52 protein-coding genes and 2 pseudogenes (1 of these 54 running past the window's edge) are annotated in these 57,671 nt (G+C 37.9%); 33 read left to right on the forward strand and 21 right to left on the reverse strand.

The window, feature by feature from the left end; translation table 11 throughout:
• Nucleotides 1-250: 250 nt before the first annotated feature.
• The 12 genes from radC to CFPU101_RS18595 all read left to right on the forward strand — a co-directional run bounded on the left by radC (nucleotide 251) and on the right by CFPU101_RS18595 (nucleotide 12,556).
• Nucleotides 251-982, forward strand: coding sequence for a DNA repair protein RadC (radC, locus tag CFPU101_RS18545; protein ID WP_206816819.1), 732 nt, complete (start codon nucleotides 251-253; stop codon nucleotides 980-982).
• A gap of 339 nt (nucleotides 983-1,321) precedes the next feature.
• Entirely contained in the window at nucleotides 1,322-2,050 is a 729-nt protein-coding gene (locus tag CFPU101_RS18550) for a hypothetical protein (RefSeq protein ID WP_206816820.1), read from the forward strand.
• Nucleotides 2,051-2,053: 3 nt separating this feature from the next.
• The gene (gene tsaB, locus CFPU101_RS18555; RefSeq protein WP_206816821.1) at nucleotides 2,054-2,656 is read left to right on the forward strand and encodes a tRNA (adenosine(37)-N6)-threonylcarbamoyltransferase complex dimerization subunit type 1 TsaB; all 603 of its coding nucleotides are present in this window, start codon (nucleotides 2,054-2,056) and stop codon (nucleotides 2,654-2,656) included.
• 301 nt (nucleotides 2,657-2,957) lie between these two features.
• The gene (gene crtH, locus CFPU101_RS18560; protein ID WP_206816822.1) at nucleotides 2,958-4,460 is read left to right on the forward strand and encodes a carotenoid isomerase; all 1,503 of its coding nucleotides are present in this window, start codon (nucleotides 2,958-2,960) and stop codon (nucleotides 4,458-4,460) included.
• A gap of 158 nt (nucleotides 4,461-4,618) precedes the next feature.
• Nucleotides 4,619-5,983: a sensor histidine kinase KdpD gene (locus tag CFPU101_RS18565; protein WP_206816823.1), complete on the forward strand. Its 1,365-nt coding sequence runs from the start codon at nucleotides 4,619-4,621 to the stop codon at nucleotides 5,981-5,983.
• Nucleotides 5,983-7,653 carry an AarF/ABC1/UbiB kinase family protein gene (locus CFPU101_RS18570; protein WP_206816824.1) on the forward strand — a complete coding sequence of 557 codons (1,671 nt, stop codon included), beginning with the start codon at nucleotides 5,983-5,985 and terminating at the stop codon, nucleotides 7,651-7,653. Before CFPU101_RS18565 ends, CFPU101_RS18570 begins: the two co-directional genes overlap by 1 nt.
• A 386-nt stretch (nucleotides 7,654-8,039) precedes the next feature.
• Nucleotides 8,040-8,171, forward strand: a complete 132-nt coding sequence (locus tag CFPU101_RS26035; RefSeq protein WP_277988776.1) for a hypothetical protein — start codon at nucleotides 8,040-8,042, stop codon at nucleotides 8,169-8,171.
• A gap of 393 nt (nucleotides 8,172-8,564) precedes the next feature.
• Nucleotides 8,565-10,091, forward strand: a complete 1,527-nt coding sequence (gene bchB, locus CFPU101_RS18575; protein WP_206816825.1) for a ferredoxin:protochlorophyllide reductase (ATP-dependent) subunit B — start codon at nucleotides 8,565-8,567, stop codon at nucleotides 10,089-10,091.
• Between the two features lie 51 nt (nucleotides 10,092-10,142).
• A complete protein-coding gene (locus CFPU101_RS18580) occupies nucleotides 10,143-10,487 on the forward strand; it encodes a hypothetical protein (RefSeq protein ID WP_206816826.1) in 345 nt (114 codons plus the stop codon).
• Complete coding sequence (locus tag CFPU101_RS18585) at nucleotides 10,484-10,678, forward strand: hypothetical protein (protein WP_206816827.1); 195 nt, start codon at nucleotides 10,484-10,486, stop codon at nucleotides 10,676-10,678. The genes CFPU101_RS18580 and CFPU101_RS18585 overlap by 4 nt, the downstream gene beginning before the upstream one ends.
• On the forward strand, nucleotides 10,678-11,862 hold the full coding sequence (locus CFPU101_RS18590; RefSeq protein ID WP_206816828.1) for a class I SAM-dependent methyltransferase: 1,185 nt from the start codon (nucleotides 10,678-10,680) through the stop codon (nucleotides 11,860-11,862). The genes CFPU101_RS18585 and CFPU101_RS18590 overlap by 1 nt, the downstream gene beginning before the upstream one ends.
• Before the next feature lie 73 nt (nucleotides 11,863-11,935).
• Entirely contained in the window at nucleotides 11,936-12,556 is a 621-nt protein-coding gene (locus CFPU101_RS18595) for a DedA family protein (protein ID WP_206816829.1), read from the forward strand.
• On the opposite strand, the gene CFPU101_RS18600 is transcribed toward CFPU101_RS18595, so the two are convergent.
• Nucleotides 12,553-14,295, reverse strand: a complete 1,743-nt coding sequence (locus CFPU101_RS18600) for a GAF domain-containing sensor histidine kinase (RefSeq protein WP_242578081.1) — start codon at nucleotides 14,293-14,295, stop codon at nucleotides 12,553-12,555. The genes CFPU101_RS18595 and CFPU101_RS18600 overlap by 4 nt on opposite strands.
• 197 nt (nucleotides 14,296-14,492) lie before the next feature.
• The gene (locus CFPU101_RS18605; protein ID WP_206816831.1) at nucleotides 14,493-15,266 is read right to left on the reverse strand and encodes an ABC transporter permease; all 774 of its coding nucleotides are present in this window, start codon (nucleotides 15,264-15,266) and stop codon (nucleotides 14,493-14,495) included.
• 166 nt (nucleotides 15,267-15,432) lie between these two features.
• On the opposite strand from CFPU101_RS18605, the gene CFPU101_RS18610 reads away from it, so the two are divergent.
• Nucleotides 15,433-17,022 (forward strand): DUF2079 domain-containing protein, encoded by a 1,590-nt coding sequence (locus CFPU101_RS18610; protein WP_206816832.1) that lies wholly within the window; start codon nucleotides 15,433-15,435, stop codon nucleotides 17,020-17,022.
• A gap of 368 nt (nucleotides 17,023-17,390) precedes the next feature.
• Here CFPU101_RS18610 and CFPU101_RS18615 read toward each other — a convergent pair whose 3' ends face one another.
• Nucleotides 17,391-18,413 carry a cysteine hydrolase family protein gene (locus tag CFPU101_RS18615; protein WP_242578082.1) on the reverse strand — a complete coding sequence of 341 codons (1,023 nt, stop codon included), beginning with the start codon at nucleotides 18,411-18,413 and terminating at the stop codon, nucleotides 17,391-17,393.
• Between the two features lie 186 nt (nucleotides 18,414-18,599).
• On the opposite strand from CFPU101_RS18615, the gene CFPU101_RS18620 reads away from it, so the two are divergent.
• Together CFPU101_RS18620 and CFPU101_RS18625 are read left to right on the forward strand one after the other, a co-directional pair.
• Nucleotides 18,600-19,973 carry a calcium-binding protein gene (locus CFPU101_RS18620; protein WP_206816833.1) on the forward strand — a complete coding sequence of 458 codons (1,374 nt, stop codon included), beginning with the start codon at nucleotides 18,600-18,602 and terminating at the stop codon, nucleotides 19,971-19,973.
• A gap of 445 nt (nucleotides 19,974-20,418) precedes the next feature.
• On the forward strand, nucleotides 20,419-21,786 hold the full coding sequence (locus CFPU101_RS18625) for a calcium-binding protein (RefSeq protein ID WP_206816834.1): 1,368 nt from the start codon (nucleotides 20,419-20,421) through the stop codon (nucleotides 21,784-21,786).
• A gap of 86 nt (nucleotides 21,787-21,872) precedes the next feature.
• Here the strand turns inward: CFPU101_RS18625 and CFPU101_RS18630 are convergent, their stop codons facing one another.
• Nucleotides 21,873-24,083, reverse strand: coding sequence for a transglycosylase SLT domain-containing protein (locus tag CFPU101_RS18630; protein ID WP_206816835.1), 2,211 nt, complete (start codon nucleotides 24,081-24,083; stop codon nucleotides 21,873-21,875).
• Nucleotides 24,084-24,193: 110 nt separating this feature from the next.
• On the opposite strand from CFPU101_RS18630, the gene trpC reads away from it, so the two are divergent.
• The 4 genes from trpC to CFPU101_RS18650 all read left to right on the forward strand — a co-directional run bounded on the left by trpC (nucleotide 24,194) and on the right by CFPU101_RS18650 (nucleotide 27,407).
• The gene (trpC, locus tag CFPU101_RS18635) at nucleotides 24,194-25,081 is read left to right on the forward strand and encodes an indole-3-glycerol phosphate synthase TrpC (protein ID WP_206816836.1); all 888 of its coding nucleotides are present in this window, start codon (nucleotides 24,194-24,196) and stop codon (nucleotides 25,079-25,081) included.
• 67 nt (nucleotides 25,082-25,148) lie between these two features.
• Complete coding sequence (locus tag CFPU101_RS18640; RefSeq protein ID WP_206816837.1) at nucleotides 25,149-25,439, forward strand: DUF5340 domain-containing protein; 291 nt, start codon at nucleotides 25,149-25,151, stop codon at nucleotides 25,437-25,439.
• A 93-nt stretch (nucleotides 25,440-25,532) separates the two neighbouring features.
• Nucleotides 25,533-26,678, forward strand: a complete 1,146-nt coding sequence (locus CFPU101_RS18645) for an alanine--glyoxylate aminotransferase family protein (protein WP_206816838.1) — start codon at nucleotides 25,533-25,535, stop codon at nucleotides 26,676-26,678.
• Between the two features lie 84 nt (nucleotides 26,679-26,762).
• Nucleotides 26,763-27,407 (forward strand): Uma2 family endonuclease, encoded by a 645-nt coding sequence (locus CFPU101_RS18650; RefSeq protein WP_206816839.1) that lies wholly within the window; start codon nucleotides 26,763-26,765, stop codon nucleotides 27,405-27,407.
• Between the two features lie 56 nt (nucleotides 27,408-27,463).
• On the opposite strand, the gene CFPU101_RS18655 is transcribed toward CFPU101_RS18650, so the two are convergent.
• From CFPU101_RS18655 to CFPU101_RS18670, 4 genes are all read right to left on the reverse strand, one after another.
• The gene (locus CFPU101_RS18655; protein ID WP_206816840.1) at nucleotides 27,464-27,718 is read right to left on the reverse strand and encodes a BolA family protein; all 255 of its coding nucleotides are present in this window, start codon (nucleotides 27,716-27,718) and stop codon (nucleotides 27,464-27,466) included.
• A 54-nt stretch (nucleotides 27,719-27,772) separates the two neighbouring features.
• A complete protein-coding gene (locus CFPU101_RS18660; RefSeq protein ID WP_242578085.1) occupies nucleotides 27,773-28,402 on the reverse strand; it encodes a lipopolysaccharide assembly protein LapB in 630 nt (209 codons plus the stop codon).
• A gap of 232 nt (nucleotides 28,403-28,634) precedes the next feature.
• Nucleotides 28,635-29,213 (reverse strand): hypothetical protein, encoded by a 579-nt coding sequence (locus CFPU101_RS18665; protein WP_206816841.1) that lies wholly within the window; start codon nucleotides 29,211-29,213, stop codon nucleotides 28,635-28,637.
• A gap of 123 nt (nucleotides 29,214-29,336) precedes the next feature.
• Nucleotides 29,337-30,230, reverse strand: coding sequence for an alpha/beta fold hydrolase (locus CFPU101_RS18670; RefSeq protein WP_206816842.1), 894 nt, complete (start codon nucleotides 30,228-30,230; stop codon nucleotides 29,337-29,339).
• Nucleotides 30,231-30,322: 92 nt separating this feature from the next.
• On the opposite strand from CFPU101_RS18670, the gene CFPU101_RS18675 reads away from it, so the two are divergent.
• The gene (locus CFPU101_RS18675) at nucleotides 30,323-31,456 is read left to right on the forward strand and encodes a hypothetical protein (protein ID WP_206816843.1); all 1,134 of its coding nucleotides are present in this window, start codon (nucleotides 30,323-30,325) and stop codon (nucleotides 31,454-31,456) included.
• Between the two features lie 79 nt (nucleotides 31,457-31,535).
• Here CFPU101_RS18675 and CFPU101_RS26335 read toward each other — a convergent pair whose 3' ends face one another.
• From CFPU101_RS26335 to CFPU101_RS18690, 3 genes and pseudogenes are all read right to left on the reverse strand, one after another.
• Complete coding sequence (locus CFPU101_RS26335) at nucleotides 31,536-31,952, reverse strand: DUF3471 domain-containing protein (protein WP_374191977.1); 417 nt, start codon at nucleotides 31,950-31,952, stop codon at nucleotides 31,536-31,538.
• A 102-nt stretch (nucleotides 31,953-32,054) separates the two neighbouring features.
• Nucleotides 32,055-33,151, reverse strand: a pseudogene (locus tag CFPU101_RS26340) (serine hydrolase domain-containing protein); the annotation flags it as partial.
• 2 nt (nucleotides 33,152-33,153) lie between these two features.
• Nucleotides 33,154-34,389 carry a serine hydrolase gene (locus tag CFPU101_RS18690; RefSeq protein WP_206816846.1) on the reverse strand — a complete coding sequence of 412 codons (1,236 nt, stop codon included), beginning with the start codon at nucleotides 34,387-34,389 and terminating at the stop codon, nucleotides 33,154-33,156.
• Nucleotides 34,390-34,809: 420 nt separating this feature from the next.
• On the opposite strand from CFPU101_RS18690, the gene CFPU101_RS18695 reads away from it, so the two are divergent.
• Nucleotides 34,810-35,025: a chlorophyll a/b-binding protein gene (locus CFPU101_RS18695; protein ID WP_206816847.1), complete on the forward strand. Its 216-nt coding sequence runs from the start codon at nucleotides 34,810-34,812 to the stop codon at nucleotides 35,023-35,025.
• 131 nt (nucleotides 35,026-35,156) lie between these two features.
• The gene (locus CFPU101_RS18700) at nucleotides 35,157-37,388 is read left to right on the forward strand and encodes a PhoD-like phosphatase (protein ID WP_206816848.1); all 2,232 of its coding nucleotides are present in this window, start codon (nucleotides 35,157-35,159) and stop codon (nucleotides 37,386-37,388) included.
• Here the strand turns inward: CFPU101_RS18700 and larC are convergent.
• Entirely contained in the window at nucleotides 37,367-38,569 is a 1,203-nt protein-coding gene (gene larC / locus CFPU101_RS18705; RefSeq protein WP_206816849.1) for a nickel pincer cofactor biosynthesis protein LarC, read from the reverse strand. The genes CFPU101_RS18700 and larC overlap by 22 nt on opposite strands.
• A gap of 6 nt (nucleotides 38,570-38,575) precedes the next feature.
• On the opposite strand from larC, the gene CFPU101_RS18710 reads away from it, so the two are divergent.
• The 3 genes and pseudogenes from CFPU101_RS18710 to CFPU101_RS18720 form a co-directional block, all read left to right on the forward strand.
• Entirely contained in the window at nucleotides 38,576-39,229 is a 654-nt protein-coding gene (locus CFPU101_RS18710; protein WP_206816850.1) for an L-threonylcarbamoyladenylate synthase, read from the forward strand.
• 1,216 nt (nucleotides 39,230-40,445) lie between these two features.
• Nucleotides 40,446-41,321, forward strand: coding sequence for an L-type lectin-domain containing protein (locus CFPU101_RS18715; RefSeq protein WP_206816851.1), 876 nt, complete (start codon nucleotides 40,446-40,448; stop codon nucleotides 41,319-41,321).
• A gap of 113 nt (nucleotides 41,322-41,434) precedes the next feature.
• Nucleotides 41,435-41,656, forward strand: a pseudogene (locus CFPU101_RS18720) (threonylcarbamoyl-AMP synthase); the annotation flags it as partial.
• Here CFPU101_RS18720 and CFPU101_RS18725 read toward each other — a convergent pair.
• From CFPU101_RS18725 to CFPU101_RS18735, 3 genes are all read right to left on the reverse strand, one after another.
• Nucleotides 41,653-43,005 carry a DUF2254 domain-containing protein gene (locus tag CFPU101_RS18725; RefSeq protein WP_206816852.1) on the reverse strand — a complete coding sequence of 451 codons (1,353 nt, stop codon included), beginning with the start codon at nucleotides 43,003-43,005 and terminating at the stop codon, nucleotides 41,653-41,655. The pseudogene CFPU101_RS18720 and the gene CFPU101_RS18725 overlap by 4 nt on opposite strands.
• 8 nt (nucleotides 43,006-43,013) lie before the next feature.
• The gene (locus CFPU101_RS18730) at nucleotides 43,014-44,012 is read right to left on the reverse strand and encodes a mechanosensitive ion channel family protein (protein WP_206816853.1); all 999 of its coding nucleotides are present in this window, start codon (nucleotides 44,010-44,012) and stop codon (nucleotides 43,014-43,016) included.
• A 118-nt stretch (nucleotides 44,013-44,130) separates the two neighbouring features.
• Complete coding sequence (locus tag CFPU101_RS18735) at nucleotides 44,131-45,150, reverse strand: hypothetical protein (RefSeq protein WP_242578089.1); 1,020 nt, start codon at nucleotides 45,148-45,150, stop codon at nucleotides 44,131-44,133.
• A 67-nt stretch (nucleotides 45,151-45,217) separates the two neighbouring features.
• On the opposite strand from CFPU101_RS18735, the gene CFPU101_RS18740 reads away from it, so the two are divergent.
• A complete protein-coding gene (locus CFPU101_RS18740; RefSeq protein ID WP_206816854.1) occupies nucleotides 45,218-45,778 on the forward strand; it encodes a hypothetical protein in 561 nt (186 codons plus the stop codon).
• A gap of 96 nt (nucleotides 45,779-45,874) precedes the next feature.
• Here CFPU101_RS18740 and groL read toward each other — a convergent pair whose 3' ends face one another.
• The gene (gene groL, locus CFPU101_RS18745) at nucleotides 45,875-47,503 is read right to left on the reverse strand and encodes a chaperonin GroEL (protein ID WP_206816855.1); all 1,629 of its coding nucleotides are present in this window, start codon (nucleotides 47,501-47,503) and stop codon (nucleotides 45,875-45,877) included.
• A gap of 44 nt (nucleotides 47,504-47,547) precedes the next feature.
• Nucleotides 47,548-47,859 (reverse strand): co-chaperone GroES, encoded by a 312-nt coding sequence (gene groES / locus CFPU101_RS18750; RefSeq protein WP_206816856.1) that lies wholly within the window; start codon nucleotides 47,857-47,859, stop codon nucleotides 47,548-47,550.
• 355 nt (nucleotides 47,860-48,214) lie between these two features.
• On the opposite strand from groES, the gene nuoH reads away from it, so the two are divergent.
• The 5 genes from nuoH (at nucleotide 48,215) to CFPU101_RS18775 (ending at nucleotide 51,710) form a co-directional block, all read left to right on the forward strand.
• Nucleotides 48,215-49,333, forward strand: coding sequence for an NADH-quinone oxidoreductase subunit NuoH (nuoH, locus tag CFPU101_RS18755; protein ID WP_206816857.1), 1,119 nt, complete (start codon nucleotides 48,215-48,217; stop codon nucleotides 49,331-49,333).
• A gap of 35 nt (nucleotides 49,334-49,368) precedes the next feature.
• On the forward strand, nucleotides 49,369-49,959 hold the full coding sequence (gene ndhI / locus CFPU101_RS18760) for an NAD(P)H-quinone oxidoreductase subunit I (protein WP_206816858.1): 591 nt from the start codon (nucleotides 49,369-49,371) through the stop codon (nucleotides 49,957-49,959).
• 56 nt (nucleotides 49,960-50,015) lie between these two features.
• Nucleotides 50,016-50,633, forward strand: a complete 618-nt coding sequence (locus CFPU101_RS18765; RefSeq protein WP_206816859.1) for an NADH-quinone oxidoreductase subunit J — start codon at nucleotides 50,016-50,018, stop codon at nucleotides 50,631-50,633.
• 11 nt (nucleotides 50,634-50,644) lie between these two features.
• On the forward strand, nucleotides 50,645-50,950 hold the full coding sequence (nuoK, locus tag CFPU101_RS18770) for an NADH-quinone oxidoreductase subunit NuoK (RefSeq protein ID WP_206816872.1): 306 nt from the start codon (nucleotides 50,645-50,647) through the stop codon (nucleotides 50,948-50,950).
• Between the two features lie 292 nt (nucleotides 50,951-51,242).
• The gene (locus CFPU101_RS18775) at nucleotides 51,243-51,710 is read left to right on the forward strand and encodes a hypothetical protein (protein ID WP_206816860.1); all 468 of its coding nucleotides are present in this window, start codon (nucleotides 51,243-51,245) and stop codon (nucleotides 51,708-51,710) included.
• A gap of 1 nt (nucleotide 51,711) precedes the next feature.
• On the opposite strand, the gene CFPU101_RS18780 is transcribed toward CFPU101_RS18775, so the two are convergent.
• The 3 genes from CFPU101_RS18780 to CFPU101_RS18790 all read right to left on the reverse strand — a co-directional run bounded on the left by CFPU101_RS18780 (nucleotide 51,712) and on the right by CFPU101_RS18790 (nucleotide 55,529).
• Complete coding sequence (locus CFPU101_RS18780) at nucleotides 51,712-52,383, reverse strand: GerMN domain-containing protein (protein WP_206816861.1); 672 nt, start codon at nucleotides 52,381-52,383, stop codon at nucleotides 51,712-51,714.
• 64 nt (nucleotides 52,384-52,447) lie between these two features.
• A complete protein-coding gene (locus CFPU101_RS18785; RefSeq protein ID WP_206816862.1) occupies nucleotides 52,448-53,266 on the reverse strand; it encodes a DUF2993 domain-containing protein in 819 nt (272 codons plus the stop codon).
• Nucleotides 53,267-53,288: 22 nt separating this feature from the next.
• Entirely contained in the window at nucleotides 53,289-55,529 is a 2,241-nt protein-coding gene (locus CFPU101_RS18790) for a glycosyltransferase (protein ID WP_206816863.1), read from the reverse strand.
• 215 nt (nucleotides 55,530-55,744) lie between these two features.
• Between CFPU101_RS18790 and folK the strand changes: the two genes are divergently transcribed.
• Nucleotides 55,745-56,239, forward strand: a complete 495-nt coding sequence (gene folK / locus CFPU101_RS18795; protein ID WP_374191976.1) for a 2-amino-4-hydroxy-6-hydroxymethyldihydropteridine diphosphokinase — start codon at nucleotides 55,745-55,747, stop codon at nucleotides 56,237-56,239.
• 17 nt (nucleotides 56,240-56,256) lie between these two features.
• A complete protein-coding gene (locus CFPU101_RS18800; RefSeq protein ID WP_206816864.1) occupies nucleotides 56,257-56,811 on the forward strand; it encodes an NUDIX hydrolase in 555 nt (184 codons plus the stop codon).
• On the opposite strand, the gene rbsK is transcribed toward CFPU101_RS18800, so the two are convergent.
• On the reverse strand, nucleotides 56,780-57,671 hold the 3' portion of the coding sequence (gene rbsK, locus CFPU101_RS18805) for a ribokinase (protein WP_206816865.1). Its footprint extends 59 nt past the window's final position; the window shows 892 of its 951 coding nt (coding positions 60-951); its start codon lies off the right edge, out of view; the stop codon is at nucleotides 56,780-56,782. The genes CFPU101_RS18800 and rbsK overlap by 32 nt on opposite strands.

Consider the following 57,671-nt stretch of genomic DNA (forward strand, 5'->3'; position numbering starts at 1 on the left):
CCTATGAAGTTTTCAAGGTTCGATTTGTATGATGTTTTTATCTTAAGCAATTTGTAACGGTTTGTAAAGATATTTAACAATAGCTTTACTTGTGAGACTAATAAGTTTTTCTAATCAATAGTTAGTTTTAAGCTAAAACCGACCTCATCAAGCGTTTTTTTGAAAATTCAACTTTACATTTATTCATCTTGAATAGGCGAGTCGATAACTTGGGCTATAACTGAGTCTAAAACCATGTGAATTCGTATTTATGACCTATAGCCTTAGAATTGCTGATATTCCCCTGAGTGAACGACCACGTGAACGATTATTCTCGTTTGGTGCCAAAAATCTATCAACAGCAGAATTAATAGCGATTCTACTGGCTACAGGTCAAGGGAAAGGAAAACTATCAGCCGTTGGACTAGGACAATACATTTTACAAGAGTTGAGCAAGTACAAACGAGAACCCCTTGATGTGTTAAGGGATATTAGTCCACAAGAATTGATGGAAATCCCAGGAATTGGCCCAGCAAAAGCGACCACGATTCTAGCGGCCGTAGAATTAGGAAAAAGAGCTTTTTTATTGCGACCGAGTGAGCGAATGCTGATTGATAGTCCAGATGCGGCAGCTTCGGCTCTGGGTCATGATTTAATGTGGCAACATCAAGAAAGATTTGCTGTCGTTTTACTGGATGTGAAAAATCAGTTAATTGGTACAAAAGTGATTACAGTGGGGACAGCAACAGAAACGCTTGTACATCCAAGAGAAATTTTTCGAGAAGTGATTAAACAAGGTGCAACAAAGTTAATCATCGGACATAATCACCCTTCAGGTAATCTAGAGCCAAGTCAGGATGATCTCTATCTCACTGAACAATTACTACAAGGAGCGCAGTATTTAGATATTCCGCTACTTGACCATCTCATTCTCGGCAATGGCAATCATCAAAGTTTGCGTCAGATCACCCTTTTATGGGAAAAATATCCTCAAAAAGAGTAACACAATCATGTTGTTGATACAGTATAGTGATCACGTCAATCATCAGTCAAAGCCTTTAGCCGACTTGATTGACTCCCCTAAGCTATGGTTAAGATAAAATGAATCCACTTTAAGCGAAAAATAATGCCCAGTAAAAAAATTCAAGTGCGGGAGTACACTGTCAGATCTCATGAACGCACTATCCACACTAGAACGTTTAAGTTTATTTGCTCTTATTGTAACCAGACTTGTGAAAGAGAAACTTACGCTACCGCCTGCCCTATGTATTGTAACGAGTGCAGTGATATTAAGAGCAAGCGTTTATTCTCTAAGACCAAATTTAAAAAGTAGAGTAGAGTCATGCTAAAAATTCCACCACCACCAGATCCTCCACAGAGTTCGGAACAATGGTTAAATGAATTAGCCACTTACTACAGGCAACTTGTCAGCTACCATCAACAGGCTGCTCAAACCGCCGCTAGACAACTGGCACATTTAGAAGTTTTATTAGGTTATGACCCCCAATTAGAGTCACAAGATTGGTTAACCGAAGCTCAAACCATTGACAGCACACAAAAACGTCTTGATCTTGCATCTTTTCCTCAACTCTCCCCCTATGAGTCAAACTCTACAAAAGGGCTAATCAAGCAAATTGCTGCGTTATTGGTCATTGAGAGAGGCCATGTCCTACATATTGACTACATCGTTAGAAAACTTTATGGTCAACCCAACAGCGAAAACCTTGACTCGCTTAAAGCAGAAGTCATGTCGGCTTTAGAAGAGGGTGAAGCTCAAAGGATGTGGTCGTCTGTCCCCGATGCTCCCGACTGTTGGACGCTTGATCAAGATGAGCTAACCCCCATTGATAAGGAGGAGACAACCTTAACCACAGCAGAAGTGATTCGACTCCTTAATATTAGTCAGAAAACCCTTTCTAGAATCAAAAGCAAATACGCTGAAGAATTACTGGAGGGAACACATTACTTAGTAGACTCGCGCAACTGGCATCATTGGAAATCAGCAGGGGTTGAATTACTGAGAAACCTAGTCAAACAATCTAATCAGACCTCAAGGTCAAAGGCGCGTTAACATATGAGTTATGCTTTAGCTCTTCATACGAGCAGTTCTGAACTAGGATTAGCCATTAATAATTTCTGGGATGATAGTCGTTGTCAAGTTTGGGACTTAGACCGTAATCTCTCTAACTATTTACATCAATACTTAACTGAATTTTTAGCTCCGCAAACTTGGCATGAGCTTAAATTGATCGCTATTGCTCAAGGCCCAGGTAGCTTTACCAGTACCCGTATTGGTGTGGTCACAGCTAGAACTTTAGCTCAACAGCTAAATTGTCCTTTGTTTGGCATTTCCACTTTAGCCGCTTTTGCTTGGTCAATTCGGACACTCTATCCTAATGGAACTGCTCTTGCTTTACAAATGCCTGCCACTAGAGGGCAATTGTATACGGCGATTTATCGAGTGAATGAGGACAAAATCAGATCAGATTTATCAGATGTTCTCATGAACCAAGTCTCTTGGGTAGAATATTTACAATCTTTTGCCAGTTCTTATCAATTAGTTGAGTTACCAACCCATCTAGGTCACACAGTATCTAGTGTATTAGAACTCGCGTATCAAGAATGGCAAACGGGAAAACAACCTCAATGGAATACTGTTATTCCCTTTTATGGGTAATAACTACGCCAAGAAGTCAGCCACAAGCCTTGATTTTTTCGTCGGGGAACGGCTGACTTAACTTATTTAGCGTAGCTTTGACACTTGTTAGAAAATTTTATTGATATTATTTCTCAACAATATTGACAAGAATTATTAATAAAGCTATATTAATTGAAGTGTTCTCCTCTCAAGGATCGGCAGGTGGGAGTGAAGTCTCTAGGCTACTCCCCTGTTTTTTTCAAAATATTTCAGATGTAAAGACGCGATAAACTTAAGAATTAGACCATTAATTTTTAAGGACATTAACGAGACTAGCACTATGACACGACAAAACGACTACGATGTAATTGTCATTGGTTCTGGGATTGGCGGACTGGTTACAGCCACTCAACTCGCAGCAAAAGGGATCAAGGTGTTAGTCCTAGAACGCTATTTAATCCCTGGTGGTAGTGCAGGATATTTTGAACGAGAAGGATATCGTTTTGATGTTGGCGCATCGATGATTTTTGGCTTTGGGAAACAGGGAACAACCAATTTATTGACCCGCGCATTAGAGGCAGTTGATGTTAATCTAGAAACGATCGCAGACCCAGTACAGATTCATTATCATTTACCCAATAGCTTAGATTTAAAAGTTCACCGAAACTACGGAAAGTTTTTAGATGAACTTATTGCCTATTTTCCCCACGAAGCACAAGGAATACGGCAATTTTATGATGAATGCTGGAAGGTGTTTAATTGTCTTAATGCGATGGAACTGCTTTCATTAGAAGAACCTCGTTATCTTATGCGGGTGTTTTTTCAGCATCCGATGCAATGTCTAGGTTTGGTGAAATATTTACCTCAAAATGCAGGAGATGTAGCCCGTCGCTATATTAAAGATCCGCAATTATTGAAATTCATTGATATGGAGTGTTATTGTTGGTCAGTTGTGCGGGCCGATGAAACACCGATGATTAATGCAGGGATGGTTTTTAGCGATCGTCATTATGGCGGGATCAACTATCCTAAAGGTGGAGTGGGACAAATTGCCCAAAAACTGGTTGAAGGACTGCTTAAAAATGGTGGTGAAATTCAGTATAAAGCCAGAGTTACCCAAATTATCTTAGAACATGGTAAAGCGATTGGAGTTGAGTTAGCCAACGGCAAACAATATTATGCTAAACGCATTGTTTCTAATTCAACTCGTTGGGATACCTTTGAAAAACTATTATCACCCGAAGCAATGCCACCGAAAGAAAAACGTTGGCAAAAACGCTATCAGAAATCATCAAGTTTTTTAAATTTACATCTTGGAGTCAAAGCGGACGTTTTACCCATCGGTACAGAGTGTCATCATATTCTTCTAGAAAACTGGGAAAACATGGAATCTGAACAAGGAACAATTTTTGTTTCCATTCCCACTCTACTCGATCCGAGTTTAGCACCCGAAGGATATCATATTATTCACACTTTCACCCCCAGTTGGATCGATAATTGGAAAGACCTTTCACCTAAAGAATACGAAACGAAAAAAGAAATAGCCGCTAACCATCTTATTAACCGTTTAGAAAAGATCTTCCCCAGTTTGATTGATGGATTAGATTATCAAGAAGTCGGAACCCCCCGTACTCATCGACGCTTTTTGGGTCGAGAAGATGGCACTTATGGCCCTATTCCACGTCGTAAACTTCCAGGATTATTGACCATGCCGTTTAACCAAACTGCTATTTCTGGACTCTATTGTGTTGGAGATAGTACGTTTCCTGGTCAAGGATTAAATGCAGTTGCGTTTTCTGGGTTTGCCTGTAGTCATCGAATAGCCGTTGATTTAGGTCGATAAATTGGGAAGAATAATATTATAAACTCTTGAGTCTATAGAGCGATAGATTTACCCCTAAGCTCATGTTAGGGTGGATAAAATTTAGTCAATTGTTTGTTTTATCAAATCAATTGGGCATATAGATTGAGAAGCTAATTACTCTTTGATATCATCCTAAAATGGAGATCCCTAACGAGTCAGATTTTCAGAAAAACATACTTGACTTGATTTATAACAGTCCAGACTCTCAGGCAATGCTTCGGGAAATCGCCGAAAAATGTGGAAATATTTTGAGAGTCGATAGCTGTGTGATTATAGCAGGAGTTGGTTCTTTAGAAACGACACAACTTGGTTTTTGGCATCAAAATCAGGTTCAGTTTACTTTAACAGAATCTTTTTTATCTCATCCTGAAATTAACACAGTTTTAGCAACAGAGCAGCCCTGTGCTTTATCCAATGACTTAGCAGAAATTTTATCAGTCACAACCCTATTAGGTGCCAGAACACAATTTCAGGGAAGCGTTAACGGTTTTATGATTTTGGGTAAAATTAATCAATCTTGGACAATCGACGACTCTAATCAACTGCTTATAATGAGTAAGTATGTATCAATTGGTTCGGCACTTGCTTTAGGCTCATCTTCAAGGTTATCTCAATCTCAACCAGAAAATCGTAGCGTCATCAATATTAATCGAGGGAATTCAATTTCAGAAATTCCAATTATGAGACGGTTGTACAATGTAACTCGTGATTATCGCGAACAGCAAATTTATTTACTAGAACAAGAAAGACAGTTAAATGAGAAAAAAAATGACATTATTGCAGCAATTAGCGATAAAGCAAGAAACCCTTTAGCAACCATGAAACTCGCAATTGACACACTCAGTAACCGAGAGCGAAAGCTTCCTCCTCAAAGTCAAGAAACATACTGGAATATCCTCAGACAAGAATGGAATAAGCTAAATGAACTCATTAATAGTATTGTGACATTAAAGAAATTACAATCTAAAGAAATTACATATCAACCGCAACTGATTAATCTTAACGCTATTATTAAAAAGCTAGAATCAGCATTGAGAAAACAGTGGAATTATGAACAACGAAAAGCTTTATCTTTGAATATTGATTTTTCCGAGTCTCCTAGCCATATTTATACAGATTTACAACATTTAGAAAATCTTTTACAAGAATTATTAACAAATGCTATTCATTTTTCGGAGGCTGAACAAACAATTTTTGTTAAACTCAGTCAAATGAATATTGACAGAAACAAAGCAGTGTGTATTAGTATAACTAATACTGGTTTGGGTATTTCTGCTACTGAAAAAGAATCTATTTATGAACCATTTTATCGTAGCAAAGGGGCTATAGAAAAAGGAATTCCAGGTGTAGGAGTTGGTTTAGCAGTTGTTAAAGAATTAGTTGAATTCTTAGGCGGTAAGATAGAAATGACTAGCAACCCTATTAACAATTCTAATTATTATATGACTTGTTTTACAATAATCATCCCTTTAAAGCTTGATCATCATATTTCTGCATCATAATGCTAACTCAAAGTTCTTCCTCTCAAACCTTACGTTGGCAACGTTCTAAATCTAATCCTTTGCGTCGTCAAATCGAAATTTTTCTTATCACAACACAATTTTTATTCTTTTTATGGTGGGATCAGCTTTTTAGGAGAAATTCTGCTTATATCCGACAACAACGCGCTAAATGGCTTGTTAAACAATTACTGAATTTAGGGCCAACTTTTATTAAAATTGGACAATCTTTATCAACTCGTGCGGATCTAATTCCTCTAGAATATGTTCAGGCATTCAGTCAACTACAAGATCGTGTTCCAGAATTTAGTAGTATTGAAGCGATTAATATTATAGAAACTGAATTAGGAAAACCCATTACAGAACTATTTCAAACTTTTGATTCTATTCCTCTTGCTTCAGCTAGTTTAGGGCAAGTCCATCGAGCAAAATTATATTCTGGTGAAGAAGTCGTTGTTAAAGTTCAACGAACAGGGTTAGAACAATTATTTAATTTAGATTTTGCTGTTGTTGCCCAACTAATTCAAGTAATTAATATTTTGCCGACGATTCGCAAATATCATTTAGAAGAAATTTATATTGAATTTTTTGAATTATTATTATCAGAAATTGATTATATTAATGAAGGAAAGAATGCAGATCGTTTTCGAGAAAATTTTAAAGATTATCCGCAAGTTAAAGTCCCTCTTGTTTATTGGGACTATACCAAGAAAAAAGTTTTAACCTTAGAATATTTGCCAGGAATAAAAGTCGATGACAGAAAAAGTTTATCTGAACAAGGAATCGATCTTGATCAAGTTATTCAAACGGGCATTTGTTCTTATTTAAAACAATTATTAATTGATGGTTTTTTTCAATCTGATCCGCATCCAGGAAATATGGCGGTTGATTTACAAGGAGAGTTAATATTTTATGATTTTGGCACAATGGCAGAAGTTAAATCAATGGCTAAAGATCAGATGATAAAAACTTTTATGGCTGTTTTAAAAAAAGATACTGATGAGGTTTTAGAAACGCTGATTTATATGGGATTAATCGAACCAATTTCTGATTTAAAAGGAGTGAGGAGAATTATTCAATTTTTGTTAGATGAATTTCGAGATAAACCCGTAGATATTAAAGCATTTGAACGAATAAGTGAAGAAGTTTATCTAATGTTTAAACAACAACCTTTCCGTTTACCTTCTCAAATGACATTTATTATAAAATCTATAACAACTTTAGATGGAATTGCACGCGCTTTAGATCCAAAATACAATTTATTAGCAGCTAGCCAACCTTTTGTCATGAGCATTACAATGTCTGATAATAAAGGAAATCTGATTTTAAATGTAGCAAAACAAACAGCTAATGTAATTAAACAATCTATTCTTAATTTTGCGAGTAAAGGTCAACAGATGCGACAACTACAAAATAAAATTGAACAAGGAGAATTAGAATTTAGAGTACGTTCATTAGAAAGTGAACGAACTTTGAAAAAGATTTATCTAGCCATTAAAGGATTAATTTATACTTTACTAACAGGTGTCAGCATTTTTACCGCATTTGCCTTATTAACTACAGCTTATAGTAAATTTGCCATCATTGTTTTTGGACTATCAGGACTTTTCAGTTTATTTGTCTTGCGGTGTTTAATTACATTAATGATTCGGGATAGAATGGATAAAGTTTAGTGTTATATATTGAACAAACTTTGAGTTAAAAATTCAATATATGTTATAATACATATATATAAGTGAACATAAATTCCGATTCCAGCAAATATTAATTCTCTGATTGAACGCTTTAATTATGAATTAGCTCGACTTGATGAGGAAGTAAGAGTTGGAATCAGTCAAACTAAAACTTTTCTCAAACGTTTTCCCAACAACACCATACTTATTCAGTTAGAGGTTGATAGAAGACGGATTAAAATAATTATTGATAATTTCCTAGAAACCGATAGGGTGACAGATGAAGATATTCAATAAATAGGAGAAACTATATTAACAGAACTAGGGAGAGTGATAGAAGCTAAATTAGCAGTAATTGAAATAGTAAAACGTTTGGAGGATATGCAATGACAAAGCAACAACTAGATCAACACAAGCTATTAGAGTTTTTGGAACTTGCTAAAAAAGCTGAACAAAATCTGAAGGATAGTAGTGAAAATTTAAGCAATTTAATAGATAATATTGCATTTAAAAGCTAAGATAAAATCGTAAGCATAGTTGTAGATTGACAATGAAAGCTTGATTTATTTTACTTTTTATTTATATAGAAATTAAATTACAAAATTAAGAAATCCTAAGAATGATTGATTTGCTTTATCTTGTAATTGAAGTTCATATTTTTCGATTTGCTTTCTAATTAAGTCAAAGAATTGTATATTAGTCCGTAACCTAAAAAATGAGAGTTTATCGTCAATTTTAACAACTAGAGATAATACACATCATCATTATTGTTCAACTTAAATATTAAGTTTTGTATCTTTAATCATCCTTAACACATTGTAAAGTGTCTGCTCAAAACATCCATCAGCCTGAGACAATCAAAAACAGTCACGTTATTATTTTTTTACTCAATCGGGCTTATTGGAGAACTTATGAAATTAGCTTACTGGATGTACGCTGGCCCTGCTCACATTGGAACGCTTCGCATTGCGAGTTCATTTAAAAACGTTCATGCTATCATGCACGCACCATTAGGAGACGACTACTTTAACGTTATGCGCTCCATGTTAGAAAGAGAAAGAAACTTTACCCCAGTAACTGCTAGTGTAGTTGATCGCAATGTTTTAGCACGGGGTTCTCAAGAAAAAGTCGTCGAAAACATTGTCCGCAAAGACCAAGAAGAAAACCCAGATTTAATCGTTCTCACTCCGACTTGTACCTCTAGCATTCTACAAGAAGATTTACAAAACTTCGTAGAACGCGCTCAAATGGATGCACAAGGTGATGTCATGCTTGCTGATGTCAACCACTATAGGTTTAATGAACTTCAAGCAGCAGACAGAACCCTAGGACAAATTGTTCAATATTACATCGAAAAAGCACGTAAAAAAGGCGATCTACCTGAAAGCAAAACTGAAAAACCCTCAGTTAATATTATCGGAGTTACTACACTAGGCTTCCATAATCAACACGACTGCACCGAATTAAAACGTTTAATGAAAGATTTAGGAATTGAAGTTAATGAAGTATTTCCCGAAGGTGCATCCGTAAATAACCTGAAAAACTTACCCCGCGCTTGGTTTAATCTAGTTCCCTATCGAGAAATTGGGTTAACCGCAGCACGTTATCTTGAACAAGAATTTGCAATGCCCTACATTGATATTACACCGATGGGCGTAGTTGAAACGGCTCGCTGTATCCGCAAAATTCAACAAATTATTAATGCTCAAGGTGCTGATGTAGACTACGAAGAATTTATCAATGAACAAACCTTGTATGTTTCCCAAGCGGCTTGGTTTTCTCGTTCCATTGACTGTCAAAACCTAACGGGAAAAAAAGCGGTTGTTTTTGGTGATAATACCCATGCTGCGGCACTAACAAAGGTTCTAGCTAGAGAAATGGGGATTCATGTTGTTCTAGCTGGAACCTACTGTAAATATGATGCAGATTGGTTTAGAGAACAAGTGAGCGAGTATTGTGATGAGATTCTCATTAGTGATGATAACGCAGAAATTGGTAACGCGATCGCACGTCTAGAACCTTCCGCTATTTTCGGAACCCAGATGGAACGTCACGTCGGTAAACGCTTAGATATTCCCTGTGGTGTCATTGCTGCACCTATCCACATCCAAAACTTCCCCATCGGTTATAAACCCTTCTGTGGTTATGAGGGAACGAATCAGATTGCCGATTTAGTGTACAATTCCTTTACTTTAGGAATGGAAGATCACTTATTAGAAATCTTTGGCGGACATGATACTAAAGAAGTAATCACTAAATCTGTTTCCGCTAATTCTGACTTAAATTGGAACAAAGAAGCACAAGGAGAGTTGAATAAAATTCCTGGTTTTGTTCGAGGCAAAGTCAAGCGCAATACTGAAAAATTTGCCCGTGAAAGAGGCATGAATGAGATTACTTTAGAGGTAATGTACGCCGCTAAAGAAGCCGTTGGAGCCTAGATTTAAGGGTGGGTTAAATCCCACCTTTTAAGTTTATATAAATTTTTAACTATGGCGCAACTTCCAGAAGAGATTACGGAAATTTTTAATCAACTTAAACAACAAGCATTAAATGTTATTCATTCTGAGACAAAAGTTGAATTGAGTCTTGTTGATAGCTTTGAAGAGACAGAACAAATCTTACCTTATCTAAATGAGATGAAGAATATTTCAGAAGAAGCGATCAGAACCTATTCTCAACTGTCAACTCTACAATTACAGATTGCTCAAGCTCAACCTCTTGCCTCACCTGCTATGCTAGAGTTATTGAATCGTGCAATTAACAAAAGTCAAGCTAGAATTCCTACCTGGATACGCAGTATTGAAGAAGTTAATCAAGAATGGAATATTTTATGAATACATCTCCCAAAATTCCAGATCCCGAAACTTATCAACGTTTATTAACCAATCTTCGTCAGACTCGTCTAGAAATAGAAGAGTTTAATTTAGAATTAGCTGAGATTAATTCACTTCTCGCAGCACAACTCAGAAACCAACGATTAAATCGTGTACAAAACTCTCTTCAAAAAATGAATTATCAATCTTAATGTCTAATTCCTCACTAATTCAAATTATTAAAAATCAAATAACATCTTCATCAGATCAGCAGATTACTTTTGCTGATTATATGAATACGGTTCTTTATCATCCTGAATATGGCTATTATACCTCTAAATCAATTAAAATCGGGAATCAAGGTGATTTTTTTACCTCCTCTTCATTAGGAGCAGATTTTGGCGAATTATTAGCGATTCAATTTTTAGAAATGTGGGAAATATTAGATAAGTCTTCTGAATTTACTCTAATTGAAATGGGAGCAGGAACAGGTGTTTTAGCATCTGATATTTTAAATTACATTAAAAATAATTATTACGATTTTTATCAAACTTTAAATTATCTTATTATTGAAACCAGTTCAGAATTAATTAAACAGCAGCAAGAACAATTAGCAGAACATCATTCTAAAATATCTTGGAAAAGTTGGGAAGATATAGAAAATAATTCGATTGTTGGTTGTTTTTTTAGTAATGAACTGGTTGATGCTTTTCCTGTTCATCAAGTTATTGTAGACACTAAAGAACTTAAAGAAATATATGTCACTTTAATAGATTCGGAAAACTTTCAAGAAAAAATAGATAGTTTATCTACACCTGAATTAGAAAAATATTTTAAACTTATTGATATTGATCTTTTAAATAAAGATTACCCGAATGGTTATCGTACAGAAGTTAATTTAAAAGCTTTATCATGGCTAGAAACAATTAGTCAAAAACTAAAACAAGGTTATTTATTAACGATTGATTACGGTTATCCCGCCCGAAAATATTATAATCCACAACGCTATCAAGGGACACTGAAATGTTATTATCAACATCGTCATCATGATAATCCATACATCAATATTGGACAACAAGATATTACGGCTCATGTTGATTTTACCGCTTTAGAAAAACACGGGAAATTGTGCGGACTCGAAAAATTAGGATTTACTCAACAAGGACTCTTTTTAATGGCGTTAGGATTAGGCGATCGCTTATCTTCTCTATCTAGTGGTCAATACAATCTCCAAACCATCTTATCGCGTCGAGATGCCTTGCATCAATTGCTTGATCCAACGGGTTTAGGTGGGTTTGGTGTATTAGTACAAACCATTGGATTAACAGAACAACAAACAGAGCGCACTGCAAAGCGGATCTCTGCGAGATCGCTAACAGGACTTAAACAACAATAATCATTGACACCTTAGACCCAATCAAGCCAAGATGTATTTAAAATAAATGTAAACATTTGTTAAGCAGGTCTGTATGTCTCTAGAGCTATTATCCCTAGAAAATCTCCAAGAGCTTGCCGAACAATACGGCTACTGGGCTGTTTTTATCGGAATTGCCCTCGAAAATACTGGAATTCCCATCCCTGGAGAAACAATTACAATCATCGGCGGTTTTTTAGCAGGTAGTGGCGAATTAAATTATTGGTTTGTCCTCCTTAGTGCTATCTTAGGGGCGGTCGTCGGCGATAACTTCGGTTATTGGATAGGACGCGCTGGAGGATGGGCATTACTGCTCAAAATCGGCGGTTTTTTTCGGATTTCTGAAAAACGTTTAGAGACAACACAACAGCAATTTATTAAAAATGCACCAAGAGCGGTCTTTTTTGGGCGATTTGTAGCATTATTAAGGATTTTTGCGGGGCCGATGGCGGGTATTGCTCAAATGCCTTATCCTCAATTTTTACTCTGTAATTTTGGGGGTGCAACACTTTGGGCGACAATCATGGTGACTGTATCCTTTTTCTTAGGGCGTTTAATACCATTACCTCAATTAATTCAAGGATTCGCACAATTTGGAATTTTAGCTTTAATTGTGACGATCGCTTGGATTATTATCTCAATTTGGCTAGAATCTCGTCAAGTCGGAGCAGATTAAGGATTAATGGGTTCATCAGCATGAGGAAGTTCTACAGTAAAACAGCTTCCTTGACCTACTTCTGAAATAAGAGTAATCTTTCCGCCGTGAAGTTGAGCTAATTTTTGAGAAAGGGCTAACCCTAAACCAGTTCCTTTATGTTTATGACTCACAGAACTTTTAAGCTGTTGAAAGGGTTGAAAAAGTTTCTCTTGATCGGCTAATGTAATCCCAATTCCAGTATCAATAACTAAGAAGGTAAGCGAATTTTTTTGCCGTGTTACTCTTAGAGTCACATTACCTCGTTCAGTAAATTTAATAGCATTAGAAAGAAGATTAATCAAAATTTGTTTGAAACGTTGTTGATCTGCAAAACAAAAATCTACATCAAAGGCAATCTCTAAATTAATCTCTAATCCCTGTTGTTCTGCTTTTGCTTGTACAATTGAGAGTGCAGCTAAACATAGATCTTCCACTGCCAATTTTTCTAAAAAGAGTTCCTCTCTATTTGCATCTATTTTAGAAAGATCTAACAAATCATTAACGATCGCCATTAAATGCTCACCCGAAGATACCACGGCATTCACGTATTGACTTTGTTTTGGATTAAGAGAACCATAAATTTGTTCTTGCAACATCCGCGCAAATCCTAAAATTCCTGCTAAAGGTGCGCGTAATTCATGGGTCATGTTTGAGAAATATTCATTTGTATGTTTAGAATTTTCTTGTTTTGCCGTTAGCTGTTCTTGAATCCTAATTTGATAAATAGCGATGCCAATTTGTTTAGTGATCTGTTTTAAAAAGCTCAGTTCTTCTTCGCTAAATTCACGATTATACTGCTTTGATTGTAAAATTAATGCTCCAAAAAATTCTCCCTTAATCAAAATGGGTAAACTACATAAATGATATTTAAAAACTAAATTTTCTGGTTTAATTATTCTTGATACTTCACTATAAAACTTGATTTGTTGAGCTTCACACAAATTGTCTAAACAGAAATAATCAATATTGTAATCATCAATCTCAGTTTCTAAAGCTTTTGAGTATGCTTGATAAATTTGCCATGATTCAAAAGCTTTTGCTTGAGTTGTTGCTGATTCATTACTATAAATTTGTGGGATTTTAAGATTTAGCTTTTGACAATTACAATCAGCTACTTTTAAAATCAAAATTTGTTCAACTTCAAAAATAATCGCTATTTCTTGAAGAATATCTGTTAATTTACTTGATGTTATATAATCATCATTAAGCTGTTGATTAATTTTTTTAAATAATTCTTGATAACATTTTTCTTTATTTAATTTTTGTTTATGTAAGATAATTTTTATGCTTTGTTCAACTAAATAACGAATGATTTCTATATTTTTTTCAGTCCATCTAATCTGATTATGCTTAGAATAAATGCAAAAAAAACCAAGCGATAACTGTTGATATTGTATGGGAATTAAATTAATTGTATTTATTTGTAATTGTTGCGCTCCTTTTTTTAATTTTAATGGAATAAGCGGATGTTGTATGACTAAAGATAATATTTGGTCTCGCTCAAGATAGATTTGATTTTGTTGATAAAAATACTGTCCAAATTCAATTAATATTTGTTTTTTTTGAGTCGATTTTATAGTAGAGTATACCTGTTTAATTTCTTCTTTTTCAAAAAGTAAAAGCAAACAGTAATCGACATCGCATACTTTTTGAATAATAATTACTAGCTCTTGAAAAAAATCATTCCCTTCCTGTTGGTAGCCCGTGAACTTTCTCAACGATCTTGACAAATTTATAGATAATGAAGGTTGTTGAGTTGGATTCATGGGGATCAAAGTCTAAAATGTCTGTAAAAATTCATAAAATCAAGCTAAATCTTAGTTTATTCTATCGACTCTTGTAGTTAGTGAAACGATATTTCTGGCTTTTATTCTTAAAATTTAATTAAGATTTCTTAAAATTCTCTTAACTAATTTTAAAATTGCCGTCTTGAAAAAATTAAAATTGAAATTCCAAGCAATAAAGCCGTATAAAGAATCCCGTAAGTAGCATTGCTAAGAAGTGTGTCAACATTAGGTAACAAACCATATACAGCATCATTCCTCAAGTTAAATCGTTCTAAGTCGGGCAAGAGTAGATAAAGAGTTTGAGTAATGCTTGCAATGCTTTCATTTTTGCTTATTGCACCTAATTTTAACAAATCCTTGCTGATATGACCCATGCAATAAATACCAAAACTTAAAAGAGTGGCTAAAATTGAACTGGTAAAAACGCCGAAAGCAATGGCAACTGCGATTAAGAGGGCTAGTTCAAGAATGAGAAAAACAACAGCAATAATTAGAGGAAGGGCTTGATAATTAACTTTAGTCCAAGATAGCAATAATAAATAAACCAGAGTCATACAGGTTAGCATCACCCCAAGAACCGCAGATAAACCCAGATGCTTACCGATAATAAATTCGGCACGACTCAGAGGTTTAGGAATTAAAATAAGAACAGTACGTTTCTCAATTTCTTTATTAATTAGTCCCGTTCCCACAAAAATAGCGACAATTGCCCCCAGTAGACTGATCGCCCCTAAACCTAAATCTAAAAAGATTTTTTGATGGGTTCCAACCGAAATTTCAGGTAAAAGTCTAACTGCAATAAGCATTAATAAGGCAAAAAAGCCAATGAAATAGAGGATACGATCGCGGATCACTTCTCGAAATCCGTTCGCTGCTATTGACCAAATTCGATAGATACTCATTCAACTATTTAGTCTAACTACTGATAGGTTCTTTTAGCTTTAATATACCCACTTGACCTAATGATAATTAACGTCCTTAGACAAAAATACTGATGAGGAGATGGAAAATTTTTGATTGATCAGGCCTTTCTAGGTAAAATAGGTAGACCTCAAATGCAATCAACCCATGTCAGAAAAATTCAAAAATCATCGAGGATTGATTACAGCAGCAATTACCTTTTTTGTGATTGAATTAGCGATCGTTCTCTTTCGATATCATGCTTACTATCATACGGATACATCTTTTGATCTAGGCATTTTTAATCAAGTTTTTTGGAATGGACATCAGGGTCGTTTTTTTCAAAGTTCCCTTTCTTCTAGTCTCTCAGTGTCGGTTGAAACCCCTTTTGTATCTTATCATCGTCTAGGACAACACTTTACTCCTGCTTTGCTGTTGTGGCTTCCTATCTATTTACTTTTTCCCTATGCACCGATGCTACTGTTTTTAAATGTGACGCTAATTACAGTAGCAGGAATAGTCTTGTATATCCTAGCGCGTCAACGTCTTGAGCCAAATCTAGCCACCTGGATTACGATTAGTTATTATTGCGCTAATGCAGTAATTGGCCCAACTTTGGGGCATTTTCAAGATTTTTGTCAATTTCCTCTATTTACATTTGGGCTATTTCTCGCCCTAGAAAAACGTCACTGGTGGTGGTTTGGCATTTGTGCGGTATTAATTGTAGCGATACGGGAAGAAGCAGCCGTAGTTTTATTTAGTATTGGATTTTATTTAATTTTAAGTAAGCGTTTTCCTTGGTTAGGTTTAGGGGTTTGTCTAGCCAGTCTTGTTTATGCTATTGTCGTCACCACTTATATCATGCCCCTATTTTCTCATGATGTTTCGAGTCGCTTTTTAATCGAGGAATTTGGTCAATATGTTGAGGGTGAGCAGACTTCTAGCTTAGATGTACTTTGGGGAATTTTAAAAAATCCTTGGCGGTTATTCCTAGAGTTATTAACTCCATTTTCACCAACCTTAACTTATATATTGGGACAGTTTATACCCTTGGGATTTATTTCGGTGATTTCTGGGGCAACATGGATGTTAATTGCTTTTCCTTTGTTGACTATTTTGTTAAGGAAAAGTGAATGGGCATTAAGTTTAGATTTGCGCTATTCTCTAACTCTGGTTCCTGGTATTTTTTATGGGGCTATTTTATGGTGGTTTTATCATCCAGAAGCGCAGAAAAATCGATTTTTTAAAAGGTTTTGGGCAGTTTGTCTAAGTTTATCGCTGATTTTGACGATCACTTCAAGTCCGAATGATGCTTTAGCGTTCATTATTCCTAACTCGTTTCAACCTTGGCTTTATTTTTCTCCTGTACAACAATGGAATCATGCAAGAATTATCGAAAAACTGATCGCGCAAATTCCCCCCGATGCAAGTGTGTCTGCTTCTCCTGATATTGTCCCTCATCTTTCGAGTCGTCGGGAAATCCTACGCGCTCCTAACGTAGAATTGATCAATGATGCAGGTCAAAAAATTTGGCTTGATTATATGATTATAGATTTTCGGAAAAACCAACGGTTTCAGGTTATTTCGTCGGGCGATCGCAGAATTCTGGCTAAAGATGTCCCCACTGTTGAAGCATTTCTCGATAAAAATGAGTACGGTTTAATTGGCTATCAAGACGGAGTAATTTTGCTCAAGCGTTCTACTCCTGATGATCCAATACTTTTATCTCAATGGCAAGCTTTCCGCCAAACATTATAACCCTTTTTCTGAGATTTATAAAAATTGTCAAAATTGACTCCGTAAAAGATCTTTGTAGTCATAGCAACTTTTTTGTTGCATCAAGTTTTGTAGTATATCTACTTATTAACTAGACTAATGTTGAAAATTTTTATCAATCAAATTAGAACTCTACTCAATAGAGAGAATTGTCCTTTAGAATAGAAGTAGCGGAGACAATTGTTTCCGTTCACTCCTCACACCACACTCCGCTCGATTTACTTCGGGCGGTTTCTTTATTGGGAAATTAAACAAATTGCTTTAGATCTAGCAACAAGTTGTGAAAATTATATACATTTTTGGGACAAGTTAGCTAATTTTCGTGTTTGATAGCAGATTAACAAAGTTTGTTAGCCCAAATTGAGAAAATCAGAAATCGCATCAGTCGATTGTACAATGTGCATTCCAAAAGTTGCAAAACGCTGAAAGGCTTCATCTGCATGGGGTGTAAAATCAATCACATCTGGAACAACTACAGGCGAAGTACAATCCTCTAATAAATAGATTTTTTTGGCTAGATTAGCATCCTCAGACAAAATTTCTTGTAATAAATGCTCGATCGTCCAAGCGACACAATGACTTTTTGCTTGTCCTGCAATAATCACAGCATCATACTCTAAAACTTGTTCCAATAAACGACTATTTTTTTGAGCTATGGGTTGTCCTTGATGATCTTCTAAGACTTCTGGAAAAAATACCGAATAATTTTCCGTTAAAAGATTTTCCCCTTTGATTTCAAATTGAGTTTGACTATTCCGTGCAATACTATGAAAAAAAATCGCCTCTTCTAATGCAGAAACCAAAGCATGACCAATTCCGCCTAGCATGGAATGATACGGCCAAATGGTTAAAAGATATTTTCCTTGTTCTGTAAGATTTTTGACATAATGTAAAGCATAATGCTCTAAATCATGACCTAAATCTGGATTAACCCGCCAAACTTGAGTAACAATATCTTCTAAACTAATCATCGTCATCGGAGGTGGGTTTTCTCCAGATTGATTGATCCAAAAAATCGGATGAAAAATCTGTATTGCTGTGTGAGTATCCAGAGTTGGCATAATTTTAGTAATTACCCCAAGATTTCGATAAATAAACTCACATAAACGAATATTATCATCAATAGCACCTCGACCCGATCGACCACCCACAAATAACTCAAATTCTGGTAAACAAAATGTATTTTGAGCGTCAATAATCAGTAAGCAAATACGTTTTTTATCTTTAAATTCAGGTAATATATTATATTTTTTAGCCCATTCTTTAGCTTCTTCTGCTCTTTTCTGATATGGTACAGCCCAGTAACTAAATACTTTTTGAGGGTCAAAGCAAGGTGGAATAGGTAATAAAGAATTATTTAATGAATTCATCATTTAATTTAATCCTAAAAGTCCAATATGTTTTAAATTATACTTTTTTAAGTTTTAAAATTTAGTTTCGACTACTTATCGTATTCTATCAAAATTTATATAAATAAATGTAAAAAGAATCATAAAAATTAGGGTTGTTTCTGAAATGTTATTAGAGCTTATCTCAAGACGACAAGGAGCAAAAATCAAATGGCTAATATTTATGGCAATTCAGGAAATAACAATTTAACAGGAACTTCCGCTAATGATTTTATTTATGGTTACGATGGTTTGGATACTTTAATTGGTTTAGGGGGAAATGACCGATTAGAAGGTGGTAATGGGAATGATACCCTAGATGGCGGTACGGGTGCTGATACGATGATTGGTGGTAGTGGCGATGATACTTATATAGTTGATAGCCTTTCAGATGTGATTACAGAATTAGCAGGGGGTGGGGTTGATACGATCAAAACATCGCTTTCCTACACATTATCGGAAAACTATGTTAATAATCTAACTCTGACAGGTAGCAGTAACCTCAATGGTACAGGCAATAGTTACGATAACGTGATCACAGGAAATGCGGGAAACAATACCCTTAGAGGAAATGCAGGTAAAGATACTCTTAATGGAGGAAATGGGATAGATACCCTCATTGGTGGAACTGGAGATGATACCTATATTGTCGATAGCACCACAGATGTGATTACAGAATTACCAGGGCAAGGTGTTGATACAGTCATTTCATCCGTTAGCTACACATTAGCAGAAAACTACGTTAATAACCTGACACTGACTGGAACTGCTAACCTTAATGGTACAGGAAATAGTTATGACAACGTGATTACTGGTAATGAGGGCAATAATCGACTCAAAGGAGGCGATGGCAACGATTCCCTCTTTTCCGAATTTGGCAATGATACTCTTTATGGTGAAAAAGGCAATGATGTATTAAGTCACTCCTCTGGAGATTCTACATTATATGGAGGAGATGGCAATGATACTTTATCTGGAGAGTTTGGCTCTGGATATGGAGATGCAGGTAATGATACAGTTGGTGTGACTATTGGTTCAGCTTATGGTGGAAGTGGTAATGATACAGTTGGTGTGACTATTGGTTCAGCTTATGGTGGAAGCGGTAATGATACAGTTTCTATTGTGGAGGGTTCAGCTTATGGTGATAGTGGTGATGATACCCTAACGGGCGGATTTGGAACCAGTTTAATTGGTGGCTTAGGAAATGATATTTTATACTGTAGTTATTCCGAATATGGTAATTCTATTGTATTTAATACTTCTAATGAGGGTACAGATACAATTATTTATTTTAATAATTCATCGAATTCTATTAGTGTCTCTGCCAGTGGTTTCGGTGGTGGTTTATCATCTTATACTGATATCACTTCTGAACAGTTCGCCTATGGAAGTAGTGCGACAAGTTCAACTCAACGTTTTCTCTATGATACAACTACGGGCTATCTCCGCTTTGATGTTGATGGCAGTGGTTCAGCCGCATCAACCGTACTAGCCATTCTGCAAGGCGCACCGACTTTTACTAATAGTGATATTTATGTCTTTTAACCATTTTCTCAAAAAATAACCGAAGATTTGGGTAATTTAAGAGTTTTTGACTTAGTTTGCCTCAATAATTATCCAAATTTTTTTAGAAGAATCAGAATTGCTCTCAAAGCTCATTTAATAATAAGTCTGAATATTTACGATGTGGTTGAAGACAAACTAAATATGGCTTAAATTTTAATTTTAATACGATACAGTTTTGATTTTTATATAAGATAAATTTAGCTTAATCTTTTTGCTGAATCATGTGAAATCACAAATCACTAAGGCTCAAAATACAGTTAAAACTGGTTTTTTATTCTAAAATATCGTCAATTTGCTAGGATGATTAACCTTGATAAGATTACTATTTCTAGTTGTAAATAAATGTAAAATACAACATAAAATTGATGATTTGCTCTGAAGTGTTAATAAAGCTTATTTCAGAACGACAAGGAGTAAAAATCAAATGGCTACTATTTACGGCAATTCAGGAAATAACAATTTAACAGGAACTTCCGCTAATGATTTTATTTATGGTTACGATGGAAATGATACTCTGACTGGGTTAGGAGGAAATGACCGACTAGATGGCGGTAATGGGAATGATACCCTAGATGGCGGTACGGGTGCTGATACGATGATTGGTGGTAGTGGCGATGATACTTATATAGTTGATAGCCTTTCAGATGTGATTACAGAATTAGCAGGGGGTGGGGTTGATACGATCAAAACATCGCTTTCCTACACATTATCGGAAAACTATGTTAATAATCTAACTCTGACAGGTAGCAGTAACCTCAATGGTACAGGCAATAGTTACGATAACGTGATCACAGGAAATGCGGGAAACAATACCCTTAGAGGAAATGCAGGTAAAGATACTCTTAATGGAGGAAATGGGATAGATACCCTCATTGGTGGAACTGGAGATGATACCTATATTGTCGATAGCACCACAGATGTGATTACAGAATTACCAGGGCAAGGTGTTGATACAGTCATTTCATCCGTTAGCTATGCTTTAGACGAGAATTACGTCAATAATTTGACTCTCACTGGAGTGACCAACCTGAGCGGTATCGGGAATACTTATGACAACGTTATTTATGGCAATGATAGCAACAATCTTCTTAGAGGAGGGGATGGCAATGACACTATTAAAGGATATTTAGGAAATGATTCCCTCTATGGTGAGCAAGGCAATGATTTTTTATCTTATGGCTATTTTAGTGAGTATGACGGTAATAATCTTCTTGATGGGGGCGATGGCAATGACACCCTAGAAGCTGGATTAGGCTATGATACTCTCTATGGTGGACAAGGCAATGATCTTCTAACGAGTTACTCTTACTATGGTTCTGTGCTATATGGAGGAGATGGGAACGATACTCTAACAGATAATGGAACTCAGTATGGTGAAGCAGGAAATGACTCTTTAACAATACGTCCGTATTACTCAGGTTATGGTGGTTTAGGAAGCGATACGATAACTTGTGTTAATAATGATTATTATGGAAATCATGGAGGTGGTTATATTGCCTTCAATGCTCCTAATGAAGGAACTGACAGAATAATTAACTTTGAGAGTGGTATAAATGAAATTGAAGTCTCAGCGTTTGGTTTCGGTGGTGGCTTAACTCAGTATTCTTATCTCAGTGCTGCACAATTCAAATATGGAAGTAGCGCGACAAACTCAACTCAACGTTTTCTCTATGACACAAGTACAGGTTATCTTCGCTTTGATGTTGATGGCAGTGGTTCAGCAGCATCAACTATTCTAGCCATTCTGCAAGGCGCACCGACTCTAACCAATAATGATATTTATGTCATTTAGCCTAAGTTTGTTTTTTATATTTTCTCTAAAACAAAAGTTTATTTGGGTAATTCTAGTGTCACTGAGTTAATTACCCAAATATTTTTTTAAGGTTTAGGCTGATTTTGAGGATTAACTTTTGGAAGTTTTTCTAATAACTGAGCAATCTCAGGATTGTAGATTCGCTGATAGTTCCAATAATTCCCAAAAACAGATTCTACATATCCCTTTGTCTCATTAAAAGGTATATTTTCCACAAATTCATCATGATCACTCGATTCATATCGTGTTAACCATTTAGAAACATTGCCAGGCCCAGCATTATAACTCGCTACCGCAAACATCGAATTATTATCGTAAGTCTGATGAGTATAATCAAAATACCAAGTGCCTAAATTAATATTATCGTTAGGCTTGGTTAATGAATACTCTTTGAGATTTAGATTATTTGCTACCATTTTAGCTGTAGCGGGCATAAGCTGCATTAATCCCGTAGCACCCACTGGAGACTTAATATCTTTCTCAAAACGAGACTCTTGACGAATTAATGCAGTGACTAATAAGGGGTTTAATTTTCTCTCTTGTGACCATTTGAGAATTAAATCATAATAGGGAAAAGGGAATAAAGCTTGCCAATACTCTTGGGTGCCTCGTAAAGATTGCCATTGACTTAGCTCTTCTGGGGTTTCTCGTTCCTTAAGACTCCAAATTTGATTAATCGCCTCAATATTACGGTTTTGATCGAGTAATAATAAACCATAAGTAAATTGTTCAGCGATCGTCAATTTAGTTGGATCAACAATTTCTGCTTGAAAGAGTTCCCAAGCTTGTTGTTCTTCCCCTAAACGATACAATTCTTTAAACGCATCTGAACCAAAAGGAGGTATAGGGCGTTGTGTTGGTTTTTGAATCGTCGGAGTTTTGGCACGAACTGTTTCAAAATCACCCACCGGCCAACCGAGTAACATAGCCGATCGCCACGCATAATAAGAAGAGGGATAACGTCCGAGGGTATGAGTAAACGCATCTTGAGCTTCTTTTTGCTTGCCTAATTTTTGCGCCCATTTGCCTACCCAAAAAGCGGCTTTTGGTGCAACTGAACTATCAGCATTATTAACGGTGATCGGTTGCGCCCATTCCCAAGCCTTGACAAAATTGTCATTATCTGCATACTGCTGCGCGATTTTCCAACGTAAATCAGCGACTTCATCGGAATTAGAATATTGATTAATTAAAACTTGTTGGGTTTGATTAGCGGCTGTCGCATTCCCAGAACGTGCTAAAAGATTGGCTTTTTTGAGTAAAGCTTGTGGAGCTTTCTCGGGAAATTGTTTAACAACCAGATCTAGATAAATGAGTGCGTCTTGTGTTTTGGATATGTCAGCAAGCCGTAACAATCCTAGTGCGGTTTCTGGGGCCTTGGGATAAAGTTTAATTAATTTTAGATAACCCAGTTTAGCTTCTTCGATTTTGTTGTCGATTTGAAGATAACGAGCCATACGATAGGCTTGACGAGGACTTAGTGAGGCTTTTTGATAGGCTGCGGCGGCTTTTTGATAAAGATTTTGATCCCAATATCCGTCTGCTATCAATTCCCAGTCTGAGGGTGTAAGCTGTTTAGAGAATTCTTGAACCAAACGCTCACGTGCTTGATTGGTTGAAGGTTCTGGAAGACTATTTTTAAGTAAATTTAATAATAATTGCGGTTGATTCGGATTGTCTTTAAGACGTTCTAGAATAATGTCATGTGTACGCGGATGACGGGGAAATTGAGTAATCGCTTGTTCCCAGTATTCGGGATTAGTTTTACCCAAATTGTACAAAGCATCGGCAGCAACTGGTGAATCAGGATAACGCTCGATGACTTTTCGCCACATATCTTGAGCTTTTTGAGGTTCATTACTCAGTTCGTAAGCGCGTCCCTGTTTTAAAAGTATCTGTGGTGCTAAGGCGGGATATTGTTTATCTAAACCCTGTAGTAACCGTAAAGCTGGCCCACCTTCAAATTTTTTAAGTAAAATAGAAGCCAAAAGATAGCGGGCGCGACTACGATCTAAAGAAGCTTGATTAGAATCTGCGATCGCTCTTAGTTGTGTTTCTTGTTCCTCTACTGGTAAAAAAACCAAGTTCATCACGGCAGATGGCTGATCTTTTTCCGCTTCAAAGGAATCTTGAGATCTTGAATTGAGTGGGGTTTGTTGTTCTAGTCTCTCTCTAAGAACTGGATTGAGGAATAAAATACTAGGGATGGCTAGTAAGAGGAGTCCAGAACTAATACCCAGAATGAGAGAAGGTTTAGCTTTTAAATTTTTTAGCATTACATCATGGTGACTAGCACTTCAGATAACCATTATCAATGATTCTGGACTTTTGGGAATTGTTTCTCGTGTCGCTAAAATAGAAAACTGTATCTACATATTATAAAATCATGCAAATTCGTAGACGGCGACCCAACAAGAGCGTTAATGTAGACAACCTAGAATACAAAGTTATTGTACCCGATGAGCAACCCCAAAACATTCTAGAAGAAATAGTCTGGCACAAAGAAATCGAAGTCGATCAAATGCGGGAACGCTTACCCTTAATTGAATTACAGAAAAAAGTCAGACAAACGGCACCAGCAAAAGACTTTTTAGGCGCGTTAAAAAACGGCAAGACTCAACCCGCTTTAATTGCCGAAGTCAAAAAAGCCTCACCCAGTAAAGGAATTATTAAAGAAGATTTTGATCCACAAGAAATCGCAAAAAGCTACGAATTAGGTGGTGCAAGCTGTTTATCCGTTCTCACCGATGAAAAATTCTTCTCTGGAAGCTTTGACAATCTTTGGAGAGTTCGTCAAGCAGTCGAGCTACCCTTACTGTGTAAAGAATTTATCCTCTATCCCTATCAAATTTATTATGCTCGTAGTAAAGGCGCGGATGCAGTTTTACTCATTGCTGCGATTTTAAGCGATTCTGACATATCATATTTTACTAAAATTGTCAATATTTTAGGAATGACGGCTTTAATTGAAGTGCATACCTTAGAAGAATTAGATCGAGTCCTAGCGATTGAAGGCGTTAACTTAATTGGTATTAATAATCGTAACTTAGAAGATTTTTCCGTTGACTTACAGACAACCTGTCAATTATTAGAGACCAGAAAAGAAGAAATTGAACAAAAAGACATCCTCATCGTCAGTGAATCTGGTTTAGATAGCTCATCTGATTTACAATTAGTTCAACAAGCCGGAGCAAGTGCGGTCTTAATTGGGGAATCGCTCATTAAACAGAACGACCTGATCAAAGCGATCACAATGCTATTTTCCAAGCCATAATCAGTGACTATCTTTTTGGAGCGTCAAGTGTGCTGTCTTGTTTTTATTTATCCCATGTGCGGATTTTATGAAGCCAATTCCTTTACCGTCTCATGTGCATTATGAATTACTGCTACAGTTATTGGAACGCAAAACCCTAGCAGCAGTCGAACAACAACCCGCGCTGAGGCAACAAGTTCAGCAAGTCATTATTAGTTTAAGAAAAGCATATGCTCAACAAAAGCAACTAGAAGATATATGTCAACAAACTCAAATTCCCTTTGAATGCCGATGGTCACTCAACAGTATGCCCGTTTCCTTGGACGACGAAATAGACAGTCTAACTTCAGAAACCACTAAAAGTGTTAATCATAGCTAACAGTAAGCAAAAAATCTTAGAGAAAATCTACTCAATTTGAGATAGGATCAATTTCTGCTCGTGTGGGCACCAAAGACGATCAAGGAAAGAATTATGCAAAATAAACATATGTTAATGATTCCAGGGCCAACACCTGTACCTGAAGCGGTTTTGTTGGCTATGGCTAAACACCCTATTGGACATCGAAGCGGAGATTTTAGTAAAGTTATTGGTGAACTGACCGAAAATCTGAAATGGTTACATCAAACTGAAAACGATGTGCTGATGCTGACTGTATCGGGTACTGGAGCAATGGAAGCGGGTATCATTAACTTTTTAAGTCCGGGCGATCGCGTTTTGGCTGCTGATAATGGAAAATTTGGCGAACGCTGGGTTAAACTGTCTAAAGCCTTTGGTTTAAATGTCGATGTCATTTCATCGGAATGGGGTAAACCACTTAACCCAGAAGATTTTAAAGAAAAGCTGGTTTCAGACAAAGATAAAACCATTAAAGCAGTCATTATGACCCATTCGGAAACTTCCACTGGAGTCATCAACGACTTAAAAAGCATTAGTAAGATCGTCAAAGATCACGGTGAAGCCTTATTAATTGTAGATGCTGTTACCAGTCTCGGCGCGACCAGTGTTCCAGTAGATGACTGGGGAATTGATGTCGTCGCTTCGGGTTCTCAAAAAGGCTATATGATTCCTCCAGGAATGGGATTTGTCTCAGTCAGTAAAAAAGCCTGGAAAGCCTACGAAACTGCTAAAATTCCTCGTTTTTACTTAGATTTAGGGAAATATAAAAAAGAAACTGATAAAAACAGTTCTCCCTACACCACACCCGTTAACCTGATGTATGGCTTACAGGTGGCTTTACGGATGATGAAAGAAGAAGGGTTAGAATCCATTTTTGAGCGTCATCAGCGTTTAACCCAAGGAACTAGAGCCGCAATGACAGCAATGGGTTTACCATTATTTGGTGCTGATCATTGTGCAAGTCCTGCGGTAACGGCAGTTGCGCCAACAATGGACGCTGAAAAAGTCCGTTCTGCACTTCGTAAAAAATTTGATATCGCTGTTGCGGGGGGACAAGATCACCTCAAAGGTCAAATCTTCCGTATTGGTCATTTAGGCTTCGTTTGCGAACGCGATATGCTAACCGTTATTGCATCCCTAGAAGCCACTTTACTAGATTTGGGCTACGAAGGTCTAAACCCCGGTGCGGGCATTGCGGCGGCAGCTAAAGTATTTAGTTAGTCGATCATTAAAAAATTACAACAGACGTGAGCAATCGCGTCTTTTTTGTTTTTATAATTAGAGCAATTGTTCTGTTTTTGTTTTATGGTAACTCTACTCAACGACTTCTATCAAAGAATACAAGCAGATGATCCCGAAGAAAAGCGAATTATTACTGGAGTTAACTGGAGACAATACGAAGCCTTATTAGCGGACTTAGGTGATAGTAATGCTTACAGAGTGGCTTTTTTAGATGGAGTATTAGAAATTGTGGCCCCCAGTCGTCGTCATGAAAGTGGTAAAACTCGTATTGGAACACTTGTAGAAGTGTATTTTTTAGAAACCAATACCGAATATTTTCCGACTGGTTCGACGACATTCAGAAAAGAGGAAAAACAAGCAGGAAGTGAACCTGATGAAAGTTATTGTATCGATACTGACAAAGAATTCCCAGATTTAGCGGTAGAGGTTGTCATTACCAGTGGGGGAATTAATCGCTTAGAACTTTATAGACGCTTAGGAGTTAAAGAAGTTTGGTTTTGGCAAAACAATAATTTATCAATTTATCACAAAAGAGAAGATATCCCCTTTGAGTTTGTATCAACCTTTGGTTATGAGAAACTAACTCAAAGCGAATTATTGCCCGATTTAGATATTAATCTGTTAGTGGAATGTCTAAGAATATCTAATCCCCTTGCTGCGGCTAAAGAATTTCGCAATCAACTACAACAAAGGTTGAAAAAAGCATAAAATTAACCTTTTTCAACCAAAATTTACAAATATTTACAGTGACGAAAAGTGTATCGCTACCTATTCGCACTTTGCCAAGTCATCGGGGTAAAAGTATGAATAGCTAAAGCATGAATCGCTTCCGTTGCCATTTCCTTTTTTAATGCCCCATAAACCATTTGATGTTGCTTTACTCTAGTTTTCCCTTCAAAAGATGGTGAAATCACGATCGCTTCTAAATGATCGCCACCCCCTGTTAAATCTCTAACCATTACTTCAGCGTCTGGTAATTCGCTTTGAATCATTGCTTCAACTTGTTTAAGACTCACCATGCTATATCCTTCAATAAACTAATTAGTACTATTATCCGTGATCTGTATGATTGCTTATTGATTTGGAGTTGATGCCGAAGGTTCTGGATTTGTTGAAAAGGGCGTACTAACAAAACCCAATTCATAAAGCTGTTGATAACATTTTGCCCCTAAATCTGTGGTCGGGTTCTGGGATTGAATCACCTGAATGAGTAAGGGTACGGCTAATTCTGGCTTATTTTGCGCCCGATGGACTAAAGCAAGTTGATAGGTTGCTTCATCACGCATTTGTCCCGTTTGTAAAGCACTTTGACGCTGTGCTTCAACAATTTTATTATCAATGCCCGAAAAACTATTTGCTAACTGAAGATGGAAGTTAGATAACTGGTTAAATACGCGACGCGCTTGCTGTAATTTATCCACCGCTACATCATACTTACCCGCATTAATCGCACTATTTGCATCTTGCATGATTTGTTGTGCGCCTTGGTAATTAAGAATACTCTCAGGTTGAGCTAAAGGTCGCATGGAGTCAGTATTAGTGTCTGAAGATGGGCTAACCGATGCAGGTACAGGATTAGAACTCGGTGTTTTATTCGGAGTTTGATTAACGTTGGGTTTTTTATTAGAAGATTGAGCCAATACGGGTGAAGCAACAAGAAGAATAGCACAGGTCAATAATAATTTTGTAGGATTTAGATACATATATAACTCTACTAACAGATTTCGTTTAGGGTGTTTGTTTACACACTTGAGGTATCTTAACATTTAGCCTGCAAATGTTTTCTAGATCCTAAAAGCCTTTGAATCTTAGCTATATGAATTCTTTGGTCGGCGAAAAAGTTCCTAAAACGGCAAAAGGGTGAGCAATGCTGCCACCCTAATTCAAAAAGAATTAAATTACTTAATCATGAAAACCACCCAAGGGAACGCTCTTCTACTTAGAACGATTCATATCATTGGTACTGCCAGGAGTAGTCGAACGATTCATATCATTGGTACTGCTAGGAGTGGCCGGACGGTTCATATCATTGGTACTGCTAGGAGTGGTCGGACGGTTCATATCATTGGTACTGCTAGGAGTGGTCGTCTGATTGTTATTGTTATAAATTCTGCGATCAGTAGGATTAGTACGATTGGTTCCATCCGACTGAGTAGGACGAGTATCTACATTAGCACCAGCAGGAGGTGTGTTCTGATCCATTGAATTATCTTCATTCGTCATTTGATTGTTTTGATACAATCTGCGATCGGTGGGGTTAGTACGATTGGTTCCATCAGATTGAGTGGGGCGAGTATCGGGATCAGCACCCGCAGGAGGAGTTGTTGACTCACTCGCAGGAGCGGGCCTATTTTGATTCTGAATCCGTGTTGGATAAGTAGGATTTTCTTGAGTTGATGAACCAGAACCAGATTGCATAGGTTTAGCGTTAGCAGGCTCGATTTGACCAATTGCTAGAGTTCCTACAGCTAAAGCAGCCAAGATTTTTAAGGATTGAGATTTACGATAAAGCATGACGAATATTTTTTATTTCAATTACGACAATCTATTTAGTTGTATCTAAGTTCGTCATTCCATTACCTGTATCCTGTGAGATAAATGATTTAATGTCTAATTTATTCCTACAGTTTGATCTTTCTATTGAACCAAAATTTTTAAATATTTTTGAATCAATCCAACGGTAACAGCAGGTAATTCTAGTTGTGGTGTCAGTCCAACTTCATCGATTTCTAAAAATGCTTTGATCGCTTGTGGATTCATCGCTGCTAGTCGCTTCCCAATTTCAGGCCCAGTAAATTGAGATTTTTTTCCCCAGATAATTGCAGTAGGGATAGTCAGTTGAGTAATATAAAGCGATAGGTCAAAACATAAATCACCTCTGACAAAAGAAAGAGCCGCATATTGAGCATTTGGTTGTTGTGCTGATTTTAGATAGGCTTGGACAATCTCTGGATAAACTCGATTAGCATTCGCAAATTGATTATTTTCTAAAAAAGATGAAACTCCATTCGATGTCGCCACACCAGTACTATAAAGCAATTGATCTAATATAGGAATACTAATCAGTTGAGCGAAGAAACTACGGCTATAATCTTCACCAAAATCCGATAATCCTGCGGGAGTGGTTAAAATTAGAGCCTTGAATAAATCTGGACGAAGAATAGCCGCCCGAATGGTAAAGGCTGCGGTTAAAGAAGAGGCAACCACAAGCGCAGGTTCATTACAAGTTTTCTCGATAAACTCAATAATGGTTGTAATATAATCATCGACTTGATAGTTGCGTTGTGGATGTTCTGAGCGACCCCATCCGATTAAATCTGGTGCAATAACTCGATAATCACTGGCAAACGCGGGATACACTTTCGACCATTCATAAGCAGATGAACCGCCACCAAATCCATGTAAAAAAAGAAGAGTTGGTTGATTGGTTTCTCCATTTTCTGACCAAGGGGGTAAGGTTGGAGTGTAATATACCATTGTGCCAAGAGAAGTAACGACAGACTGTTGTGCAACGCCAAGTGGTTCGATCATGGTCTGTTTTTCTATCCTTAATTAAATTTACGGTCAAAACTTAAAAAATAAGCCAAGCTAGAAAAGATAAATGAGTAACTGAAATCTATTTTATGACAGCCGAGATTGTAGAGGAGTCTATCTTACCAGATATTACTAAAGGAACATTAATCCTCAGTCAATTATACGAAATTGGAGATGAAATTAATTTAAGTCGAGCTTCTGCTTTAATTGCTCAACCCACTGCCAGACGACCGATGTCAATTCATGTTCGCCAAGCTGAAAGTATTCAATTTGCTGAATATCCAGTCCAAATCGAATTAGGTGAATATCCTATTGTTTTAGCAGGTTATTCTTTTTTGGGAATGCTCAGAGTGAGAATTTATGATTTAGGTGCGATCGCATTTTCTCTGGTTCTTCCTTTCCCTACCCCCGCAAACTGGATGATGATCGCTCAACTGATGGCTATGGCTCAGAGTTTACCCGATAATATAGAAGATCTGTTCATTAAAAACTTAGAAGATATAGAAAAGGTAATTTATCCATCAATTTCTAAACCTCATCGTAGTAGTGTAGTCGAAGATTATAGTATTTTGATCGTGCAACAACTCACCCAGACCATCAAAGTGAGTTCATTAGCCGAACATCCCATCGTGTGGGCAGCCTTATTAGGAGAACAACAGCCTCTGAGTGATTCTGCTAAACAATTAATTACTCAGATGAGCTATTATCCCGATGATATGGCTTTATTAAGCTGGAATGGAGCGTTATTGATTGAACCCGATCCCTTAGCGGCTCAAACTGCGATCGTATTGATTGAATTTGCTAATGTTGAATTACTTTTAATGCGTTCATACGATAACGCATTAGATGAGCTTTTACCTCGAATGTATCGTCAACTCCCCAAAGAACCGATCCGTTTTGGTCTACCTCTCGTCAGTCGCTACAGTCGTTTGTTACATGATGTACAACGTTTGATCGCAGAATTTAGCGAAGATACGGAACGGGTAGATAATGCTCTTAAAGTAACTAATGATGTTTACTGGAATCGTTTTTATAGCTCGATTTTAAATGTCCTGCGTGTCGATGTCTGGCGTTCTGGAGTTGAACATAAACTGAAACTGTTACGAGAAACCTATGAAATGTTACACGATGAAGCCGATACTGAACGGGCTACGGCTTTGGAATGGACGGTTATTATACTCATTGCTTGGGAGGTTGTTTGGGCATTAGTAAGACATAATTAAAATATTTTACCTAACATTAAATATCATTTTTGTCAATACGTTTAAAAGAGATTGAAATGATTTAGTTTCTAGTAAAGATTTATTTTTGAGGCAATAGGCGATGAAAGGTACCTTGCTCTAAAATATTCAGGTTTTCGATAATAACATTTGTTCCTTTTCCGTCCGCACCAACCGTAAAGGTTACTGCACTCAAACCGAAAGCATTTTCGCCTTCGGGTTGATAGGTAAATACATCTCGATTATAGTGCTGTAACGGAAAGGCTTTTTTTTGCGCTCCTTGAAGTAGAATCAGTTTGCCATCTCGCTCAACAATCTCAATCTCGCCAAAATAATCGTTTTGATAGGTTCCAATATACGAATTATAAGACAGTGCTGGTAAGGGTTGTGTGAGGGGTTTTGTATAATCTATTAAGGTACCGTAGGGTGGTTGATCAAGCGCAGCAAAAGCAGATTGTAGTAACTTCAAGTAATCCCGTTTAATTTGACCATACTGCACTAGGTCTAGAAAACTAAGCGCGATCGTTTCTGGGACTCCAATTGGGCGAGAATTGGTAAGGACGACGATACCAAGCTTTTCACTGGGAAGTAAATAAACAGTAGTAGCAGCACCAAGATTAAAAGCACCAGAATGACTCAAGCGAACCAGTCCTTCATCGGTGTACTTTATGCCCCAACCTAGCCCATAAAACTCAGCACGATCTATTGATGGATTTTGAGGAGGATTACTAATCATTTGGGGACGATGGGTTTCTGCTAAAGCTTCAGCATTAATGATCTGTAACCCGTCAAAGATGCCCTTCCCCAATTGTAACCGCATCCATTGAGCCATGTCGTGTACGCTAGAACTTACACCACCTGCTGGAGACTGAGCATCAGGAGTTCGTTGCTCTTGGGCAACCCACTGACCCTTAAAATAAATATGTCCAGACGCACGATTGTTAGCTGCGATAAAGTCTGAATAGCGAGAACTCGTGTTATTCATTCCCAGTGGTTGATAAAGTGTCTTAAAACAAAGATCTTCCCATAATGTTCCAGTACTTTTGGCGGCGGCGACTGCGGCTTCAGTAAAGCCAAAATTGGTGTAAGCATAATGTGAGCGAAAGTTGTTACCTGTTGGTAGGTAGCGCAGGCGATGTAAGATGGTTGTACGGTTAAATCCTAAATCTTCTAAGTCGTCCCCCGCATGGTCGGGTAAACCGCTACATGAGCTAAAAGGTCACGAAAAGTTACCTCATTCGTTACAAAAGCATGGTTCATTTGAAAGCTAGGATCGTGTTTAATGATCGGATCATCCCACTCAATCAAGCCTTTCCCTACTACACCTGCTATAACGGTTGATGCAATTGGCTTTGATACAGACGCAATTTGAAAGACGGTATCTGGATCGACTAAATCAGGTTTACCTACCTCACGTATCCCAAATCCTTTGAGGTAAACAATCCGATCTTGATAGACAATAGCGATCGCCATTCCTGGTACACCCGTCTTTTCCATCATCTCATTAGCCAGTTTTTCCAGTTGAGGGAGAGCAACTTTAACGTTTTGTTCTGTGACTTTTTGAGTTTTCTGATTTTGAGCAACGATGACAGGTTTTTGAACCTTTAGTATCGGTTTGGCTTCAGCGAATGAGAAACCTAGAAAAGAACAAAGAAAAAGCGCGACCCAGTAATGTAGTTTCATGATGACTAACTCCATGCTTAAGCTCGTTGTTTAAAAGCACAATATAGCCCTAATAGTCCAAAACCTAAAATCGGCAAGGCTGATGAAGATTCGGGTATAGATGCTAAGGCCGCGCATACCGCGTCTTCTTCGATACTGCGTAGCTTCGCAAAGGTGTCGGGGTCGCTCTGGGGTGTAATCTGTCCGTTAATCGATACGACTACCGAACGTTGACCATCGGAGGTCGCCGCCGCAAACTGAGTGTAGCCCAATGTATTACCCGTATGACCGTATACTGTCCCGCAACGTGTCTCATAGCGAAAAATACCTAGTCCTGCTGAATTCGTTCCTGGTCCTGGTGGCTGTGAGCTTGCACCTGGGACAAACTGAAACTGCTGTGCTTGAATGTCTGCTCCGAATAGTTGTCCACTGGCATAGCCTCGGATGAACTGATTGAGGTCGGATGGTGTCGAGACAATGCCACCTGATGCCCAGGCCCATCCTGCGGCCACTAATTCGCTAACGTCCTCTGGGGGTTGGGTTTGAACATTATAACCGTGAATAAACGGTGTTGGAAGTATGACCCCGACTGGTAGGCTCGTCTGGGTTAGTCCAAGTGGCGTGAATACTTGTTCTTGTAACATCTCCTCATAAGTGCGTCCCGTAACTGCCTCAATCATCAAAGCGACTGCAATATTGTCGGAGTTTGAGTACTGATACTGGGAACCTGGCGGCTCGAACTCAAGACCCTCGTTGGCGACAAACTCCAGCAATTGGCTCGGTGCGACTGGTATAGTAAGCGATTTAATGAGAGCTTCTCTAAAAGCCTCGCTCTGTGAGAAGTCGGGTAGCCCACTGGTGTGATTAAGTAACTGACGAAGCGTAACTTCTGCCCAAGGCTGCGGTAAACTTGGCAAACGCTCACCAATTGTATCATCAAGCGAGAGTAAGCCTTGATTGACTAATGAAAGCGATACCGCCCCGCTAAAAGCCTTGGCAACGCTCGCTATACGCATATAGTCGGTAGCCTGAATCTGTCGTTGCGTTTGGCTATCAGCTACACCCGCCGTATGCAGCATCACATGATTCCCACGCTGTATGACTACGACAGCACCAGGAGGCCCGCCCGACATCGTTACGAGTTCATTCAGTTTGCGATCAATATCTGTAGTACGTGGGACTAGGTCTGCTGCGGTGACAGAAGATGTATTTACTGTAATTAGTGCGATCGCAATACTTAGATAGGGTAGTGGTGAAAAAAGGATATTTTTCATTATTCAAGTTAGAAAATTAAGTTTTTGTCAGAAATTTTAAGAATTGGAAGGCTTCGGGCTATCGAGTTTTTAAAATATTATCTCAAAAAATCATTAATCAAATTTTCTGTTTTAAAAAATTACATTTGTTTAATATTTGAAGCGTATCAGCCAGAAATAAGGCTAAAAGGTCTTTTTTAGGAAGTGACAAATCATAATTTTTGATGAAGGTTCTCTTAGAGAAAATTGGACATCAGTTTGCTCGTGTCTTGAATCTAGGTGACAGGGCAAGGTATAAAGGGGAAGTTTTGTTAGTCTATTTTACGGTTAACCCTACCTTATCATAGGGCTACTACTCCATTTTTTATTTTGTCAAGAGGTTGCAATAAAAGTTTACATTGTTTACAATAATTTACAAATGAACAAATAACGGAGTTAATCATGGCAACTACCAAAGGCTATACCACCGAAGAATTAGGAAGACTAAACAACTTTGCTGTAGAACCCAGAATGTATGTCGATGATAGCGTTCAAGCAGGTTTCACCGAATATGCTGAAAAACTCAATGGTCGTTTAGCGATGATTGGTTTTGTCTCTCTTCTTGCCTTAGAAGCAGTAACAGGACATGGTATTGTCGGCTTTTTGACCAGTCTGTAACTAAAAGTTGGGCAGTGCTGGGGTAGCTGCTATTACCCCTACTCCCTATCTTTGAAAAGTAAACCGATAAAATAAATTAAGAAGTCTTGAAAAAATAGATAATATAGATGATTCAAATGCTTCTTTAATCTATGTCTTGGACTCCTCTGCGTCATCGTCTTGAAGAACTGCCACTGATTTTGGCAGGGCCTATCCTTAGAAAAACTGAAACAAATAGCGTAACAGTTTGGCTTGCTTTAAAAAACGCTTGTCAAGTGAAGCTAAAAGTTTATGTAACAGAGGAGGGTTTAGGTAAAAGTCAACAAGCGATGATTTTTGAAGGAAGTCGTCAAACCGTTGCAGTCGGTCAACATTTACACATTGTTGCAGTCACAGCTAAATCTATCAACGGTCATCAACTGGAGTCAGGTTATGTTTATCTCTATGATTTATCTTTTCAAACAATTGAAGAAAAAAGCAAAAAGCTAACCCTCAAACAAGCATTAGATAATAATCTAAGCTATTTTGAGCATGGTTTACCCAGTTTTGTTTTACCCCCAAAAAACTTAAATCATCTTCGCATTGCACAGGGTTCGTGTCGCAAACCTCAAGGAGAAGGTTTAGACGCACTTCCTATTCTCGATGATTTACTTCAACAATACGCGGATGATGCTAACCGCAGACTACATCAACTTTTCTTGACAGGCGATCAAGTGTATGCGGATGATGTAGCAGATCCATTATTATTTGCTTTTACAGATTTAGGCAATACGCTATTAGGTTGGGAAGAAAAATTACCTTTAGTTAGTTCGTTTGTTCCCCCGCAACAGCTAAAACCAGGTGAACGGAGTCAAGTCGCGCTACATGAAGCAGGTTTAACCGCAGGACTTCCGAAAGCAGCAGAGGCAAAGAGTCATTTATTTAGTTTTGGTGAATATTGTGCAACTTATTTATTATTTTGGTCATCAACACTTTGGCCGCGTCAATTTCCATCTGGACAAGATATTTATCAAGATCATAAATTAGCTAAACAGTGGAATAAAGAATTAAGATCACTAAATTCTTTTGTCCATACCTTATATAAAGTACAACGATTGTTAGCCAATGTTGCTACATATATGATTTTTGATGATCATGATATTAGCGATGATTGGTATCTTAATCAAGAATGGTGTTTAAGAGTTTTGGAAAAACCATTAGGAAAACGCATTGTACAAAATGGTTTACTTGCATATTCTCTGTTTCAAGCTTGGGGAAATACACCCGAACAATTCACAAATGAAGAAAGTGGGGAAAAGTTACTCAAATTAATCCCACAATGGTCAGAGTCAGCAGGAAGTGATCTAATTAAAGAAGAAGCAATTGCATCTTATCTCGGTTTACCCCCAACTGATCCTAAAACAGGTTTTCCACAAATGAGGCAAGATGGAGCATATTTTATTTTAGATACTGCTGATCACGCTTTAAAATGGCATTACACTGTTAGAACTCATAACTATGAAATTATTGTTTTAGATACACGAACTCACCGAGGTTATCCCGTTCCACCCGCACCAACTTTTGCACCTCCTAGTCTACTCAGTCAGACTGCTTTTGAACAACAAATCCGAATCCCTTTACAACAAACAAAAAATAATCAAGAAATTCTAGCAACATTAATTATTGCACCGACTAATTTAGTGAGTTTACAACTAATAGACTGGATACAAGAACAAGAACTTAAAAAAGGAAAAGTTTTTAAAAACGATGTCGGTGATGCTTGGAATTTGAATGACTCTGCTTTAGCAAATTTCTTACAAGTTTTATTTGAACAACGTCAACAGGTAATCGTTCTCTCAGGTGATATTCACTATGGTTCTACGGTTCGTTTAGAGTATCAAAAATCATCGGAACAAAATTTAAATTTATTGGTTCAATTGACCTCAAGTTCACTGAGTAATGCAGAATTGAAAACCCGTTTAGTTCATACAAAATTAAAATCATTATTGCCTGAACCTCGACGTAAATGGTTAGTCTGGTTTGAACCTCCTGAAATCAAAGAAATTAAATCCGCTAAAAATAGTAGTATAGCGAACTCAGATGCGATGTATTCGATTAAATGGATTAAACGCCAACCCTCACAAATTGCTTTTAAAAATGTCTCTTGGTTAAAATCATATCAACAATCACGTCAAACTCGTTTTGGTGCAATTAGAAAATGTTTATCATTAATTTGGAAAAATCAATGGTTTCAAGAAGGCTCAGAAGTTGTAGGTTTGAATAATATAGGTGTAATCTGGTTTAATTGTTCAGTCAACATCGAAGTTAATCAAGATCTTTATTGGTATGCTCCTTGGCACCCCACTACGATTGTTTTTAGTCATTACAGTGTGTTTTTAGAATAATTTTGATACCAAGCTTGTAAGGCTATCTGATGAATTTTACGCCAAGGTAAATCATATTGTTTGGCAATTGCCGCACAATCTTCGTATTCTGGTTGTATATTTAAAATCTCTTGATCTTTTTGAGCAACTTTAACTCTGATGGTGCCGTATTCAGTATGAACAAGTTGAATGTCTCGCTCTAAAAATGAACGTTCTTGGTTTAAACGTCGAATACCTAAAGTAGTCGTTTCTCTAAAAATAATTCGCTCACATTCGGCTACTTTTTCGGGATAACAAATCACCGTTAAGAGTAAACCTGGGCGAGATTTCTTCATCGAAATGGCTTGAGTAAAAACATCAAGCGCACCAGCTTCAAATAAGACCTCATAAAGATAGCCAATTGCTTGAGGATTGAGATCATCAATTTGTGTCTCTAAAACCGTAATGGTTTCGGTATTCCTAATTATATTAGCGTTGGATTCTCCAATCCATAACCGTAAAAGATTCGGAATAGAAAAGACTTTTGTTCCTGCACCTAAACCGATTTTTTGGAGAGTCATCGCAGGAGGGGGGCCAAACTGAGTCGCTAAAGCAGTTGCGATCGCTGCACCCGTCGGTGTGACTAATTCGGCCTCAATTCCGTTACTATAGATGGGGACGTGTCGAGACTGCCAAAGTTTAACCACCGCAGGAACAGGCACCGATAAGCGTCCATGTGCTGCTTTAACAGTACCTCCGCCTGTTGGCATCGCTGAACAGTATACCTCCTCAATCCCTAACCAATCGAGTCCTAAACAGGTTCCTACGATGTCTACAATGGCATCTGTTGCCCCGACTTCATGAAAATGAACTTGCTCTGGTGGAATGCCATGTACTGCACCTTCAGCTACTGCGAGTTGATGAAAAACCTTGAGACTCCACTGCGTCGCTTTTGGAGGTAAGGATGCTTGCTGGATTAAATGTTCAATTTCAGGTAAATGTCGATGATGATGTTCGACAACGGTAAGATCAACATGAACTTTTGTCCCTTGTTGACCGTGTTGTTTTACGATTTCTGCCCAAAAATGATATTCTTGTTCTATCGATAACTGTTTTAATTGTCGAGAGAGATATTCTAACGGGACTCCTAGATCAACTAACGCACCTAAACACATATCCCCCGCAATGCCACTTGGACAATCAAGATAGGCTATCTTTTTCATAAGCTTATGGCTAAAGTATATTCCCTACATCCAAAAAATCCCCAACCTCGCAGTGTACAAGAAATCTGTAAAGAGCTTCAAGGGGGAGCTATTATGTTATATCCTACTGATACAGTGTATGCGATCGGTTGTGATTTGAATGTTAAATCGGCTGTCGAGCGAGTCAGGAAACTCAAACAATTATCTAATGATAAACCCCTGACGTTTTTGTGTTCTTCTCTTTCTAATATATCTGACTATGCGATCGTGTCTGATGAAGCCTACCGTATCATGAAACGTTTGATCCCAGGTCCGTATACGTTTTTACTACCTGCTACTAAATTAGTCCCTAAATTGGTCGTCGATCCAAAACGTAAAACCACTGGAATTAGAGTACCAGACAATCCAGTTTGTCAAGCGTTGTTACAAGAATTAACCAATCCGATTATTTCAACTTCAGCACATTTACCAAACGGTGAGGGAGAATTTCCGACCATTGGTTTAGAGAACGCTAAACTGTTTGATGAATTAGATAAAATGGTTGATCTGATTATTGAAGATGGTTCTGATGTCGGGTTTGAAGTATCGACGATTTTAGATTTTACTCACGAACAATTAGAGATTGTACGAAAAGGGCTAGGTTGGGAAGAATTGCAACACTGGATCGATGTAGAAAATTAATCTTTTATGTGAATTTTAGACCAAGAAGAACAAAATCTACTTGAAAGTGTTGAAAACAATGAATGGTATAGCATTGGCAATTTTACTGATTAGCAATAACGCTATCAGGATTATGCAAGAGAGCAGATAGCGCAAAAGGGTATTAAATTGATTTTATCGGCAGAAGATACTTAAAAAATCAAAAATTTAGCTAATCAGCTTAATCTGTCCATTCTTAGCTTAACAAGAAATATTCTACACAAATCTTTACAAGGTGAATTGGTTGAAAGATCAAGCATTGCTAAATAAAGCTTTTGTGAATTTGTATATTTTGATACAAACTTTTTGAAGAAACAATGAGTATAATTTTGAAAAGACATCTAATAAGCAGCTAAAAGCTGGCTGTTATCAAAAATAAGTTAAGTCGTCAATAGCGTACGTTACAGACTGTTTGAGAAGACACCAAAGAGTGAACTTGAACAACTGCAATACTTGCTCAAGAGAGCAAATAAGTAGCCAAGCTATTGAAAACTGTGAGAGAAGACACCAGAGAGTGAACTCAATCAGTTACTGGAAGCTAATTCATTGTGCCTAGAATTAATAATGGTTACAATGTTTCTCAAGCCGCCTAATGTGAGATTAGCTTTCAAGTACCTAAGTTTGTAAAGAATTTTTATTTTTTTGCTTTAAAAATCCGAATTAGTACGTTCATTATCTTAGAGTTCAAAGATGAGCTTTGGTTAATGAAATTATTCTTTTGGCAATTTATTTCTAAAATTGATATCGATAGAGTTTTATCTTTACAAAAAACAATTTATAACAGTTAATTAAAGCAAAATATAAACACGTGAAACTTGCTTAAAATTAAAAGTGAGTTACAGATAATTATCTTTTTGAATTCTAATTAATTATTAATTTTACTCTATCAAAACTAATATGAGATCGAGAGCAATCGATCTATGTTTATTATTGCGTTTAAATGACTTGAACTTAAGTTACCTAAATCAGGTTTTCATACATTTTAGTAAAAATCAAATGAAATATATTAAAACTCTTTTTTGTAAAATCATTAGTTTATATAAAATAAGGCGTGGTTCAAACAAAGGTAATGCTTTTTAAACTACACCCAGTTTTATAGTCATAGGATTAATAATTTAATTCCTAGCTATAAAGCTGATCAATGTTTTATTGAACTCTAACTAAACATCAAGTTTTAACTATTCAGGATAGATAAGCTATGTTAACCAAAAAACTGTCTTTAGTAACTGCAAGCTTGCTCGGAATTTTCTCAGCTCCTCTGGTTGCTCAAACGGCATCTGCTGCTACGATTTTATTTCCCGATTTCTCTGATGTTTCTAATCTACAATTAAATGGCAATGCTACAACTGTAGTCTCAGATGGACAAAGTGTACTGCGGCTAACACCTTCATTACCCCTCCAAAGTGGAAGTGCTTTTGTAAAAGATGCTGTTTCTCTTTCTAATGAAGCTTCCTTTAGTGCCTTTTTCCAATTTCGCATTTCTAATCCGGCTGGTATTGGTGATAATGATAGACAAGGGGCTGATGGTCTAGTATTTGTTATTCAGACAGTTTCTGATACTGCTGGTGGTATTGGTGGTGGCCTTGGTTATGCAAGTATTGATAATAGTTTAGGGATTGAATTTGATACCTTTGACAATGGAGATCTAGTTGATGACTTTGATGGCAATCATATTGGTGTTAACCTCAATGGTAGTATCATTTCCAATCCTCTAGTACCCGTCACTCCTCTACTTAATAACGGTACTATTTATAGTGCTTGGATCGACTACAATGGAGCAACAGACACGTTGGAAGTGCGTTTCTCGGATACAACAACCCGACCGAATGCTGCACTCATTTCTAAAACAGTCGATTTAGTTAATGTTTTAGAACAAACTGATGCTTTTGTTGGCTTTACTGCTGGTACTGGTGCAGGTTACAACGATCACGATATTTTAAACCTTACATTTGTTGACGAGTTCGCTCCGATAGTCCCTGCGGCCCCTAGCGTTCCTGAACCTAGAGCTATACTAGGATTACTAACAATTGGGTTGCTGGGTGTTCGTTCTGCTTATAATCGTAAGCAAAAATAAGTGAGAGGACTTGGGAAATATATTCCCTCCTCAATCAGGCGTAGTTCAAAAATCTTTGAGCCACGCTGATTAATATAATCAAAAAAGGATAAGTGTTACCCCATCCTGTAAAAGCCCATTTACCAAATGAAAAAGGTGATTTTCCAACGATTGGTTTAGAGAACGCTAAACTGTTTGATGAATTAGATAAAATGGTTGATCTGATTATTGAAGATGGTTCTGATGTCGGGTTTGAAGTATCGACGATTTTAGATTTTACTCACGAACAATTAGAGATTGTACGAAAAGGGCTAGGTTGGGAAGAATTGCAACACTGGATCGATGTAGAAGATTAATTCTCTAGGTTTTTCAACGACCATCTATCTTTAATCGCTCTGACTGCTGCTAGATATTGCTCTTTAATATCTTGACGGTCTAATTCTTCCGATAGATCCTGGCTACCGCGTTCAATCATATTAGCATGGCGTAATAAAGCTAGACGATCGTCTTTGTTGTGAGTAAAAGGAGCAATAACAGCGATCGCCTCTAACAATCGAATGGTGACTGATACACTTGTATTTCCATACTGTCGAATTTGGTTAAAAGCTGCGTCTGTCACATCCGCAAATGAAATCGGTTCAGCAATAATACGAAGTTTCCCATGATCATCATATCGGTAGGGCGAGGGGATCTCTCTTTGAGCTAAATAACACAAAGCTGAACTCAGTTGGTCAATACAACGAATAGCCGTAAATGGATCATTAATTCCAGGTGAAAGAGCGCGTACAGCAATCTCAACAAGCTGATTGACCGAAAATTCTACGTCTTGTTGTTCTGTGCGTTGTAAACCCAAAACGAAAGTATTGTTAATTTTCTGTGTAAGCTGCTTATGAAACCGTTCCTCACCCAAAACCAGTACAAGATCACTACCTTGAACCACAAAATTTCCTGGATGATTCTGAACCTTCAACAGTAAATTATTCTCAATGGCAACCTGCATAAGTTGTTGATGATCAATCGTTTGAATATAACCGCTATCAGTAGTTTTAATCGGGTAGGCATTACGCTCCAAATTAGTAAGAATTTCTGTAAGCGGTTCAGAGTTTAACTTTGAGGCACTCCTACCCATTTTGTCGGGATAGAGTCGAGTAATCGCATCTTCTAACTCATGACCCACTTTATCAATCACTCGATCAACTTGGATCGAAGAGGCAGAATGATGGATAAAGTAAATCAGTACACCAATACTAGCTATCGCCAGTCCGATCCCACAGGTCACGGCTAAATGGGGAACAAATTCGTTTTCTTCCACACCATTGATTGTCCGTAGCACCAGCAGGCAATAAACAAAGGTAGAAATAAACGTTCCGAGTACAATCTGGTTGCCTGTATCTTGCATGAAGTTTCGTAACAATCGAGGCCCAAACTGGGATGAGGCAAGCTGAAGCGCAACGATCGTAATTGAAAAGGCAGTAGTTGCGACAGTAGCCATTGAACTAGCGATCGCTGAAAGAATGGCGCGTGAACCACTAGGGCCCAGAGAATAGGCCCAGCCCAGTTGTTCAATAATGTTCGTTTTTAAGGTTTGATCGAGCCAAATGGTTAGAAATGAAAGCCCAATCGCCAAGATAACCATGAGTGTGGGGACAAACCAGAAACTCGAATGTAGTAAATCCCAAAGTTTGCTAAATTTAGTCTGTTTCATGGTTGATTCTAGGTCTTAGAAATCTGTTTGGTGTTCCCATTTCGTTGCTCTTTCATTTCAGCCAGTTTCGAGACTGCATCGCTAATGCTACGTGGTTTTGGATCTTGACCTTTTCTAGAAGGCCAGCCTTCGCGTTGCTGAGTACGATCGCCATCTGTAGCTTCGGTTTGATCGTGGAAGAGAATTTGCTGTGTCGGGAACGGTAAATCAATGCCGTTACTCGTTAACTTGTTTTTGATGTTGGTCAATACCTGGTCTTGAAATTTTAGTACATCTGCACGACGTGGCGGCTGTACCCACCAACGAGCGCGGATGTTGACTGAACTTTCTGCAAGATCAACTACGATCGCATCGGGTGCGGGATCTTCTAAAACTCCATCCGTTTCACGAATTGCTTCTAGGATTAATTGTCTTGCTGTGTTGATATCATCCCCATAGCCGATCCCAACATCATATTCTAGACGACGGTGAGCAAATGCCGTATTCACAATAATTGAATTGGTAAATAACTCTGAATTTGGCACCACAATACGCCGACCATCATAGGTTCTAATACTGGTTGCCCGCGTTTGAATCTGCTCTACAGTTCCTTCAAAGTCTTTAAAAATAATTTGATCATCGATTTGAAAGGGTTCGGTTAAAAGAATTAAAATTCCTGCTAAAAAATTTTGCAAAATATCTCGAAAAGCAAAACCAATGGCTACACCACTAATTCCCAATAGCTGAATGAGATCACCTGCTTTGAGTGACGGAATAACGATTGATAAAGCAATAAATAATCCCAGTAGTATCGTTGTTCCCTGTGCTAATCGTCCTAACACTAGACCTAGATTTCGCGCCTGACGATGGTTCCGCGTTAGGTTTTTCACCACTCGCTTAATCGACCTAGCCGCAAAAAAGAAGATAGTAAAGACAATTAAGGATAAAACAAGGTTAGGCAGTAGAATGAGAAAATCGTTGACCATTTTCTGCATTTTATCTAAAATAATTGATATTTCTGCGCTCATCACCTAATTAATTCGTAAAGGATGGCAAAATTTTAGATAAAATTAGTCAAATTAGCTTCTATCTAAGGTTTATAGATGCTTGCGCCCCAGGTCTTGTATTTCTGAATCAATTTTGCTCTCATGAGTTCTGCGTGTCCGATGAAGGAGGAATATCTGACCAGATGGGGAGTTGATTGACAATTTGTAATGTTAATTGAACATAGGGAACCCCAGAAGGAGCGCTCGCCATACCAAAGTATCCTTCTTTTCCATCATGGGTATGAGTACCACTACTTAACGCTGTATATCGTTCTTGGCAATGGGCTTGATTGAAAGGAGAACCGACCGTTATCGGCCATCTTGAGGGAAATACAATGCTAGGGAGATCTTCAACCCAATCCCGTTGACCTCTTAAATGATAAACGCGATCAACCTCCTCGAATCCATTTTCGCCATCAAATGTACCACCCAATGAAACAACGGTTATTTTTGCTTTTAGCCACTGATCTAAATAATAGACTGCCCCTAATGCCACTTGAACGCCCCCGCTTGTTCCGATGAGAATAATCTTAAGGGGTTGTGGCTGAGAACGAGGCAGAGGATGAACCGCATTCATACGCTCAATGATGGTATCGGCAATGCCTTGGTTATAAATTCGACCATAGCGATCGTCGGCTGAAATCGCAAACCGCCAAAGATTACGAATTTGAATTAGAACATCAGTATTATTTTGTTTAGCCCATTGCCAGACAGGGGTCATGAAGTATTGTTCATTGAGATCTTGATTGGCAACTGAATAAGGAAAAACATCTCGTACCGTAACACAATTAGAATGCTGTTGAGCCAGACGATCTAAAAACCATTCTTCTCCAGGCGTTAACTGATCGCTAGAAAAGTCGCCTACTCCTGGTAGATAGATAATATAACAGTTAATCATGGAAGCTTTTGGGGAAATGGTGCGGTTCGATTCTAGAAGTCGGGGCGATCGTTTTTTTGAACCCAACTCACTATTTTGCTGTAGCCACCAAATGATCGTTCCAACGGGTGCTAATGTACCCCACAACAGTAAGACGCAACTTGCCAGGAGCAATAATCGGAAAGTGCTACCGCTTAACCACTTCCATACCTGCTGCATTAACTTCAACATAGTCAGTGCCATTTCAAGCTTGCTACTATCTTATAGTAGGGTAGATAATGGCTGCTATCATCTCTCAGCTAGGATTTTGATGAGTTCTAATTCCTCTGTGCAATCGTTCTGGATGACTTTGCGAAATTCTTTAATGCTAAATTCCATTTTTTACGAAAATATCCAGAATACACCCAAAAATCGCCTGATTGCACTTGTTATTGTCGGAATGGCCACTTTATCTCATATGTTAGGTAGTGGTGTTATTTTGCTCATTAATCGGGCAAGCTTTCCCGTTTTGGTGTTAGCCCTATTTCTAGATGGACTGAGTGTGATTGTTGGCTATTATTGTTGGACATTTATCGTATTTAAGTTCGGACAATGGTTAAAGCAAAATTACCCCGCGTACCAAGAGTTACTGAGTCCGATTGGGGTTGCTTATGCTCCTCAAGTGTTAAATTTCTTAACGTTAATTCCATTACTGGGGCGAGGGATTGAATTGATTTTGTCAGTATGGAGTTTATTAGCTGTTATTGTGGCAGTCCGTCAGGGTTTAGATCTTCAGACACGATGGGCTACACTGATTTGTTTAGTAGGGTGGATACCGATTCAGTTTGTGATTAGTTTAATACAGCTTTTAGAACAAGAACTGATAGTCTAAGAAGCACCTACACCTAATTCTTTTTCTTAAATAGACGCAGAAATAATAAAAAAAGAATGAGTGTTACCCCATCCTTTAATTAAATTGATTTAAAGATTAGTAATCAAAGTCACCACCGCCACCTCCAGGAGCAGCAGGCTTATCTTTTTCAGGTTTATCAACGACAATACATTCTGTAGTTAGAACCATACCCGCGATCGATGCTGCGTTTTGAAGGGCAGAACGGGTCACTTTAGCAGGGTCAACGATCCCCGCCTCAAACATATCAGCAAACTCGTTGTTAGCGGCATTGTAGCCCACGTTAAACGGCTTTTCTTTAACCCGTTCAGCAATTACGGCACCGTTTTGACCTGCGTTTTCAGCAATCCGTTTTAGAGGTGCAGGTAAAGCACGAGCCACAATTAGCGCACCGGTTAACTCTTCATTAGACAAGTTGTTGTTTGCCCATTCTTCGAGTTGGGGTGCTAAATGAGCGAGAGTTGTACCACCACCAGGGACGATCCCTTCTTCTACGGCCGCTTTAGTAGCATTAATCGCGTCTTCTAAACGAAGCTTGCGATCTTTCATTTCGGTTTCGGTAGCCGCCCCTACTTTGATGACAGCAACACCACCAGCGAGTTTTGCAAGACGTTCTTGTAATTTTTCTTTGTCGTAAGAAGATTCAGTCTCTTCGATCTGACGACGAATTTGCTCACAACGCGCTTTAACACCAGCTTCGTTTCCTTCAGCAACAATGGTGGTATTGTCTTTAGTGATGTTGATACGACGTGCTTTACCGAGCATATCAGCTTTAGCGGCTTCGAGTTTGAGACCCGCATCTTCGCTGATGACTTCACCACCTGTGAGAACTGCAATATCTTGTAACATTGCTTTACGACGATCACCAAAACCAGGAGCTTTGATCGCAGCAACATTGAGGACACCGCGTAAACGGTTAACCACTAAGGTTGCTAGGGCTTCTTTTTCGATGTCTTCAGCAATAATAACTAAAGGTTTGCCTTGACGAGCAACTTGTTCAAGGATCGGTACTAAATCTTGTACGAGAGCGATTTTTTTGTCAGTGATTAAGATGTAGGGATCTTCTAGAACTGCTTCCATCCGTTCGGGATCGGTGACAAAATAAGGAGAGATATAGCCTTTATCGAAGCGCATCCCTTCGGTAATTTCGAGTTCGGTGGTCATTGATTTCCCTTCTTCGAGAGAAATTACGCCTTCTTTACCGACTTTATCCATTGCCGACGCGATCATTTGTCCGACTTCATCGTCGTTACCAGCAGAAATCGTACCGACTTGAGCGATCGCACGAGAATCATCGATGGGTTTAGCGTGTTCAGCAATTTTCTCAACGAGAAATTCAGTAGCGCGGTCAATTCCTTTTTTCAGGGCAATGGGGTTAGCACCTGCCGCGACGTTGCGTAAACCTTCTTTAACGACCGCGTGAGCGAGAACGGTTGCGGTAGTGGTTCCGTCACCTGCGACATCGTTAGTTTTAGAAGCAGCTTGACGAATCAGAGCGACACCTGTGTTTTCTACATGATCTTCGAGTTCAATTTCTTTAGCGATCGTAATACCATCGTTAATGATTTGAGGTGCGCCGAATTTTTTTTCGAGAACGACGTTACGACCTTTAGGCCCTAGAGTAACCGCTACGGACTCAGCGAGAATGTCCATACCTCTTTCGAGGGCGCGACGAGCTTCGTCATTATAAATGATCAGTTTAGCCATAGATATACCTTTGCGTGTTTGGATTAAGTGAATAAGAGTAATGATTAGACAACAACTGCTAAGATGTCTTTCTCAGAGAGCAATACATATTCGTCGCCACCGAGTTTGATATCGGTTCCTGCGTATTTAGAATAAAGAACTCTGTCGCCCACTTTGACTTCAGCAGGGGAACGAGTTCCGTCCTCGTTGCGTTTGCCTGGCCCGACTGAGACAACTTCACCGACTTGAGGTTTTTCTTTTGCTGTATCGGGAAGAAGAATACCACCTGCTGTTTTTTCTTCAGATGGGCTAACTTTGATAAATACACGTTCGCCCAACGGTTTAACGGTGGAGACGTTGATGCTAATAGCTGCCATGAAAAATCCTCCTGATGACTATAACTTTGGGATGAGGCTCTATAGTCTAGGTTAGCACTCTCACCCTCCGAGTGCTAATTTATCGAATTAAATGTGATCAATGCAATTACTGGCTAAGTACGGGTTACCGAACTCAAAAATTAGGGTGTAGTAGAGATGATCTAGAGCAATTGAAGCAAAAATTGAATAGAGCCAATCGTTTTTGTGATAATCATCAATAGGATCGATTTTGTTTTTCTGTACTCCCACTCGCCATCGAAACAGCAGACTAACGATATACTAATCATTAAGATTTTGATCAAAATCTTCACAAAAAACTAACCGACTATTCAATAAACTGCTTGGATCGATCAACATGAACCAAGGTATAGATTTACAAGAAACCTTCATTCAATCTTTGCTTGATTTAGGACTTTCGCCAGGACTGGCTAAAGCCATTTGGATGCCCCTACCCATGTTTTCGATGATTATTGTGGCAACCGTTGGCGTTTTGGTCGTAGTTTGGTTAGAGCGAAAAATCTCAGCCGCCGCCCAACAACGAATCGGGCCAGAATTTGCAGGGCCTTTAGGTGTCTTACAACCTGTTGCTGATGGGATGAAATTAGTTTTTAAAGAAGATATTATCCCCGCCAAAGCCGATTCTTTGTTATTCACACTCGGGCCAATTATAGTAGTCCTTCCTGTGTTTGTTTCCTATCTAGTGGTGCCGTTTGGACAAAATCTAGTCATTACTAATGTTAATGTTGGGATTTTTCTCTGGATTGCTTTATCGAGTATTGCCCCGATTGGTTTATTAATGTCGGGTTATGCCTCTAATAATAAATATTCCCTCTTAGGAGGTCTTAGAGCCGCCGCCCAATCAATTAGTTATGAGATTCCCTTGGCGTTATCAGTTTTAGCTGTCGTCATGATGTCCAATAGTCTGAGTACCATTGATATTGTTGAACAGCAGTCAGGATTTGGGATCTTAGGGTGGAATATCTGGAGACAGCCTATAGGTTTGATCATTTTTTGGATTGCAGCTTTAGCAGAATGTGAACGCTTACCCTTCGATTTACCCGAAGCAGAAGAAGAACTCGTTGCAGGCTATCAGACTGAATATTCGGGCATGAAATTCGGTTTATTCTATGTGGGTTCTTATGTTAACTTAGTTCTTTCGGCTTTAGTTTTTGCTGTTCTATATTTAGGTGGTTGGGAATCACCCATCCCTCTAGAAAGAGTCGCGGGTTTAATTGGAGTTAATGAAACGAATTCTTGGCTACAAATTATTCAAGCGGCAGTCGGAATTACGATGACGGTTCTCAAAGCCTATTTTCTGATTTTCTTAGCCATTTTATTACGTTGGACAGTTCCCCGCGTTCGGATTGACCAACTGCTAGACTTAGGTTGGAAGTTTCTTTTACCCGTTTCTCTGGTGAACTTATTATTAACGGCCGCCCTAAAATTAGCGTTTCCCTTCGCTTTTGGTGGTTAGTTGCTTGTTTTCCCTAGTCTTATCACATCACGATTATGTTTAACATCCTCAAACAAGTTAGCGATTACGCTAAAGGTAGCATCCAAGCTGCTAAATATATTGGTCAAGGTTTATCGGTGACTTTTGATCATATGCGTCGTCGTCCCGTGACCGTACAATATCCTTATGAAAAGCTGATTCCCTCAGAACGTTTTCGAGGTAGAATTCACTTTGAGTTTGATAAATGTATTTCTTGTGAAGTCTGTGTACGGGTCTGTCCAATTAATTTACCTGTAGTGGATTGGACATTTAACAAAGCGATTAAAAAGAAAGAACTGAAACACTATAGTATCGATTTTGGAGTTTGTATTTTCTGTGGCAATTGTGTGGAATATTGTCCGACGAATTGTCTTTCGATGACAGAAGAATATGAACTTTCAACTTATGATCGCCATGAACTCAACTTCGATAATGTAGCTTTAGGACGCTTGCCCTACAAAGTGACTCAAGACCCGATGGTAACGCCTTTACGGGAGTTAGTTTATTTACCTAAAGGGGTGACCAGTCCTCATGATCTCCCCGCAGGTAGCCAACGTGCTGGCCTGCCTAATCAAAAGACAGAATCTGTTGCAACAACCAATGAATAAGTTTATGGGGTGGGTCGTCCCCACCTGATCCAAGATTAAGAGGAGAATTACACCAAGTGAATTTAGCAGAAGGCGTTCAGATCGTATCCTTTGGTATCCTAGCAGCGTTGGTCATTGCTACCGCTTTAGGCGTTGTTTTACTGTCTAATATTGTTTATTCTGCCTTTTTGTTAGGAGGCGTTTTTATCAGTATTTCAGGGATTTATCTCCTATTAAATGCTGATTTTATCTCGGCTGTACAAATTCTCGTTTATGTGGGCGCAATTAACGTATTAATTCTGTTCGCCATTATGTTAGTTAATAAGCGAGAAGATTTTTCAGTTATTCCTAAACGTTGGATTCGTAAAGCGGCGACAGGTGTAGTTTGTGTCGGTTTATTTTTGCTGTTGGCAACGATGATTTTGATTACACCTTGGTCATTGTCGGCTACTTCCCCTGCGGTGATTGATAATACTTTAATCGAACTGGGTAAGCATTTCTTTAGTGATTTTCTTTTACCCTTTGAGTTAGCCTCTGTCTTACTTTTAATGGCGATGGTTGGTGCAATTATTCTCGCCCGTCGGGATCTCATTCCAGATGTTCAGTTTGAAGATCCAAGCGTAACCGCTTTAACTTTACCAGAACGTCCCCGCGAGTTAAGCTCAGTTGGAACTGAATCATCTAAACTAAAATAAAAACGATGGAAATTAAACTCGAATATTGTCTACTTTTGGCGGCTGCTTTATTTTGTATTGGTGTTTATGGCTTAGTGACGAGTCGTAATGCGGTACGAGTCTTAATGTCAATCGAATTATTACTAAATGCCGTCAATATCAATTTAATATCCTTTTCCAATTTTCTCGATCCAGGTGCGATTAAAGGACAAGTTTTTGCTTTATTTGTGATTGCGATCGCGGCTTCTGAGGCTGCCGTTGGACTAGCGATTATTTTAGCGATTTATCGAAATCGTGAAACAACTGATATGGAACAGTTTAATTTACTCAAGTGGTAATTATTCAATTATTTCAAGGTATAGCGTCAGGGATTTTTTCTCTGACTTTTTTTATACAATTTAACCCACTGTCATAAAAACGAAACTAGGAACAAATTATGTAAGTTAATGTTCTTAAGTTTAATCAGCTTTTAAACCACTAAATGACAAAGTTAATATTCATAGTAATACAATTTTTAAAGTTTAACAGTTTAAGTAAAACAAACTAAATTCTATCTTTGATTTGGAAAATCTGAATAAAGCCATTTAAAATAAACAAAGGCTAGTGATGTAGTGAGGTGTGACTAAATATATGAAAAATGCTGTAGCTGTAGTGGCTTTGCTACTTTCTGTGGGTGGTATTTTTGTTTCTTTAGCAAGGGAAGAAATGAGATGCTATCTGGGTTTAGCAAATGACTGTGGTGTTCAAGAAAGAACCACTTCACCCCAACCGAACACCGAAGCAGCAAAAGAACCTGAACAAGAATCTGTATCCTCTCCCTCCCGAGTTGAGAGAACTAGGGATACTCACGACACACACAGCGAAAAAGTACCTCGTCGAACACAAAGCGAGAACCCATCTGAAACACCTCAGACAGAAGTCAAAGCGATTGATAAAACAACAGAACCATCTGAAAAACCAATAGGGAAAGAAACCGCACAAAAATCACTAGTTGAACCCTTTAAGATTCAACCAATTGAAGTAATTCCACCTCCTGAAGTTCAAAGCGAAAGCCAACCAATTGAAGTAATTCCACCCCCCGAAGATCAACCTCAATAATTTAGGGATTAATAGTAAAGTTCTCTTTAAAACTCTGACGAGTCATCGGTTGATCGAGCATTAATCCATCACCCTCCCCTAAAACTTCTAGGGGTTGTCCTTCTACACTAATCCAAACTTTGGCATTTGGATCTAAACTTGTGGCAGTATATAAAACTTGTGCAAGTCGTCCAATCATGACATCAGATCCGCCACCTTGAGTAAAGGATTGAGATAGATCAAGATGAATTCCTGTTTTATCTTCTTTAATCCCTAGTAGTTTTGTACCATTTGGAATAGTCGTCGTGTGAGTGGCATCAATTGGCCCTGCTAAAAGTAGTTTAAAAGCTTGTTTGAGAGTGTTACTTTTGTTTTCTGTTTTCTGTACGGACACTGGCAGGGGATTAAACCCTACATCTCCTTGAGAGCCATTAAACCAATACACTTGTATCGTTTCTGTTTCGGCTTTGGGTTGGGGTTTGGCGGGAATGGGTTTAGTTGTTTCTTCGGGTGTCGTAGCAACAGGAGGGTTAATCTTCTCAGGAGACGGCGATACAGTGGGTTTTGTAGGAGATTGAGTAGATTTCATCTGTTGAACGGCAAACCATGTTAAACCGCCACCCGTTGCTAATAAAGCTAAAGCAACTCCGAAAATAAATCCAAAAGGAAAACGGTTATTACCTCTTTCCTGCATTTGTGCCTCCTAAAATTAAGATGGGGGATTCAATCACCTGAACTATTGACAAGTGTGAGTGTCTTTACTGTTCCCTAGTGTGCGGTTCTATGCGAACAAACGCGGCTAAGTCTAATTGATTGTTCTCTCCTTTTAATTGTAGAACTCTGGCCGTAATTCCGTTTCTTTCTAAAGACTGTAAATCAAGCTGTTCGCTAAGTCTTTCGGCAAAACCATTTAAAAGACGAGATGATAGCTTTCTTCCATTTAAAGATCCAGCAGGTTGTGAGAGTTGAATCTGTCTACCGCGAATGACATTAACACTCACTTCTAATATTAACTCAAGTGTTTGGGCAGGTTCATCGGCTGTACTCGCTTGCTGAAGTTGTGCAGAGAAACGATATCGGTTATTGTCTTGAAGATCGAAATTAGCGTTTAAAAGTTCAAAAGTCGGAATCGGAAAATCAGAACGCTTCGGTAAGAGTTGTTTTAATAATTTTTGCAATTGTGCTTTAATTTCAGGAGATTGTAAAGCTTGATTGAGATCCGCCTCTTTGAGAACAATTCTGACAGCAACTTGGGCAGGTTCTCGTAACGAGCGCAAAATTTGACTATTTCCTTTTCCTTGTAATTTTGCTAGATCAATATTTATACGATCGCTTTCTAATTCTAAGGTATCAATTCGCAGATTAGTAAGCGGATAAACGCCACGACTTGCTAAACGAACTCGAGCTACTTTTCCTTGAATCACTTGATGACTGGGAACATTATCGATGCGTACTGATAGTTGTTCAACATCTTTTACTTGACGACGTAGATTATCTTGAACAACTTTTTCCAAAATTACTCCAGTAGGCGTTAGAATTCCGAGAAGACTGGCAATAATAACTGTTAACCATTCCATATTTATTCATTAAAAATTTACTTTATGTTTTCATTTTAGAAGCAAACAGCCATTGATTTTTAAAACCTTTTAAAAGTAACATTTTTGACATTCGGCTCACACTCGCCATCATTAACCATAATGATTTTAATTCACCTGGGGTTGCTTTAACTTTCCATCTTCCAGCTTGACAGAAAAGTAATTCTATTAATTTTCTTTCTTGTTGTAAAGTTAAATATTGAAATTCTACACTGATTTTCCAAGAATTCTCAAACGCTTGAGTCTGAGTCACTTTTCCTGATAGTTTTAAGTTTTCGTCTATGAGATTAATTAAAATTCTTTCTTGACGAGGAAGCTCATTAATGATAATTTCTAACCCAGCTTCTGATATTGTTTTAGTTATACCATATAAAGTTTTTTCACCTTGTTTAATTTCAACTGAATAATTTAACGAAAACCATTCATTATGATCAGGTTTAGGGAGGTCGAGTAAGGCAAATAAAGCGATAGTAATAGAAATTAAATTTTGAACACTCCAAAATAAACCTAACTGCCCATCAATCGATATTTGGCTAATCTTTTTTAAATATATTCCCGTACTAATTAAAGTTGCCAGCCATAAAACAATTAATGGTAAAGCCAGTTGCCAATTATAAATATATCGACTCCGTGATATTCCTTTTGGTGTAACTTTAAATCCTTTTTGAAAAGGTTGAAACATAACTTGGAAAATAGTAATCACGATAGGAATACCAGAAATCAAAGCAGCAACATCCGAAACAACAACTGTTCTAGAACGAAAATTTAACCAATGATAAACACTAAAATTAACTAGATAATAAGGAAGAAAAATATAAATAGCTTCTAGATAAGTTGCTTGAACTGGAATAATATTCGTAAAAGCATATAAAATAGGCATGAGAAAAAAAACAAGCCGAGCAATTACAGAGAACCAAGATAATAATCCTTCTAAATGTCCTAACCTTTGCCGAAGATTTAAACCAGAAATAGTTAAAGGATTAGAATTAATAAAAAAGGCTTGTAATGTTCCTCTACCCCAACGTAATCTCTGTGATACATGAGCCGAAATACTTTCTGCTGCTAAACCTGCACTTAATTTTTCATTAAGATAAACGAGTTCATAACCTCTAGATGATAAACGAATTCCAGTAAAATAATCTTCACTAATTGATTCGGTTGTAAAGTAGCCTACTTCTCTTAAAGCACTGCGTCTTACAACAAAAGAAGTTCCCGCACAGACAACACTTTTAGCCCCATCTTTGAGTAATTGTACGTGACGATAAAACAGTTCTTCTTCTGGAATAAACCATTGATCTAAACCTAAGTTTCTTGAAATTGGATCAGGATTATAAAAACTTTGTGGGGTTTGAACGAGTGCTATTTTAGAATTTTGAAAAAAACCTATGGTTCTTTGCAAAAAGTTTTTAGTCGGAATGAAATCAGCATCAAAAATTGCAATTAGCTCACTTTCAGTTTGATGAATAGCATGATTTAAGTTACCCGCTTTTGCATAATAATTATCTGGACGAGTCATATAATTGCATTTTAATTCTTTGGCTAATTGCTTAATTTCAGGTCTTTTTGTATCATCTAATAAATAGATTTTTTTATTTTGATAATCTATTGCCTGACAGCCAATAATTGTCCTTTTTAGAATAAAAGCAGGTTCATTATAAGTTGGAATTAAGATATCAACTGATGGTAAATATTGTCCTTGAATAACGGCTTGGCTGTATTGTTCGGCTTCGTGACGACGCTCTTTAATATTCAGCATTAAATAAAACTGAAGAAAGCCCGCGGATAAGACCATTAATTCAATTAAGAAAAGCCCTATACTAAAAATACCATTAAGCGGTGTTGATAAATTTAATGTTGATAAAATACGCCACAAGAAATAACGAATGCTAAGAACAACTAATATAATAACAATAATATTTCTAGACCAAGTTTGGGGACGAGGAGAAACTTTAATAATAATTTGAGTGATATAAATGACAATAATTGTAGGTAAAAACAGATAAAAGAGATGAGAAACAGCAGGAACAGTTACCCAAGAAGGCGAATTTTCCTGTAAATATTCTAAATGTCTAAAGAAATTTGTTATCTTTGGTTCTCCGCTTAACCAGGCGAATGAAAGCGCAATAAAAAAGCCAATTCCTCCAAAAAAAACTAAAGTTGCTAAATGAATCGGAAAAAAAGTAGTTAGAGGAGATAGTACAGGATTTTTTTGTATAAACCTCGTAATGGGTTTTAGGCTTTGCATAAACAAGATATTAGTGTTCTCTGCGAATAGCGATAATAGTGATCATAATGGAGGAAAGAGGAACAACAAGGGTAGATATGCCAATTAATACTTATTTATTTTAGACTTCTAAACAAAATAAGTGAGTCTTTTAGAAAAAATGAGAAAATAGTTGTTTGAAAGATTATCTTAAGATCAGTTTGAAAATAGATTTTTCTTTACTAAAACTAATAATAATGAATTTGTCAACTGAGATTTTTAATACTGCGATCGCATTGGGCAGTAATTTAGGAGACTCTTATACCACTCTCGAAAAAGCACTCTTTACACTGGATCGAACACCAGGTATCAAGCTAATATCGCGTTCTCACTGGTATCAAACATCTCCTGTTGGCCCTCCTCAAAGCGACTATCTCAATGGTTGTGCTATTTTACAAGTACACCTATCACCTCAACTGTTGTTGAAGAAACTTTTAGACATTGAACAACAATTTGGTAGGGTTCGTATTCAACGATGGGGGGCTAGAACATTAGATCTAGACCTTTTGCTCTACGATAACGTAATTCTCGAAACACCTGCTTTACAAATTCCTCACCCGCGTTTAAAAGAGCGAGCATTTGTATTAGTTCCACTTGCGGAAATTGCGAAAAATTGGATCGAACCCGTTAGTGGAAAAGCGATCGCAGAACTCCTAAAAGAGGTAGACTGTTCTGGTGTAAAACTTTATTAAAAGTGCTTGATTAATTTATGACATTTGGTCACGAACCCGCAGAATTCATTCAGCAACGTCTTTATTACAAAGGCCGTGTTTTTTCCTTTGAAGTCAATAAACTCCGTCTACCCAAAGGTACTACAGGGGAATGGGAGTGTGTTCGACATCCAGGGGGGGCATTAGCAGTTCCGATTACAGAAGATGGTAAATTAGTCTTAGTTAGACAGTATCGTTTTAGTGTTCAAGGACGCTTACTGGAATTTCCCGCAGGTACGATCGAAATTGGAGAAGATCCATTTAACACCATTCAACGAGAAATAGAAGAAGAAACCGGATATCGCGCCCATCGTTGGCAAACATTAGGAAAATTTCCCCTCGCCCCAGGTTATTCTGATGAGTATATCTATGCTTTTTTAGCCCAAGATCTCGAAAAGCTCGAAATACCGCCCGAACAAGATATTGATGAAGATATGGAAGTAGTTTTGATGAGTTTTGATGAATTTGAAGCTGCGATCTCATCAGGGGAACCTATTGACGGCAAAACCATTGCTAGTTATTTTATGGCGCGTCTGTATCTAAATCAATCTTAGCTGAATTCGTTTGTAGAAAAGCCTCAAATGTAGCGCGACTGGGTAATGAGGGTTGCGCCCCCTGTTTACTGACTGCTAACGCCCCTGCTGCTGCCCCCCAGATAAGCGACTCTTGTAATGATAAACCTTCATGAAATGCGGCTGCCATTGCCCCGTTAAAGGCATCTCCCGCCGCGACTGTATCTACTGGAGTTATTTTGAAAGCAGGTACCATAAAGTGTTCGGTTCTTGTTGCACAAAAAACACCTTTTGCCCCTAATTTTAGTACTGCAGTACTGGCTCCACGGTCTAGTAAAATTTTTGCTGCTTTAAGACACGTTTCTTGATCATTAACTGGAAAACCAACGAGACGACTTGCTTCTGTTTCGTTGGGTGTAATGAAATCGACTAGATGATACAGTTCATCTGGTAAACTATCTGGGGCAGGAGCAGGATCAAGTATAACTCTAACACCTGCTTCTTTAGCGGCTTTAGCGGCAGCGATATTCACATCTATCGGCATCTCTAATTGTAATAATAATGCAGTCGCTTTTGGCAAGAGGGATTTTAGGCGATCAATATCCGTTTCATCGACACAACCATTCGCACCCGATACAACAATAATCGTATTATCTGCATTCTCATCTACTGCAATAATAGCCACTCCAGAACCAGTATTTGGAGTCACGGTTACAAAGTCGATATTGACATTCGCTTCAGTCAGACTGTTTAATAAGGTTTGACCAAAATCATCATCACCCACCCGTCCAATCAAATAAGTAGGAATACCTAATTTTGCGGCGGCTACGGCTTGATTTGCCCCTTTGCCACCAGAAACGGTAAAAAAGCTTGTGCCGAGTACGGTTTCACCTGTATGGGGT

The sequence above is a fragment of the Chroococcus sp. FPU101 genome, from assembly GCF_017312365.1.
Lineage (GTDB): Bacteria > Cyanobacteriota > Cyanobacteriia > Cyanobacteriales > Microcystaceae > Chroococcus.

Excerpts from the sequence above, each read along its gene's own strand:
- CFPU101_RS18735 (WP_242578089.1), bottom strand. The coding sequence starts at position 45,150 with ATGGCACTGACTATGTTGAAGTTAATGCAGCAGGTATGGAAGTGGTTA.
- radC (WP_206816819.1), top strand. The coding sequence starts at position 251 with ATGACCTATAGCCTTAGAATTGCTGATATTCCCCTGAGTGAACGACCA.
- CFPU101_RS18775 (WP_206816860.1), top strand. The coding sequence starts at position 51,243 with ATGAAAAATGCTGTAGCTGTAGTGGCTTTGCTACTTTCTGTGGGTGGT.
- CFPU101_RS18550 (WP_206816820.1), top strand. The coding sequence starts at position 1,322 with ATGCTAAAAATTCCACCACCACCAGATCCTCCACAGAGTTCGGAACAA.
- CFPU101_RS18665 (WP_206816841.1), bottom strand. The coding sequence starts at position 29,213 with ATGCTTTATCGTAAATCTCAATCCTTAAAAATCTTGGCTGCTTTAGCT.
- CFPU101_RS18570 (WP_206816824.1), top strand. The coding sequence starts at position 5,983 with ATGCTAACTCAAAGTTCTTCCTCTCAAACCTTACGTTGGCAACGTTCT.
- CFPU101_RS18645 (WP_206816838.1), top strand. The coding sequence starts at position 25,533 with ATGCAAAATAAACATATGTTAATGATTCCAGGGCCAACACCTGTACCT.
- CFPU101_RS18730 (WP_206816853.1), bottom strand. The coding sequence starts at position 44,012 with ATGAGCGCAGAAATATCAATTATTTTAGATAAAATGCAGAAAATGGTC.
- CFPU101_RS18695 (WP_206816847.1), top strand. The coding sequence starts at position 34,810 with ATGGCAACTACCAAAGGCTATACCACCGAAGAATTAGGAAGACTAAAC.
- CFPU101_RS18615 (WP_242578082.1), bottom strand. The coding sequence starts at position 18,413 with ATGATGAATTCATTAAATAATTCTTTATTACCTATTCCACCTTGCTTT.
- CFPU101_RS18800 (WP_206816864.1), top strand. The coding sequence starts at position 56,257 with ATGACATTTGGTCACGAACCCGCAGAATTCATTCAGCAACGTCTTTAT.
- CFPU101_RS18715 (WP_206816851.1), top strand. The coding sequence starts at position 40,446 with ATGTTAACCAAAAAACTGTCTTTAGTAACTGCAAGCTTGCTCGGAATT.
- CFPU101_RS18780 (WP_206816861.1), bottom strand. The coding sequence starts at position 52,383 with ATGCAGGAAAGAGGTAATAACCGTTTTCCTTTTGGATTTATTTTCGGA.
- CFPU101_RS18690 (WP_206816846.1), bottom strand. The coding sequence starts at position 34,389 with ATGAAAAATATCCTTTTTTCACCACTACCCTATCTAAGTATTGCGATC.
- CFPU101_RS18625 (WP_206816834.1), top strand. The coding sequence starts at position 20,419 with ATGGCTACTATTTACGGCAATTCAGGAAATAACAATTTAACAGGAACT.
- CFPU101_RS18620 (WP_206816833.1), top strand. The coding sequence starts at position 18,600 with ATGGCTAATATTTATGGCAATTCAGGAAATAACAATTTAACAGGAACT.
- ndhI (WP_206816858.1), top strand. The coding sequence starts at position 49,369 with ATGTTTAACATCCTCAAACAAGTTAGCGATTACGCTAAAGGTAGCATC.
- trpC (WP_206816836.1), top strand. The coding sequence starts at position 24,194 with ATGCAAATTCGTAGACGGCGACCCAACAAGAGCGTTAATGTAGACAAC.
- CFPU101_RS18585 (WP_206816827.1), top strand. The coding sequence starts at position 10,484 with ATGAATACATCTCCCAAAATTCCAGATCCCGAAACTTATCAACGTTTA.
- CFPU101_RS18650 (WP_206816839.1), top strand. The coding sequence starts at position 26,763 with ATGGTAACTCTACTCAACGACTTCTATCAAAGAATACAAGCAGATGAT.
- CFPU101_RS18785 (WP_206816862.1), bottom strand. The coding sequence starts at position 53,266 with ATGGAATGGTTAACAGTTATTATTGCCAGTCTTCTCGGAATTCTAACG.
- crtH (WP_206816822.1), top strand. The coding sequence starts at position 2,958 with ATGACACGACAAAACGACTACGATGTAATTGTCATTGGTTCTGGGATT.
- CFPU101_RS18740 (WP_206816854.1), top strand. The coding sequence starts at position 45,218 with ATGAGTTCTAATTCCTCTGTGCAATCGTTCTGGATGACTTTGCGAAAT.
- larC (WP_206816849.1), bottom strand. The coding sequence starts at position 38,569 with ATGAAAAAGATAGCCTATCTTGATTGTCCAAGTGGCATTGCGGGGGAT.
- CFPU101_RS18640 (WP_206816837.1), top strand. The coding sequence starts at position 25,149 with ATGAAGCCAATTCCTTTACCGTCTCATGTGCATTATGAATTACTGCTA.
- CFPU101_RS18710 (WP_206816850.1), top strand. The coding sequence starts at position 38,576 with ATGGCTAAAGTATATTCCCTACATCCAAAAAATCCCCAACCTCGCAGT.
- CFPU101_RS18700 (WP_206816848.1), top strand. The coding sequence starts at position 35,157 with ATGTCTTGGACTCCTCTGCGTCATCGTCTTGAAGAACTGCCACTGATT.
- CFPU101_RS18655 (WP_206816840.1), bottom strand. The coding sequence starts at position 27,718 with ATGGTGAGTCTTAAACAAGTTGAAGCAATGATTCAAAGCGAATTACCA.
- CFPU101_RS18565 (WP_206816823.1), top strand. The coding sequence starts at position 4,619 with ATGGAGATCCCTAACGAGTCAGATTTTCAGAAAAACATACTTGACTTG.
- bchB (WP_206816825.1), top strand. The coding sequence starts at position 8,565 with ATGAAATTAGCTTACTGGATGTACGCTGGCCCTGCTCACATTGGAACG.
- CFPU101_RS18670 (WP_206816842.1), bottom strand. The coding sequence starts at position 30,230 with ATGATCGAACCACTTGGCGTTGCACAACAGTCTGTCGTTACTTCTCTT.
- CFPU101_RS18605 (WP_206816831.1), bottom strand. The coding sequence starts at position 15,266 with ATGAGTATCTATCGAATTTGGTCAATAGCAGCGAACGGATTTCGAGAA.
- CFPU101_RS18725 (WP_206816852.1), bottom strand. The coding sequence starts at position 43,005 with ATGAAACAGACTAAATTTAGCAAACTTTGGGATTTACTACATTCGAGT.
- groES (WP_206816856.1), bottom strand. The coding sequence starts at position 47,859 with ATGGCAGCTATTAGCATCAACGTCTCCACCGTTAAACCGTTGGGCGAA.
- tsaB (WP_206816821.1), top strand. The coding sequence starts at position 2,054 with ATGAGTTATGCTTTAGCTCTTCATACGAGCAGTTCTGAACTAGGATTA.
- folK (WP_374191976.1), top strand. The coding sequence starts at position 55,745 with ATGAATTTGTCAACTGAGATTTTTAATACTGCGATCGCATTGGGCAGT.
- nuoH (WP_206816857.1), top strand. The coding sequence starts at position 48,215 with ATGAACCAAGGTATAGATTTACAAGAAACCTTCATTCAATCTTTGCTT.
- CFPU101_RS26035 (WP_277988776.1), top strand. The coding sequence starts at position 8,040 with ATGACAAAGCAACAACTAGATCAACACAAGCTATTAGAGTTTTTGGAA.
- CFPU101_RS18660 (WP_242578085.1), bottom strand. The coding sequence starts at position 28,402 with ATGTATCTAAATCCTACAAAATTATTATTGACCTGTGCTATTCTTCTT.
- CFPU101_RS18595 (WP_206816829.1), top strand. The coding sequence starts at position 11,936 with ATGTCTCTAGAGCTATTATCCCTAGAAAATCTCCAAGAGCTTGCCGAA.
- CFPU101_RS18580 (WP_206816826.1), top strand. The coding sequence starts at position 10,143 with ATGGCGCAACTTCCAGAAGAGATTACGGAAATTTTTAATCAACTTAAA.
- groL (WP_206816855.1), bottom strand. The coding sequence starts at position 47,503 with ATGGCTAAACTGATCATTTATAATGACGAAGCTCGTCGCGCCCTCGAA.
- CFPU101_RS18590 (WP_206816828.1), top strand. The coding sequence starts at position 10,678 with ATGTCTAATTCCTCACTAATTCAAATTATTAAAAATCAAATAACATCT.
- CFPU101_RS18790 (WP_206816863.1), bottom strand. The coding sequence starts at position 55,529 with ATGCAAAGCCTAAAACCCATTACGAGGTTTATACAAAAAAATCCTGTA.
- CFPU101_RS18675 (WP_206816843.1), top strand. The coding sequence starts at position 30,323 with ATGACAGCCGAGATTGTAGAGGAGTCTATCTTACCAGATATTACTAAA.
- CFPU101_RS18610 (WP_206816832.1), top strand. The coding sequence starts at position 15,433 with ATGTCAGAAAAATTCAAAAATCATCGAGGATTGATTACAGCAGCAATT.
- CFPU101_RS18630 (WP_206816835.1), bottom strand. The coding sequence starts at position 24,083 with ATGCTAAAAAATTTAAAAGCTAAACCTTCTCTCATTCTGGGTATTAGT.